The organism is Caulobacter sp. GW821-FHT12F03 (genome assembly GCF_058806855.1).
On sequence record NZ_JBXAQC010000008.1, the window covers coordinates 57,672 to 111,374 of the forward strand.

The 53,703-nt window shown below is 69.6% G+C and carries 60 protein-coding genes and 1 pseudogene (1 of these 61 cut by a window edge); 29 read left to right on the forward strand and 32 right to left on the reverse strand.

What is annotated here, in order from left to right; translation table 11 throughout:
- Positions 1-78: 78 nt before the first annotated feature.
- Positions 79-1,099 (reverse strand): annotated as a pseudogene (locus AC1RN0_RS16600) (ligase-associated DNA damage response exonuclease).
- Between the two features lie 23 nt (positions 1,100-1,122).
- On the opposite strand from AC1RN0_RS16600, the gene AC1RN0_RS16605 reads away from it, so the two are divergent.
- From AC1RN0_RS16605 to AC1RN0_RS16615, 3 genes are all read left to right on the forward strand, one after another.
- Positions 1,123-1,599: a PaaI family thioesterase gene (locus AC1RN0_RS16605; protein WP_492788575.1), complete on the forward strand. Its 477-nt coding sequence runs from the start codon at positions 1,123-1,125 to the stop codon at positions 1,597-1,599.
- The gene (locus tag AC1RN0_RS16610; protein ID WP_492788576.1) at positions 1,596-2,018 is read left to right on the forward strand and encodes a PaaI family thioesterase; all 423 of its coding nucleotides are present in this window, start codon (positions 1,596-1,598) and stop codon (positions 2,016-2,018) included. Before AC1RN0_RS16605 ends, AC1RN0_RS16610 begins: the two co-directional genes overlap by 4 nt.
- A gap of 498 nt (positions 2,019-2,516) precedes the next feature.
- Entirely contained in the window at positions 2,517-3,194 is a 678-nt protein-coding gene (locus AC1RN0_RS16615; RefSeq protein ID WP_492788577.1) for an HAD family hydrolase, read from the forward strand.
- Here AC1RN0_RS16615 and AC1RN0_RS16620 read toward each other — a convergent pair.
- Entirely contained in the window at positions 3,187-3,849 is a 663-nt protein-coding gene (locus AC1RN0_RS16620; RefSeq protein WP_492788578.1) for a GNAT family N-acetyltransferase, read from the reverse strand. The two genes, AC1RN0_RS16615 and AC1RN0_RS16620, sit on opposite strands and share 8 nt — an antisense overlap.
- Positions 3,850-3,955: 106 nt before the next feature.
- Here AC1RN0_RS16620 and AC1RN0_RS16625 point away from each other — a divergent pair, with 106 nt between their 5' ends.
- Positions 3,956-5,227, forward strand: coding sequence for a dicarboxylate/amino acid:cation symporter (locus tag AC1RN0_RS16625; RefSeq protein ID WP_492788579.1), 1,272 nt, complete (start codon positions 3,956-3,958; stop codon positions 5,225-5,227).
- On the opposite strand, the gene AC1RN0_RS16630 is transcribed toward AC1RN0_RS16625, so the two are convergent.
- Positions 5,224-7,551 carry a putative bifunctional diguanylate cyclase/phosphodiesterase gene (locus tag AC1RN0_RS16630; RefSeq protein WP_492788580.1) on the reverse strand — a complete coding sequence of 776 codons (2,328 nt, stop codon included), beginning with the start codon at positions 7,549-7,551 and terminating at the stop codon, positions 5,224-5,226. The two genes, AC1RN0_RS16625 and AC1RN0_RS16630, sit on opposite strands and share 4 nt — an antisense overlap.
- A complete protein-coding gene (locus AC1RN0_RS16635; RefSeq protein WP_492788581.1) occupies positions 7,548-8,171 on the reverse strand; it encodes a cupredoxin domain-containing protein in 624 nt (207 codons plus the stop codon). The genes AC1RN0_RS16630 and AC1RN0_RS16635 overlap by 4 nt, the downstream gene beginning before the upstream one ends.
- A gap of 172 nt (positions 8,172-8,343) precedes the next feature.
- Between AC1RN0_RS16635 and AC1RN0_RS16640 the strand changes: the two genes are divergently transcribed.
- Both AC1RN0_RS16640 and AC1RN0_RS16645 read left to right on the forward strand, forming a co-directional pair.
- Positions 8,344-9,213, forward strand: coding sequence for a DUF3034 family protein (locus tag AC1RN0_RS16640; RefSeq protein ID WP_492788582.1), 870 nt, complete (start codon positions 8,344-8,346; stop codon positions 9,211-9,213).
- Entirely contained in the window at positions 9,213-9,722 is a 510-nt protein-coding gene (locus AC1RN0_RS16645; protein WP_492788583.1) for a group I truncated hemoglobin, read from the forward strand. Before AC1RN0_RS16640 ends, AC1RN0_RS16645 begins: the two co-directional genes overlap by 1 nt.
- Before the next feature lie 2 nt (positions 9,723-9,724).
- Here the strand turns inward: AC1RN0_RS16645 and AC1RN0_RS16650 are convergent, their stop codons facing one another.
- Positions 9,725-11,308, reverse strand: coding sequence for a DHA2 family efflux MFS transporter permease subunit (locus AC1RN0_RS16650; RefSeq protein ID WP_492788584.1), 1,584 nt, complete (start codon positions 11,306-11,308; stop codon positions 9,725-9,727).
- A 61-nt stretch (positions 11,309-11,369) separates the two neighbouring features.
- On the opposite strand from AC1RN0_RS16650, the gene AC1RN0_RS16655 reads away from it, so the two are divergent.
- Genes AC1RN0_RS16655 through AC1RN0_RS16665 form a run of 3 tightly spaced genes read left to right on the forward strand, consistent with a single transcriptional unit; the run spans position 11,370 to position 13,554 of the window.
- Positions 11,370-11,951, forward strand: a complete 582-nt coding sequence (locus AC1RN0_RS16655; protein WP_492788585.1) for a TetR/AcrR family transcriptional regulator — start codon at positions 11,370-11,372, stop codon at positions 11,949-11,951.
- A gap of 35 nt (positions 11,952-11,986) precedes the next feature.
- A complete protein-coding gene (locus AC1RN0_RS16660) occupies positions 11,987-12,457 on the forward strand; it encodes a PaaI family thioesterase (protein WP_492788586.1) in 471 nt (156 codons plus the stop codon).
- Positions 12,454-13,554 carry an HlyD family secretion protein gene (locus tag AC1RN0_RS16665; protein WP_492788587.1) on the forward strand — a complete coding sequence of 367 codons (1,101 nt, stop codon included), beginning with the start codon at positions 12,454-12,456 and terminating at the stop codon, positions 13,552-13,554. The genes AC1RN0_RS16660 and AC1RN0_RS16665 overlap by 4 nt, the downstream gene beginning before the upstream one ends.
- Here AC1RN0_RS16665 and AC1RN0_RS16670 read toward each other — a convergent pair.
- Positions 13,551-13,934, reverse strand: coding sequence for an MAPEG family protein (locus tag AC1RN0_RS16670; RefSeq protein WP_492788588.1), 384 nt, complete (start codon positions 13,932-13,934; stop codon positions 13,551-13,553). The genes AC1RN0_RS16665 and AC1RN0_RS16670 overlap by 4 nt on opposite strands.
- A gap of 438 nt (positions 13,935-14,372) precedes the next feature.
- On the opposite strand from AC1RN0_RS16670, the gene AC1RN0_RS16675 reads away from it, so the two are divergent.
- A complete protein-coding gene (locus AC1RN0_RS16675) occupies positions 14,373-16,058 on the forward strand; it encodes a lysine--tRNA ligase (protein ID WP_492788589.1) in 1,686 nt (561 codons plus the stop codon).
- A 99-nt stretch (positions 16,059-16,157) separates the two neighbouring features.
- Positions 16,158-16,742, forward strand: a complete 585-nt coding sequence (locus AC1RN0_RS16680) for an SH3 domain-containing protein (protein ID WP_492788590.1) — start codon at positions 16,158-16,160, stop codon at positions 16,740-16,742.
- Positions 16,743-16,798: 56 nt separating this feature from the next.
- Here AC1RN0_RS16680 and AC1RN0_RS16685 read toward each other — a convergent pair whose 3' ends face one another.
- From AC1RN0_RS16685 to AC1RN0_RS16695, 3 genes are read right to left on the reverse strand one after another with little or no spacing between them, the layout of a single operon-like run.
- A complete protein-coding gene (locus tag AC1RN0_RS16685) occupies positions 16,799-17,440 on the reverse strand; it encodes a S24 family peptidase (protein WP_492788591.1) in 642 nt (213 codons plus the stop codon).
- A gap of 39 nt (positions 17,441-17,479) precedes the next feature.
- Complete coding sequence (locus tag AC1RN0_RS16690; protein ID WP_492788592.1) at positions 17,480-17,884, reverse strand: hypothetical protein; 405 nt, start codon at positions 17,882-17,884, stop codon at positions 17,480-17,482.
- Positions 17,885-17,886: 2 nt separating this feature from the next.
- Positions 17,887-18,213, reverse strand: a complete 327-nt coding sequence (locus tag AC1RN0_RS16695) for a hypothetical protein (RefSeq protein WP_492788593.1) — start codon at positions 18,211-18,213, stop codon at positions 17,887-17,889.
- Positions 18,214-18,383: 170 nt separating this feature from the next.
- On the opposite strand from AC1RN0_RS16695, the gene AC1RN0_RS16700 reads away from it, so the two are divergent.
- From AC1RN0_RS16700 to AC1RN0_RS16720, 5 genes are all read left to right on the forward strand, one after another.
- A complete protein-coding gene (locus AC1RN0_RS16700; protein ID WP_492788594.1) occupies positions 18,384-18,866 on the forward strand; it encodes a MerR family transcriptional regulator in 483 nt (160 codons plus the stop codon).
- A 33-nt stretch (positions 18,867-18,899) separates the two neighbouring features.
- Positions 18,900-20,690, forward strand: coding sequence for an acyl-CoA dehydrogenase C-terminal domain-containing protein (locus AC1RN0_RS16705; protein WP_492788595.1), 1,791 nt, complete (start codon positions 18,900-18,902; stop codon positions 20,688-20,690).
- Complete coding sequence (locus AC1RN0_RS16710; RefSeq protein ID WP_492788596.1) at positions 20,690-21,853, forward strand: acyl-CoA dehydrogenase family protein; 1,164 nt, start codon at positions 20,690-20,692, stop codon at positions 21,851-21,853. Before AC1RN0_RS16705 ends, AC1RN0_RS16710 begins: the two co-directional genes overlap by 1 nt.
- Entirely contained in the window at positions 21,853-22,314 is a 462-nt protein-coding gene (locus AC1RN0_RS16715; protein ID WP_492788597.1) for an OsmC family protein, read from the forward strand. Before AC1RN0_RS16710 ends, AC1RN0_RS16715 begins: the two co-directional genes overlap by 1 nt.
- A gap of 197 nt (positions 22,315-22,511) precedes the next feature.
- Positions 22,512-24,239: an ATP-binding protein gene (locus AC1RN0_RS16720; RefSeq protein WP_492788598.1), complete on the forward strand. Its 1,728-nt coding sequence runs from the start codon at positions 22,512-22,514 to the stop codon at positions 24,237-24,239.
- Positions 24,240-24,273: 34 nt separating this feature from the next.
- On the opposite strand, the gene AC1RN0_RS16725 is transcribed toward AC1RN0_RS16720, so the two are convergent.
- From AC1RN0_RS16725 to AC1RN0_RS16740, 4 genes are all read right to left on the reverse strand, one after another.
- Positions 24,274-24,681 (reverse strand): very short patch repair endonuclease, encoded by a 408-nt coding sequence (locus AC1RN0_RS16725; protein WP_492788599.1) that lies wholly within the window; start codon positions 24,679-24,681, stop codon positions 24,274-24,276.
- Positions 24,678-25,877, reverse strand: a complete 1,200-nt coding sequence (locus tag AC1RN0_RS16730; RefSeq protein ID WP_492788600.1) for an FAD-dependent oxidoreductase — start codon at positions 25,875-25,877, stop codon at positions 24,678-24,680. Before AC1RN0_RS16730 ends, AC1RN0_RS16725 begins: the two co-directional genes overlap by 4 nt.
- Before the next feature lie 6 nt (positions 25,878-25,883).
- Entirely contained in the window at positions 25,884-26,858 is a 975-nt protein-coding gene (gene cysK / locus AC1RN0_RS16735; RefSeq protein ID WP_492788601.1) for a cysteine synthase A, read from the reverse strand.
- Between the two features lie 71 nt (positions 26,859-26,929).
- Positions 26,930-28,051 carry a DNA cytosine methyltransferase gene (locus tag AC1RN0_RS16740; RefSeq protein ID WP_492788602.1) on the reverse strand — a complete coding sequence of 374 codons (1,122 nt, stop codon included), beginning with the start codon at positions 28,049-28,051 and terminating at the stop codon, positions 26,930-26,932.
- A 46-nt stretch (positions 28,052-28,097) separates the two neighbouring features.
- Here AC1RN0_RS16740 and AC1RN0_RS16745 point away from each other — a divergent pair, with 46 nt between their 5' ends.
- Complete coding sequence (locus tag AC1RN0_RS16745; RefSeq protein WP_492788603.1) at positions 28,098-28,547, forward strand: COG3650 family protein; 450 nt, start codon at positions 28,098-28,100, stop codon at positions 28,545-28,547.
- A 3-nt stretch (positions 28,548-28,550) separates the two neighbouring features.
- Here the strand turns inward: AC1RN0_RS16745 and AC1RN0_RS16750 are convergent, their stop codons facing one another.
- Both AC1RN0_RS16750 and AC1RN0_RS16755 read right to left on the reverse strand, forming a co-directional pair.
- Positions 28,551-28,682, reverse strand: a complete 132-nt coding sequence (locus AC1RN0_RS16750; RefSeq protein ID WP_492788604.1) for a hypothetical protein — start codon at positions 28,680-28,682, stop codon at positions 28,551-28,553.
- 182 nt (positions 28,683-28,864) lie between these two features.
- On the reverse strand, positions 28,865-30,043 hold the full coding sequence (locus AC1RN0_RS16755) for an acetyl-CoA C-acyltransferase (protein WP_492788605.1): 1,179 nt from the start codon (positions 30,041-30,043) through the stop codon (positions 28,865-28,867).
- 153 nt (positions 30,044-30,196) lie between these two features.
- On the opposite strand from AC1RN0_RS16755, the gene AC1RN0_RS16760 reads away from it, so the two are divergent.
- Together AC1RN0_RS16760 and AC1RN0_RS16765 are read left to right on the forward strand one after the other, a co-directional pair.
- Positions 30,197-30,565, forward strand: a complete 369-nt coding sequence (locus AC1RN0_RS16760) for a hypothetical protein (protein ID WP_492788606.1) — start codon at positions 30,197-30,199, stop codon at positions 30,563-30,565.
- A 79-nt stretch (positions 30,566-30,644) separates the two neighbouring features.
- The gene (locus tag AC1RN0_RS16765; protein WP_492788607.1) at positions 30,645-32,387 is read left to right on the forward strand and encodes an N-acyl-D-amino-acid deacylase family protein; all 1,743 of its coding nucleotides are present in this window, start codon (positions 30,645-30,647) and stop codon (positions 32,385-32,387) included.
- A 112-nt stretch (positions 32,388-32,499) separates the two neighbouring features.
- Here AC1RN0_RS16765 and AC1RN0_RS16770 read toward each other — a convergent pair whose 3' ends face one another.
- The 7 genes from AC1RN0_RS16770 to AC1RN0_RS16800 form a co-directional block, all read right to left on the reverse strand.
- A complete protein-coding gene (locus AC1RN0_RS16770) occupies positions 32,500-32,937 on the reverse strand; it encodes a DUF1330 domain-containing protein (protein ID WP_492788608.1) in 438 nt (145 codons plus the stop codon).
- Positions 32,938-32,989: 52 nt separating this feature from the next.
- Positions 32,990-33,652, reverse strand: coding sequence for a polyamine aminopropyltransferase (locus tag AC1RN0_RS16775; RefSeq protein ID WP_492788609.1), 663 nt, complete (start codon positions 33,650-33,652; stop codon positions 32,990-32,992).
- 4 nt (positions 33,653-33,656) lie between these two features.
- On the reverse strand, positions 33,657-34,361 hold the full coding sequence (locus tag AC1RN0_RS16780; protein WP_492788610.1) for a TPM domain-containing protein: 705 nt from the start codon (positions 34,359-34,361) through the stop codon (positions 33,657-33,659).
- A 1-nt stretch (position 34,362) separates the two neighbouring features.
- Entirely contained in the window at positions 34,363-35,130 is a 768-nt protein-coding gene (locus AC1RN0_RS16785) for a TPM domain-containing protein (RefSeq protein ID WP_492788696.1), read from the reverse strand.
- Between the two features lie 133 nt (positions 35,131-35,263).
- Positions 35,264-35,914, reverse strand: a complete 651-nt coding sequence (locus tag AC1RN0_RS16790; protein ID WP_492788611.1) for a LemA family protein — start codon at positions 35,912-35,914, stop codon at positions 35,264-35,266.
- Between the two features lie 79 nt (positions 35,915-35,993).
- Complete coding sequence (locus tag AC1RN0_RS16795; protein ID WP_492788612.1) at positions 35,994-36,401, reverse strand: GFA family protein; 408 nt, start codon at positions 36,399-36,401, stop codon at positions 35,994-35,996.
- 13 nt (positions 36,402-36,414) lie between these two features.
- Complete coding sequence (locus AC1RN0_RS16800) at positions 36,415-37,755, reverse strand: acyl-CoA dehydrogenase family protein (RefSeq protein ID WP_492788613.1); 1,341 nt, start codon at positions 37,753-37,755, stop codon at positions 36,415-36,417.
- A gap of 155 nt (positions 37,756-37,910) precedes the next feature.
- Between AC1RN0_RS16800 and AC1RN0_RS16805 the strand changes: the two genes are divergently transcribed.
- The 10 genes from AC1RN0_RS16805 to AC1RN0_RS16850 all read left to right on the forward strand — a co-directional run bounded on the left by AC1RN0_RS16805 (position 37,911) and on the right by AC1RN0_RS16850 (position 45,326).
- Positions 37,911-38,327 (forward strand): hypothetical protein, encoded by a 417-nt coding sequence (locus tag AC1RN0_RS16805; protein WP_492788614.1) that lies wholly within the window; start codon positions 37,911-37,913, stop codon positions 38,325-38,327.
- A 200-nt stretch (positions 38,328-38,527) separates the two neighbouring features.
- Entirely contained in the window at positions 38,528-38,839 is a 312-nt protein-coding gene (locus AC1RN0_RS16810) for a DUF8200 family protein (protein ID WP_492788615.1), read from the forward strand.
- A 130-nt stretch (positions 38,840-38,969) separates the two neighbouring features.
- Entirely contained in the window at positions 38,970-39,218 is a 249-nt protein-coding gene (locus AC1RN0_RS16815) for a hypothetical protein (RefSeq protein ID WP_492788616.1), read from the forward strand.
- Between the two features lie 181 nt (positions 39,219-39,399).
- Positions 39,400-39,954, forward strand: a complete 555-nt coding sequence (locus AC1RN0_RS16820) for a F0F1 ATP synthase subunit delta (RefSeq protein ID WP_492788617.1) — start codon at positions 39,400-39,402, stop codon at positions 39,952-39,954.
- Between the two features lie 5 nt (positions 39,955-39,959).
- Positions 39,960-41,495 carry a F0F1 ATP synthase subunit alpha gene (gene atpA, locus AC1RN0_RS16825; protein WP_492788618.1) on the forward strand — a complete coding sequence of 512 codons (1,536 nt, stop codon included), beginning with the start codon at positions 39,960-39,962 and terminating at the stop codon, positions 41,493-41,495.
- Positions 41,496-41,526: 31 nt separating this feature from the next.
- Complete coding sequence (locus AC1RN0_RS16830) at positions 41,527-42,402, forward strand: F0F1 ATP synthase subunit gamma (protein WP_492788619.1); 876 nt, start codon at positions 41,527-41,529, stop codon at positions 42,400-42,402.
- Positions 42,403-42,433: 31 nt separating this feature from the next.
- Positions 42,434-44,041 (forward strand): F0F1 ATP synthase subunit beta, encoded by a 1,608-nt coding sequence (atpD, locus tag AC1RN0_RS16835; protein WP_492788620.1) that lies wholly within the window; start codon positions 42,434-42,436, stop codon positions 44,039-44,041.
- Positions 44,041-44,301: an ATP synthase F1 subunit epsilon gene (locus tag AC1RN0_RS16840; protein WP_492788621.1), complete on the forward strand. Its 261-nt coding sequence runs from the start codon at positions 44,041-44,043 to the stop codon at positions 44,299-44,301. The genes atpD and AC1RN0_RS16840 overlap by 1 nt, the downstream gene beginning before the upstream one ends.
- 101 nt (positions 44,302-44,402) lie before the next feature.
- Positions 44,403-45,059, forward strand: coding sequence for a hypothetical protein (locus AC1RN0_RS16845; protein ID WP_492788622.1), 657 nt, complete (start codon positions 44,403-44,405; stop codon positions 45,057-45,059).
- A 6-nt stretch (positions 45,060-45,065) separates the two neighbouring features.
- Entirely contained in the window at positions 45,066-45,326 is a 261-nt protein-coding gene (locus AC1RN0_RS16850; protein ID WP_492788623.1) for a CBU_0592 family membrane protein, read from the forward strand.
- Here AC1RN0_RS16850 and AC1RN0_RS16855 read toward each other — a convergent pair.
- From AC1RN0_RS16855 to AC1RN0_RS16900, 10 genes are all read right to left on the reverse strand, one after another.
- The gene (locus tag AC1RN0_RS16855) at positions 45,298-46,053 is read right to left on the reverse strand and encodes an alpha/beta fold hydrolase (RefSeq protein WP_492788624.1); all 756 of its coding nucleotides are present in this window, start codon (positions 46,051-46,053) and stop codon (positions 45,298-45,300) included. The genes AC1RN0_RS16850 and AC1RN0_RS16855 overlap by 29 nt on opposite strands.
- Positions 46,054-46,117: 64 nt before the next feature.
- A complete protein-coding gene (locus AC1RN0_RS16860) occupies positions 46,118-47,278 on the reverse strand; it encodes an alpha/beta hydrolase (protein ID WP_492788625.1) in 1,161 nt (386 codons plus the stop codon).
- 17 nt (positions 47,279-47,295) lie between these two features.
- Entirely contained in the window at positions 47,296-47,769 is a 474-nt protein-coding gene (locus AC1RN0_RS16865; RefSeq protein WP_492788626.1) for an RNA pyrophosphohydrolase, read from the reverse strand.
- On the reverse strand, positions 47,766-48,950 hold the full coding sequence (locus tag AC1RN0_RS16870) for a divergent polysaccharide deacetylase family protein (protein WP_492788627.1): 1,185 nt from the start codon (positions 48,948-48,950) through the stop codon (positions 47,766-47,768). Before AC1RN0_RS16870 ends, AC1RN0_RS16865 begins: the two co-directional genes overlap by 4 nt.
- A gap of 55 nt (positions 48,951-49,005) precedes the next feature.
- Entirely contained in the window at positions 49,006-50,433 is a 1,428-nt protein-coding gene (locus AC1RN0_RS16875) for a S41 family peptidase (protein ID WP_492788697.1), read from the reverse strand.
- An 83-nt stretch (positions 50,434-50,516) separates the two neighbouring features.
- Positions 50,517-51,611, reverse strand: a complete 1,095-nt coding sequence (locus AC1RN0_RS16880) for a murein hydrolase activator EnvC family protein (protein ID WP_492788628.1) — start codon at positions 51,609-51,611, stop codon at positions 50,517-50,519.
- 142 nt (positions 51,612-51,753) lie between these two features.
- Positions 51,754-52,218 (reverse strand): 23S rRNA (pseudouridine(1915)-N(3))-methyltransferase RlmH, encoded by a 465-nt coding sequence (gene rlmH, locus AC1RN0_RS16885; protein ID WP_492788629.1) that lies wholly within the window; start codon positions 52,216-52,218, stop codon positions 51,754-51,756.
- Positions 52,219-52,317: 99 nt separating this feature from the next.
- The gene (gene rsfS, locus AC1RN0_RS16890; RefSeq protein ID WP_492788698.1) at positions 52,318-52,737 is read right to left on the reverse strand and encodes a ribosome silencing factor; all 420 of its coding nucleotides are present in this window, start codon (positions 52,735-52,737) and stop codon (positions 52,318-52,320) included.
- 83 nt (positions 52,738-52,820) lie between these two features.
- The gene (locus tag AC1RN0_RS16895; protein ID WP_492788630.1) at positions 52,821-53,498 is read right to left on the reverse strand and encodes a nicotinate-nucleotide adenylyltransferase; all 678 of its coding nucleotides are present in this window, start codon (positions 53,496-53,498) and stop codon (positions 52,821-52,823) included.
- Positions 53,464-53,703 carry the 3' portion of a glutamate-5-semialdehyde dehydrogenase gene (locus AC1RN0_RS16900; protein ID WP_492788631.1) on the reverse strand. It continues 1,035 nt past the right edge of the window, so only the last 240 of its 1,275 coding nucleotides appear in the window; the start codon falls outside the window, past its right edge — the gene reads right to left on this strand; its stop codon occupies positions 53,464-53,466. Before AC1RN0_RS16900 ends, AC1RN0_RS16895 begins: the two co-directional genes overlap by 35 nt.

Below are 53,703 nucleotides of genomic sequence, written 5' to 3' on the forward strand. Positions count from 1 at the left end.
TTACCCGGATTGTGGATTTTTGCCCCGGGGGCGCGGCGCGGGCTCCACGACTGTGGTGTCGAAGCTACAGCAGGGACGTCAGTCCTCGTCCTCGTCCGCGTAACCGACCAGCGCCAGCGCCCGCGCAGGCTGGTCACGCAACGCGCACCAGCGCAGCAGCGCCTCTTCCCGGCCGTGGGTGATCCACACCTCGCCGGGGCTGAGCTCGGCGAGGGTGTCGGTCAGCTCGTCCCAGTCGGCGTGGTCGGAGATCACCAGCGGCAGCTCGACGCCGCGCTGCCGGGCCCGGGCCCGCACCCGCATCCAGCCCGAGCAGAAGGCGCTGACAGGATCGGCGAACCGCCGGCTCCAGCGGTCGCCGAGGGCCGAGGGCGGGCAGATGACGATCTCACCGGCCAGATTTCCGGGCGCTCCCGTGGCGGAGGCCAGCGGGCCGAGGTCCACGCCGTGGCGGGTGTAGAGGGCGTTCAGACCCTCCATCGCGCCGTGCACATGGATCGTCCGGTCGTGGCCGGCCTCGCGCAGCAGGGCGATGACCCGCTGCGCCTTGCCGAGCGCATAGGCGCCCACGAGGTGGGTCCGCTCGGGGAACTGCTCCAGCGACTTCAGCAGCCGCGCCACCTCGTCGGCCGCGTCCGGATGGCGGAACACCGGCAGGCCGAAGGTCGCCTCGGTGACGAACACGTCGCAGGGCACGGGCTCGAACGGCGGGCAGGTCGGATCGCGCCGCCGCTTGTAGTCGCCGGAGACCACCACGGTCATGCCCTTCCAGCGGACGACGACCTGCGCCGACCCCAGCACATGGCCGGCCGGAACCAGCGTGATCTCGACCCCGTCGCGGGCGATGGTCTCGCCATAGGCCAGCGGCCGGACGGCGCCGGCGAAGGCCTCGCCATAGCGGGTCGCCATGATGTCCAGCGTCTGGGGCGTGGCGGCCACATGATCGTGTCCGGCCCGCGCGTGGTCCGAATGGCCATGGGTGATGATCGCCCGGGCGACCGGGCGCACGGGATCGATATGGAAGTCGCCGGGCGGGCAATAGAGGCCGGCCGGCGTCGGGTGCAGCAGGGCTTCGGGTTTCAGCATCTGGATATGACAACGCGCGGCGGCTACACCCGAGCCATGAGTGATCATCTCGACGCCATGCGCAACTTCGTCAACGCCATGAACCAGGGCAGTCCGCACGCCATAGCCCTGAAGATGGAAACCATCTCGCTGGACGCCGACGGCGCCACCCTGCGGGTGCCCTATGACGAGAAGCTGATCGGCGATCCCGACACCGGGGTGATCGCCGGCGGCGTGGTCACGGCCCTGCTCGACCACGCCTGCGGCCAGGCGGTGCACACCGGCCTGACCGAGTTCAAGACCATCGCCACCCTCGACCTGCGCATCGACTACATGCGGCCGGCCGAGCCGGGGAAGGACATCTTCGCCAAGGCCCACTGCTACAAGGTGACCCGCTCGGTCGCCTTCGTGCGGGCGGTGGCCTATGACGTCGACCCGTCGGACCCGGTCGCGGCGGCCCAGGCGGCCTTCATGCTGGATTCCAGCGGCGGACGGGGCTTCGGCGCCAATCTCAAGGACCGGAAGCCCAAATGAGCGATCCCGTCGAGTCCGTCGACGCCATGCTGGCGCGCATTCCCTACGCCCGCTTCCTCGGCCTGCGCATCGAGCTGGCCGGCGACGAGATGACCGCCATCCTGCCGTTCGGCCAGCACCTGATCGGCAACCCGGTCCTGCCGGCCATCCACGGCGGCGTGCTGGGAGCCTTCATGGAAATGACGGCGCTGGCCCAGCTGCTGGTCAAGGAAGGCCAGGCGCGCCAGCCGCGCGTCATCGACGTGTCGATCGAATACCTGCGCTCGGGCCGGCCGCTGACGACCTATGCCCGCGCCGAGATCAAGAAGGTCGGCCGGCGCATCGCCAACGTCCACGTCGAGGCCTGGCAGGACCAGCGCGCCGCCCCGATCGCCGCCCTGCGTGGGCACTTCCTGGTGACGCCCACGGAGAGGGCCTAGGGATTAGGGGCTAGGGACTAGTTCGACCGGAGCGCGCCGCCGGCGCCGCGCCAATCCCGCTACTAATCCCTAGTCCCTAATCCCTAGCCCCTCCTTTACGACCATTACCGCCGTGTAATCATCTTACACCGCCGTCACATGCTTAAATCGAAGTCATGACGCACACTTAACGGGTGTTGCCGCGAACACTTGCCTATACCCCTGAACACCGGACGCGGACTTCCGCGGCCAACCAGACCCAAGGGGATAAAGACATGACCAAGGCCACTCACAACTTCAGCAACGTCGCCACGCTCGCGCTCGCCGCCCTGCCGCTGTTTCTCGTCATCGCCGCCGCCAACCTCGGCGTCGTCGGCCTGTGAGGCGCGCCGCGCCGTTCCGCCGGGCCTGAAACCTCCCCCGTCGCCGGCCCGGCGGAACACAGCGGCTCACAGACCGCAACCAGAGTTGACTGACAAAGGCCTTCCGCCACGGGAGGCCCTTTTGTTATGCGGGACCATGCAAACGCCCGCCGCCGTGATCTTCGACTGTGACGGCGTCCTGATCGACTCCGAGATTCTCACCCTCGAGATCGAGGTCGAACTGCTCGCCGACTGTGGCCTGGTCTATGAGCCGGCCGACTTCCTGCATCGCTTCATGGGTCTGAACGACGCGGCCTATCACGCGGCGCTCGACGCCGACTGCCGCGAGCGGACCGGCCGGCCGTTGCCGGAGGACCGGCTGCGCGAGGCCCGCGGCCCGCGCTGGGCCGCCTGCGAGCACCGTCTGACAGAGATCGAGGGCTGCGCGGCGGCGGTGGCGAGACTGACCCTGCCCAGGGCCGTGGCCAGCTCGTCCGGCGCCGACTACCTGTGGGACAAGCTGCGGCTGACCGGACTGCTCCCCGCCTTCGACCCGCACGTCTATTCCGCCGACCTGGTCGCCCGCGCGAAGCCCCATCCGGACATCTTTCTGCACGCCGCCTCAGCGCTGGGCGTCGATCCGTCGCGCTGCCTGGTGCTCGAGGACAGCGTCAACGGCGTCACCGCCGCCCGCGCGGCCGGGATGACGGTCTGGGGCTTCACCGGCGGCGGCCACATGAGTGACGCCTCGGCCGGCCGACTGGTCAGCGCCGGCGCCCACCGGGTGCTGGGTCACTGGGACGAGGCGGCGGTGCTGTTCGCGGGCTTCAGCTGATCGCGCCCAGCGCCCGCCTCTGCCGGCCTTCCGCATCGAAATTCTCCGGCGCCAGCCAGGCCTGGAAGCGTTCGGCGATGGCCGGCCATTCGCTGTCGAGGATGGCGTAGACCCGGGTGTCCCAGTTATGCCCCTTGAGCCAGTAGGTCTGGCGCAGCGTGCCCTCGTAGGTGAAGCCGTAGCGGGACGCCGCGCGCATCGACGCGGGATTGTCCGGGCCGCAGCGCCATTCTAGGCGGCGATAGCCGTTGGTCCCCATGACGTAGTCGATCAGCCGGTAGACCGCCTCCGTGCCGGCGATCGTGCGGCTGAGCGTCGGGCCGTAGACCAGGCCGATCTCGGTCGTGCCCATGTCCGGCTTGACCTGCAGCAGGAAGAACAGGCCCGCCGCCTCGCGTCCGCCGTCGGTCTTGTCGATGATGGCGAAGGCCCGCTGGTCGGGGCGGTCGATGCGGTCGGTCAGCCAGTCGAGGAACGCCGCCTCGTCGCCGAACGGGCCCGAGGGGATGCCCGGCCACAGTTCGTCGCGGGACCCGATGGCGCGCCACAGGTCGAGGCCGTGCCTCAGCGCGTCGGCCCGTTCGAGGTCGACGGTGCGGCCCGGGATCAGATCGTCGAGCAGGGCGGGGCGGGGAAGGTCCGGCGGCGTTTGCATGGGCGGAGACTAGGGCCTTGCCGCCGTCGATCGCAATCGCGCGCGGCCCCTTCCAAATCCCGACCGCTGATCTAGGGTTACGCCCGACCAAAGCCGGAGACCCGACATGTTTCGATCGCTAGCCGGGCGCGTCCTGATCGCGCTGGTCCTCGGCCTTGTCGCCGGCGCGGCCTGTCACGCGCTGGGCAACGCCGCCCTGACCGACGCGGCCGGCGCCGTGGAGGCGATCGGGGGGCTGTGGCTGAACCTGCTGCGCATGACCATCGTGCCGCTGGTGTTCTGCCTGCTGGTCACCGGCATCGCCTCGGTGGCGGACGCGGCGGCGACGGGACGGCTGGCCGCCCGGGCGATCGGACTGTTCTCCTTGCTGCTGGTGATCGCCGCCGTCTACAGCACCCTGGCTACCCAGGGGCTGCTGGCGCTGTGGCCGGTCGACCCGGCGGGCGCGGCGGCCCTGCGCGCGGGCGCGGGCGGCGCGGACCTGGCCAATGTCGTCGCGCCGGGGCTGGCCGACTGGCTCAAGTCGATCGCCCCGTCCAATCCGATCAAGGCCGCCGCCGAGGACGCCATCCTGCCGCTGGTGGTGTTCGGCGTGTTCTTCGGCTTCGCCGCCACCCGCCTGCCGGCGGGACACAAGCAGGCGCTGATCACCCTGTTCGGCGCCGTGGCCGAGACGATGATCATCATCGTCCGCTGGGTGTTGTGGGCCGCGCCGCTGGGCGTCTTCGCCCTGTCGCTCGGGGTCGGGCTGCGGGCGGGCCTCGGCGCGGCCGGGGCGCTGGCGCAGTACGTCGCCGTGGTCTCGCTGGTCACGGCCGGCATCGCGGTCGTCCCCTATATCGCCGTGGCGTTCAGCCGGTCGGTGTCGCTCGGCGCCTTCGCCCGGGCCGTGGCGCCGGTGCAGGTGCTGGCCTTCAGCACCCAGTCCTCGCTGGCCTGCCTGCCGGCCATGCTGGAGCGGGCGCAGGACGACCTGCGCATCCCGCCGCGGGTCAGCGGTCTGGTCCTGCCGCTGGCGGTGGCGGTGTTCCGCCTGACCAGCCCGGTGGCCAACCTGGCGGTCTGCTACTTCGTGGCGCACATCTACGGCGTCCACCCCAGCCTGCCGCAGATGCTGGCGGCGATCGCCGTGTCATTCGCCATCAGCGTCGGATCGGTCGGCCTGCCGGGCCAGATCTCGTTTTTCGCCAGCGTCGCGCCGATCTGCCTTGCGCTGGGCGTGCCGATCGATCTGCTGCCGATCCTGCTGGCGGTCGAGGTCGTGCCGGACATCTTCCGCACCATCGGCAACGTCACCGGCGATCTCGGCGCGACGGCCGTGCTGCACCGTCCCGGCGACGAGACCGACATCGTCGACCCGGAGTCGGCGCCGGCCTAGGCCCGGCGACGGGTCCGCGCCGGCGGCGCCTGGTCCGAGAGGAAGGACCGCAGCTGCTCCAGCGGCATGGGCCGGGCGATGAAGTAGCCCTGCGCCAGGTCGCAGCCCATCCCGGACAGCACCGCAAGGGCCTCCGCGGTCTCGACGCCTTCGGCGACGATCTTCAGGCCCAGACTGTGCGCCAGGTCGATGGTCGACTTGACCAGCAGGGCGTCGCGGGCGCTGACCCCCAGGCTCATGACAAAGGTCTTGTCGATCTTCAGTTCGTCGGCGTGGATCTGTTTCAGATAGGCCAGGGACGACAGACCCGAACCGTAGTCGTCGATCGACACGGACAGGCCGGCGGCGCGGTATCGGTCGATAATCTGCAGAGCGAGCGCGGGATTGCCGATGACGGCCGTCTCGGTGATCTCGAGGCACAGGCGACAGTCCGCGCCGGCGACCAGGGCGATGATCTCGTCGGCGAAATCCTCGTCCGCCACCAGACGTCCCGACAGGTTGACCGAGATCAGCAGGTCCTGACCGGCCGCCCGCAGTGTCGCCTGGTCGGCGATGGCCCGCTCCAGTGTCCAGTGCGTCAGGGCCCGGATGTAGCCGGTTTCCTCGGCCAGTTCGACGAACAGATCGGGGGGCACGAAGCCGCGCTCGGCGTCGACCCAGCGCACCAGGGCCTCGGCGCCGGTGATCCGGCCCGCGCGGATGTCGTGCTTGGGCTGGTAGTGCAGACTGATCGAGCCGTCCCGCAGAGCCTCGAGCATCTCGCTCATCAGCGACAGCTTCGAGGCGGGGTCGCCGTAGGCCGTTGCGTCGAATACGGCCAGCCGCCGCTGGGCGGCGCGGGCCTGGTCGAGGGCCACGCTGGCGCGTTCCACCGGGGGTACGGAGTGGTCATCGAGCGCGGGCGCCAGGCCGGCGGTCAGGCTGACGTCGATGGTGACGCCGCCGGTCTTCACCGGGCGGGCCAGGGCGTCCAGAAGGATGTCCAGCTCGCGGGTCGCGGCCTCGGCGTCCGGCGCGGTCAACAGCAGCGCGATCCGCTCGCTGGAGAGGCGGGCGCAGGCGGCGTCAGGGCGCAGCGTATCGACCCGCTGGCCCAGCTCCCGCAGCAGAAGGCCGGCCAGCCGGTAGCCAATCGCCGCCCGCACCTGCGGAAAGCGATCGACGCTCACAGCGGCGACCCAGACGTCGGCGAGGTCGCGGTTCGCGAGGCGCTGTTCCAGCGCGCGGCGATTTGGCAGGTCGGTTTCCTGATCGGTCAGGGCCATGTGGGTGATGCGGCCCTCGCGTTCCCGAATGCCGGCGGCCATGGCGTTGAAGCTCGCGGCCAGGCGACCGATCTCGTCCTGGGTCTCGACGGCGACGGCGGCGTCCTCGCCCCGCTGCAGCCGGCGCGCCGCCGCGTCGAGGGCAGAGACGGGGCGAGTGATCGAGCGGGCCAGCAGCCAGCTGCCGACAGCCAGCACGGCCAGGCCGGCGAGTCCCGTCAGCGCGAGCACCAGCATCAGGCTGCGATAGGGGGCCATGGCCTTGGCGAGCGGGTAGCGCAGCACAAGGGCCGTGCGCTCCTTGCCGAATGTCGACAGCGGTTTGACCAGGGCGATGGACTTGCCGTCGGCGCCCCGCACGGTGTGAGGCCGGATCGCCGGCCCGGAGAGGGCTGTGTCGATCAGGCGCGACAACGCAGGTCGATCCCCCTCCGCCGCTCCGGGGCCGGCCCACCCGCGCCCTTCGGCGTGGGTCAGGACGGCGGCGTCCAGCGGAATGGATGACAGCTTCTCGAGCGCGGTCAGCTCGCGATCGTCCAGACGTTCGGCGAAGACCACCCAGCCGGTCAGCTGGGGCGCCATCACCGGCGCGGCGACGGCCTGGTAGGGCTTTCCCGCGATGGTCAGCACGCCGGACGCGGCGCCGGCGTCGAGCGCGGACCACAGGTCGGCGGCCGCGCTGTCTGTCAGTCCGGCCGCGCCGGTGACCGATCCGTCCGCGCCGACAAGGAAGGTGCGGTCGATGCCTAGGCGGCCCCGCAGGTTCTCGAGGGCCGATTCAACGGTCGGCCGGTCGCTGGTCGCCACGGCCTCGCGAAATCCGAAATCGCGCGACAACACGGTGGCGCTGTCCATCAGCTGGCTGGCCTTCAGGGCCCAGACCCGGTCGAACACCGCGGCCCCGGAGGTGAGCTGACCTTCGACCTGCAGTCGCGCGTTGGCCCCGACCGAGGCATAGACGGCGAGGGCGGTCACCAGCAGGGCGACGCCGAACAGACCGGCATAGAGCACCGTCAGGCGAGCCCTGAGGCTGGCGAAGGCGAGTCCGGGGCGGCTCAATGGGTCATGCCCGGCATGGCGGCGGGCGTCCGCAGCTCCACGGTGACGGTGTCGCGCGACACGCCGGCCGTCGTGACGACCTTGCGTGTCACCTCCCCCTTGGGCGCCCGCAGCCACGGGTGCCACACGGTCACGGTCGCCGCGCCGGGCGGTATGTCGCGCAGCGTCGCGACGCCGTCGGGGCCGGTCTTTACCGCCCAGGGCGTGTCGACCACGCGGATGAAGCCGACCATCTGGTCGTGGATGTTGCAGCCGATGGCCGCCACCCCCGGCGCCCTGAAGACGACGCTTCTGCTCTCGTCCCGGCCGAACAGCTTGAGTTCGAACTTGTTGCCGGCGGAGAAGGAATAGACGTGATGCCGCACCTTGTCCCGGTTGGGAAAACCGACCGTCGCCCCGACAGGCACGACGAGCACGAACGGATCGAACTGGATGTTCTGCTGGGCCACGGTGTAGGGCCACGGGAACCGGATCGGGCTGGCCGGAACGCCCGAGGCCGGCCGCACCATCACGACGGCGTTCGGCGTCGGCCGACCGGCGGCGTCGCGCACGGTCACGACCAGGTCGCCGGCCAGCGCCGGCGCCGGGGCGAGAAGGATCGACAGGACGGCGAGGGTCATCCGCATCCCCGCAGGGTGAAGCCTGTCGATGAAGCTGGGGTAAACCCCGGAATGGGGAGTTTGCTTCGGGCGGGTTCAACCCCGGGTTTTCCCTGAGGTATTTCCTGTTAACCAATCTGGGTCACCCCTCGCGGGACATGACGCCGCGAGGCGCTTCAAGGCGGGGGACAGGATGAGAGTTCGGGTAGCCGCGTGCCTGCTGACGCTGGGGTTCGCCGGGCCGGCGACGGCCGATGACCTGATGACCGGGGGGAAGCTGTTGCTTACCGGCGGCGTGAGTACGGTCGAGGGCTCGGGTGGGGGCGGTATCGCCACCTGGGCGACCACCACGGGCTATGGCGCCGCGGGCGAGGTGGGCGGCAATGTCCATGTCACCGGCATCGCCCTGCCGGACTTCGAGCTGCGGAGCTGGGGGGCGGCGGTGGGCCTGAACGACAGGGTCGAGCTGTCCTACGCCCGCCAGACCTTTGACACCCAGGACGCCGGCGCCGCCCTCGGCCTGGGGAAGGGCTACACCTTCAACCAGGACATCTGGGGCGTGAAGGTCGTTCTGCTCGGCGACGCCGTCTACGACCAGGACCGGCTGTTGCCGCAGATCGCCGTGGGCGCCCAGTACAAGCGCAATGACCGCGGCCCCGTTATCGCCGCGGTCGGCGACGAGGACGATACGGGTACGGATTACTACATCGCCGCGACCAAGCTGCTGCTTGACCGAAGCCTGCTGCTCAACGGCGCGGTCCGCATGACCAGGGCCAACCAGACGGGCCTGCTTGGCTTCGGCGGCCCGAACGGCGGCGACTACAGCGCGCAGTTCGAAGGATCGGTGGCCTGGCTGGCGACGAAGCGGCTCGCCCTGGGCGCTGAATACCGCTCCAAGCCGTCCAACCTGGCGTTCGCGAAGGAAGACGACTGGGTCGACCTGTTCGCGGCCTGGGCCGTGAACAAGAACCTGTCCGTCACCGCGGCCTGGGTGGACCTGGGCGACATCGCCACCTTCCGCGATCAGCGCGGCCTCTATGTTTCCCTGCAGGCGGGGTTCTGATGACCAAGGCTTTCGTTTTCAGCGCGGTCGCGGCCGCGCTGCTGGTCGCCGGCGCGCCGGCGTTCGCCCAGGAGGCCTGGGCCATGCCGGGCGAGGAGCCTCGCGATCCCTACACCGTGTCCGACGCCAACGCGGGCGCTACGCCGTTCCCCGGTGACGCGATGTTCCAGGCGTTTCACGGGCAGGCCGGCGTCGACCGCGTTGTCGCCGCCTTTCTCGACCACGCCTTCAGCGACCCGCGCACGGCGGAGATCTTCAAACCCTTCGACCGGGTGCGGCTGCAGCGGGTGCTGTCCGAGCAGTTCTGCTACCTGCTGGGCGGGCCCTGTCACTACACGGGGCGCGACATGGTGGCGACGCATCGCGACATCGGCGCCACGGCGGCCAACATGAACGCCTCCGTCGAACACCTGCAGCTGGCCATGGACAAGGAAGGCATCCCCTTCGCGATCCAGAACCGCTTCCTGGCCAGGCTCGCGCCGATGAAGCGGGCCGTCGTCACGCAATAGGGTCAGTGCGCGTCCGGCGACGGCGCGCTGACCGGCGCCGCCTTCGCGAACGGCACCAGCAGCAGGCCGATGAGGAACAGGCCGGCCATCAGCCTGTAGACGTCGTTGAACGCCAGGGTCAGCGCCTCGCGACCGATCACGCGCGCCACCTCGCCCTGCACCAGCGCCACCGCATGGCCGTCGTCCGCCGTGGTCGCCGAGAACATCCGCGCCAGCTGGGCGAACACCTCTTCCGACCGTTCGGGCGAGGCCGACATGCCCTCGGTGAGACGCAGGGCGTGGAGCCGGGCGAAATCCCCGAGCCAGGTCGTGGTCACGGCGATGCCGACGGCGCCGCCCATGTTGCGGGACAGGTTGAACAGGCCCGAGGCGTAGCGCAGCTCCGTCGGGGCGACGCCGTTCAGCGCCATGCCGACCGACGGCACGATGCAGAGCAGGGTGGCGAAGCCGCGCACGCCCTGCGGCAGGAAGAAGTTCCAGAAGCCCCAGTCTGCGGTGATCTGGCTCATCATCCACAGGCCCGTGGCGAACAGGCTGAAGCCCACGGCGATGACGATGCGCTGGTCGACGATGGTCGACAGCCGGGCGGCGATCGGCGCGCCCAGGAACATGAAGATGCCGGTGACGAACACGGTCACCCCGATCTGCAGGCTGGAGTAGCCCTCGATCCGGCCGAGGAAGACCGGGGTCAGGTAGGTTGCGCCGTACAGGCCGAAGCCGATCACCAGGTTCAGGGCGCAGGCCATGGCGAAGGTCGGCCGGCGGAACGGCGTCAGCCGCAGGACGGGGTTGGGCGAGAAGAACGACCGCTCGAAGAACACCACCGCCCCCACGAACGACAGCCAGGCGGCGGTCGAGACGCTGACGTCGGTGAACCATTCATGTCGCGGGCCCTCCTCGAGCATGTACTGGAAGGCGCCCAGAAACAGGGCCAGCGAGCCGACGTGCGTCCAGTCGATCCGCCTCAGCATCGCGGGGTCGGCCTCGTCCAGCTTGCCGAGCATCGGCAGCAGGACGGTGATCGCCAGGCCGGGGATGATGTTGATGAAGAACAGCCAGCGCCAGTCGGCGATCTCGGTGATCAGCCCGCCGACGGTCGGGCCCAGCGTCGGGGCGAGGGTCGAGACCACGCCGAGGATGGCCGGCACCAGCGCCCGCCTCGGCCCCTCGAACATCGTGAAGCCGGTGGCGAACACCAGCGGCACCATGGCGCCGCCGACAAAGCCCTGCAGGGCGCGGAACACGATCATCGAGTCTATGTCCCACGCGAAGCCGCACATCAGGCTCGACAGGGTGAACAGCGCCGCTGAGGCGGTGAACAGCCAGCGCGTCGAAACCGCCTGTGACAGGAAGGCGGCCAGCGGGATCATGACGATCTCGGCCATCAGATAGGCGGTCTGGACCCAGGCGATCTCGTCGGGACCGGCCGAAAGGCCGGCCTGGATGGCGTTGAGCGAGCCGGCGACGATCTGGATGTCGAGCAGGGCCATGAACTGACCGAACGCCATCAGACCGAAGACCAGCAGTTTGGTTCTGTCCGGCAGGCTGGCCGCGTTGGCGGGGGTGGTCGCGGGGGTGTCGCTCACAGCGGGCTCTTGCAATGCCGGATCATTATATTATCATCATCATATAAACGGAGCCGAGGCAATGCGCTACAGCGGGACGCACAAGCAGGAGACGCGGGAGCGGGTTCTCGCCATTGCCGCCCGCGCGTTGCGCGCGAAGGGTCCCGAGCGGCTGGGCGTGTCGGAGGTGATGGCCGAGGCCGGTCTGACGCACGGCGGCTTCTACGCCCACTTCAAGTCCAAGGACGACCTGCTCGCCGCCGCCGTGGAAGAGGCCTTCAAGGACGGACGGGCGCTGTGGGCCCGGGCGACGAAGGATCAGCCGGGCGTCGAGGGGCTGGCGCGCTACATCGATCTCTATGTCTCCGAGGCCCACCGTGACCGGATCGACACCGGCTGCCCGATCGCGGCGCTCGGCGGGGACTTCGCCCGCTCCGACTCGGCCGCCGGGGTGGTCTTCCGGGCCAGTCTCGAGCGTCTGCTCGGGGCCATGGCCGAGCGCCTGCCCGGCGATGACGCCGAGGCCCGCGCGACGCTCGCCGCCTCGCTGTTCGCCGAGATGATGGGCGCGGTGCTGGTGGCCCGCGCGCTCGGCGACCAGCCGGCGTCCGGCCGGACGCTCGAGGCGGCCCGCCGAAATCTCAGGGCGCGCATCGGCGCCTGAACCCCCGAACTTTCCGCCCCGAAAGGACATCCCCCATGACCCAAGCCGTGCAGGCCCAGGCGCCGGCCAGGCCGCTCGCCGACATGACCGGCCTGGAGCAGATCCAGGCCATCTTCGCCCATGGCGGCCCGCCGACCGGCCTCCCGGCGACGCTCGACTTCGATCACGTCGAGCTGATCGGCGACCGGGTGATCCTCGGCGGCACGCCGGATGAACGTCACTACAACCCGATCGGCACGGTGCACGGCGGCTGGATCGCATCGCTCCTCGACTCCGCTGTCGGCTGCGCTGTCCACGCCAAACTGCCGGCGGGGCAGGGCTACACGACGCTGGAATTGAAGGTGGCCTATCACCGCGCGGTGACCAGCAAGACCGGACCGGTGCGGGCTGAGGGCCGGGTCACGCACCTGGGCCGGCGGGCCGCCTTCGCCGAGGCCAATCTGGTGGATCTCGCGGGCCGGGTCTACGCCAGCGCCACGACCACCTGCCTGGTGTTCGACCGATGAGCGACGCGACGGCCTCCTCTCCCCCCAGGGCCGGCGCCGGACGGCTGCGGGTGCTGATCGTGCTGGCCCTGGCTGTCGTGGTCGGCGGCGCAGGCATCGTCTGGCTGCGGTCGGCCAAGGCCTGGGAGAGCACCGACAACGCCTATCTCAAGACCGACAGCACCAATGTCGCGCCGAAGGTGCGCGGCCTGGTGGCCGAGGTGCTGGTCGCCGAGAACCAGACGGTCGTCGCCGGCCAGCCGCTGATCCGTCTCGACGCCCAGGAATACGCCGCCCGCGTCGCCGCCGCGCGCGCGGATCTCGCCGCCGCGGATGCGTCGGTGGCGGCGGCCGAAGCGGCCCTGACCCGTCTGTCGGCGGAGGAGGCGCTGGCCGCCTCGTCGAGCCGAGAGGCCGCCACCATGATCGCCGCCGCCGACGCCCAGGCCGAGCGCGCCCGGGCCGACTGGCGGCGGTACGAACAACTGGTCAGCACGGGGATGGTCCCGCGCCGGGACGCCGAGCGCGTGCGCGCCGAGTCTGTCGGGGCTACGGCCGAGGCCGCGCGGGCCCGCGCGACGCTGACGGTCCGCCGCGACCAGGCCGCCGTGACCGGCAGTCGCCGGGCCGAGCTGCTGGCCGCCATCGGGCAGGCGCGCGCGGCCCGGGCGAAGGCCGCCGCGGCGCTTGATCTGACACTGCAGGATGAAACGGCCTCGGTGATCCGGGCGCCTGCCGCCGGCATCGTCACCGACCGCCAGGCCCAGATCGGCGACTATGTGCATCCCGGCACGCGCCTGCTGACCCTGGTGCCCGGTCGCGCGGTCTACATCACGGCCAACTTCAAGGAGACCCAGACGGCGCGCATGCTGCCGGGCCAGCGCGCCGAGGTGCGGGTCGACGCCCTGCCCGGCGTGGTGCTCCGGGCGCATGTCGACAGCGTCGCGCCGGGGTCGGGCTCGGAATTCGCCCTGCTGCCGTTCGAACCGGGCTCGGGCAATTTCACCAAGATCGTCCAGCGCATTCCGGTGCGGCTGGTGTTCGACCCCGGCCAGCCGGACGTGAAACGCCTGCGACCGGGGTTGTCGGCGAAGATCCGGGTGCGGCTGCGCGCCTAGCCCAGCTGCGACCGGATCAGGATCACGCCCGCGGTGGCCAGCACCGCGAAGGTCAGCAGGGCGCCCAGCGCCCGGCCGATCAGTATGTTGGTCCACAGGCCGGCGGCGTGCAGCACCCGCGCGGCGGCCAGGGTCGCGGCCAGGCCGCAGACGACCGGCTGCGACGCTCCGCCCATCTCGATCAGACCGATGGCGATGATGGCCAGCGGCGCATACTCGATGAAGTTGGCCTGGGCGCGGATCTTGCGGTTGAAGGCCTCGTCCCCGCCGTCGCCGAAGCTGGTCTTCGTCGCGCGTCGGCGCAGCGCGACCGGCAGGCTGAGCAGCACCAGAAAGATGGCGGCGGCGCCCGTCAGCGCGGATGTGATCGGCAGATCCATTGTCGTTGTCCTCCCCGGGTTCGACGAACGGGAGTCTGGACCGTTGCGGAAGAAAATGCACGCGTCATGAGCGGGACTCCGGGGACGTATAAGGTCGGGACATCGCGAGACATCGGCGGGACTCTGGCGCTGAATCGGGCGGATCGAGGCTCCCGGCGCTCCAGGCGGATGTAGAATGGTCCCATGAAGGATGGTGAGATCATGCGCGGAGGTCCTTCTCCCCTTGCGGGAGAAGGTGTCAGGCGGAGCCCGACGGATGAGGGGTCGATGGCCCCGTCCGCCTCGGGCGCCCTGTCCGTTTGCCGGACTGGCCGGTGAGACCCCTCATCGGACCTGCTGGGCAGGCCACCTTCGCCCGCAGGGGGAGAAGGATCGGAGTGGTGGGGACATTCACCCCCTTCCTTGACCCCGCCCGCTCAATCCCTACAACCCGGGACCATGTTTGAAGGCCTTTCCCATACCGCCCGCGACGCCAAGGCGTGGCCGTTCGAGCAGGCGCGCAACCTGCTGGCCCGCGTGCTGCGCGTCCGTCTCGATGACGCCGAGCGTGATCTCGCCGCGACCCTGATCAACGCCGGCAAGGCCGACGAGGCGTATCGGACCTTCGAGGCCCTGCAGAAGCCGGTGGTGCTTGAGACCGGCTACGGCCCCTCCGGCCTGCCGCACATGGGCACCTTCGGCGAGGTGGCCCGCACGACCATGGTGCGCATGGCCTTCCGCGCCCTGACCGACGACGCCCTGCCCACGCGCCTGATCAGCTTCAGCGACGACATGGACGGCCTGCGCAAGATCCCGCCGAACGTGCCCAACGGCGAGGTCATGCGCGAGGATCTCGACAAGCCGCTGACCGTGGTCCGCGACCCCTACGGCGAGCACGAGAGCTTCGGCCACCACAACAACGCCCGCCTGCGCGCCTTCCTCGACGGCTTCGGCTTCGACTACGAGTTCGTGTCCTCGACCGACTGCTATCGCGGCGGCCGGTTCGACGCGACGCTGCTGACGGCGCTGGAGCGGTTCGACGCGATCCAGAAGATCATGCTGCCCTCGCTGGGCGAGGAACGCCGCGCGACCTATTCGCCGTTCCTGCCGATCAGCCCGAAGACGGGCAAGGTGCTGCAGGTCCCGACGCTGGAGCGTCACCTCGACCGTGGCGCGATCACCTTCCGCGACGAGGACGGCGAACTGACCGAGGTCCCGGTGACCGGCGGCGGGGTGAAGATGCAGTGGCGGCCCGACTGGGCCATGCGCTGGACCGCGCTGGGCATCGACTACGAGATGAGCGGCAAGGACCTGATCGACAGCGTCCGGCTGTCCAACCAGGTCTGCAAGGTGCTCGGCGGCACGCCGCCCGAAGGGTTCCACTACGAGCTCTTCATGGACGAGAACAACCTGAAGATCTCCAAGACCAAGGGCAACGGCCTGACCATGGAGGAGTGGCTGCGCTACGGTGCGCCCGAGAGCCTCGCCTACTACATGTTCCAGAGCCCCAAGTCGGCGAAGAAGCTCTATTTCGACGTCATCCCCAAGGCGACGGACGAGTACCTGCAGCAGCTGGACGCGTTCAACCGCAAGCGGGCCGAGGGCGAGAACGCCGTCGACCTGAACAACCCGGCCTGGCACGTTCACATGGGCCGCCCGCCGGAAGCCGGCTCGCCGGTGTCGTTCTCGCTGATGCTGAACCTGGTCTCGGCCGGCAACGCTTCTGACCGCGACGTCCTGTGGGGTTTCCTGACCCGCTACATTCCAGGCGCCACGCCGCAGACCCAGCCGTTGCTCGACCGGCTCGTCGACTACGCGATGAATTACTACGAGGATTTCGTCGCCCCGACGAAGGCCTTCCGCGCGGCCACCGACCAGGAGCGCGCGGCGATGGAGGACCTGCTGGCCCGCTTCCGCGCCCTGCCGTCCGGCTGCCAGGACGCCGAGCAGATCCAGTTTGAGGTCTACGAGGCCGGCAAGGCGCACGGGTTCGACCCGCTGCGCCTGTGGTTCCAGGGGCTGTACGAGGTGCTGCTGGGCCAGACCCAGGGGCCGCGCTTCGGCTCGTTCGCGGCCATCTTCGGTCTCGACAAGACTATCCAGCTGATCGAGGACGGCCTCGCCGGCAAGCTGCTGGCCGCCTGAACGGAACCTGACAGGCCCGCCCCGACCCCGTTCAGACGGGGCGGGGCATTCTCCTCCTCACAGACGGGCGACGCCCGCTGAGTTTCGAGGAGACCTGTTATGACCAAGATCCTGAACGCCAAGATCGTCTCGGCCACCCTGGCCCTGTCCGTTGCCGCCGCCCTGGGCGCCGCGCCGATGGCCGCGAACGCCGCCGAGAGCGGCCCCTTCGCCTGCGCCGCCAGCGGCCAGAAGCAGGAAAAGGGCGCGCTGATCGGCGCGGTGCTGGGCGGCCTGCTCGGCTCGCAGGTGTCGAAGAACGAACGCGCCGCGGGCGCTGTCGTCGGCGCCGGCCTCGGCGCGGCCGTGGGCTCCTACGCCGGCTGCAACACCCAGGTGAAGGAGGCTTACGCCGCCGGAACCTACCAGGTCGGCGGCCGCACCCTGGCCGGCTATGTCCAGCCCGCCCGCTTCGAGCGCGCCGGCGGCCAGTACGCCGCGACCACGCGGGTCAACCTGCGCGCCGCCCCGACCACCAGCGCCCGCGCCGTGGGCATGCTGCAGCCGGGCGAGCGCTTCCAGGCCATGGCCACGACCAACAACGGTCGCTGGGTTCTGGTCGGCCGTAACGGTGTCGGCGTCGGCTACGTCGCCCGCGCCTACGTCATGCCCTCGGGCTACCAGCGGGCGGCCTACGGCTACTAAGGCGGCAGTCTTTTGCTGATCGCGGGGCCGGCTTCTCAGGGAGCCGGCCCTTGCCGTTACTGGCTGGCCCAGAGGATGCGGGCGATCCAGGCGACGTCCTTCCGCTCCAGCGTGCGGCCGGGGTAGTCGGGATTGAGTGACTTGAGTTCGATCGACCGGGCGGAGATCCGCGCCACTTCCTTGGCCAGCACCTCGCCGGCGACGGTCTTGACCACCACCCGGTCGCCGCGCCGAGGCTCGGGCCCGGCCGGGTCGACCACGATGCGATCGCCCTCGCGATAGACGGGCGCCATCGAGTCGCCGCTGATCTCCAGCGCATAGACCCCGTCGCGGGCGAGGCCCGGGAAATCGATCTCGTCCCAGCCCTGGCCGACGGGAAAGCCCGCGTCGTCGAAGAAGCCGTCGTCGCCCGCCTGGGCGAAGCCGATCAGCGGCACGCCGCGCACGGCCGCCGCGCCGCCGCCTTCGGCCAAGGCGGCGAACTCGGCGAACGACACCCCGGTCGCCTCCAGAACCTTGGACAGGCTTTCCGTCGACGGCCAGCGCGGCCGCGCCTCGGCATCGTTCGATACCCGCTTGGAGCGGTTGAAACTTGTCGGATCCAGCCCGGCCAGCTTCGCCAGCGCCGAGGCGGTCATGTCGAACCGCGCGGCCAGCAGGTCGATGGCGTGCCAGATCTGGGTATGGGACGGGCGCATGGTGCGAGGAAAATAATCCGGCGAGTTAGGAAAGTAAACCTACCGCTCGTGTGGTTTCGGCGGAAACCAGGCGCCGAGCGCTAGCACGCCGACGGCGCCAAAGGCCATCACCGCCAGAAACGACAGGTGGACGCGCACGTCGAGCCCGCTCTCGACCCATTTGGCCACGTCGCCGGCCAGGGCCAGCATCTGGAAGCCGCAGGCGTAGACCGGCCAGGGGCGCGGCGAGCGCCAGGTCAGGCCGATCAGGGCGCAGAGCACGGTCGCGTCGATGATCGGCAGCCAGAGCCCCGGCGACGGCTCGCCGGACAGCCATTGGGCGAAGAGCGAGGCCAGCCAGGCGCTGATGAACAGGGCGGCGCCGCGCCGTTCCACTTCGCCCCCCCGCACCAGGGCGCCGGCCGCGGCGACCATCAACAAGACGGCAAAGGCGACGAGCGTCATGGTCAGTCTGTCGGCAGCCGCTCCTCCCGGCCCTCCAGCGGTTTGACCAGCGGGCCGAAGCCCAAATCTCCCAGTCCCAGCGCCTGACCGAGGCTTCCCATTTCACCGTGCGTCCGCACCATCTCGCGCTGTGCTTCGCCGAGCGCATCGACGGCGGCGGTGACGCGCATCAGCGCGCGATCTCCCGTGGCGGGCGGCAGGCCGAGCGCACGGCGTGCGTCCATCATCCGCCGCATCAGGCCCACGGCCTGGGCAAGGGCTTCTTCGACGGCCGCCTCTGTCTTGAAGAGCGACTCCGCGACAGCCGATGCGATCGCATTCCTGTCCATCTGCCCCACCCCCCGAAAGCCAAGGTTCCGGACGCGGAATGGATCACGCGGGGCGATCAACCGCAAGGATACAATCGGAGGTAAACATCACAGAAATGCGATTGTTGACGTTGACGTAAAGGGCATATACGCCTGCCTCAACAAGAAACGGTGGCAACGGGAGGAAACAAATGCCAACCGAACTGCGGCGTCCTGAACGCACCTTCACCATTCGCCAGCTCTGCACCGAGTTCAAGGCCACGCCCCGTGCGTTGCGCTTCTACGAGGACAAGGGCCTGCTGACCCCCGCCCGCGACGGCATGAACCGGGTCTACTCCTACAAGGATCGCGCCCGCCTGATCCTGATCCTCCGCGGCAAGCGGGTGGGTCTGTCGCTGCAGGAAATCCGCGAAATCCTCGAGCTCTATGGCGAACACGACCAGGCCATGCAGCAGAACGCCCACTCCCTGAAGAAATTCAAGGAGAAGATCGTCGACCTCGAGCAGCAGCGCGAGGACATCGAAGGCGCGATCACCGAACTGCGCGAGGCCTGCGACCGTCTCGAGAAGCATCTGTCCGAGAAGCGTCCGGACCTGCTGCCCAAGGCCGCCGACTACGACCAGATGCTGCGCGCGCGACTGGACGGTCACGCCGAGCACGCCCTCGGCAAATAGCCGGGGCCACATCCTGAACTGAACGGAGCGCCCATGGCCTATCAGCCGCCGGCTCGCGACCACGTGTTCCTCCTGCGCGACGTGCTGGAGATCGACCGTTACGCCAATCTTCCCACGTTCGCCGACGCCTCCATGGACGTCGTCGAACAGATCATCGAGGAAGCGGCGAAGTTCACCAGCGAGGTGCTCGCGCCTCTGAACCGTGTGGGCGACAGGCAGGGCTGCACCTGGAGCCCCGACTTCACGGTCAGGACGCCGGACGGCTTCAAGGAGGCCTACAAGCAGCTCTGCGCCGGCGGCTGGACGGGCCTTGGCTCCGACACCGCCTATGGCGGCCAGGGTCTGCCGCACGTGGTCAACCTGGCCTTCAGCGAGATGTCGAGCTCGGCCAACATGGCCTTCTCAATGTATCCGGGCCTGGCCCACGGCGCCTATTCGGCGATCCACACCGGCGGCAGCGACGACCAGAAGCAGACCTATCTGCCCAAGATGGTGTCGGGCGAGTGGACCGGCACCATGAACCTGACCGAGCCGCACTGCGGCACGGACCTGGGCCTGCTGCGCACCAAGGCGGTTCCGGACGCCGACGGCAGCTATCGCATCAGCGGCCAGAAGATCTGGATCAGCGCCGGCGAGCACGACATGGCGGACAACATCGTCCACCTGGTGCTGGCCCGCATCGAGGGCGCGCCGGCCGGGGTGAAGGGCATCAGCCTGTTCATCGTGCCCAAGTTCCTGCCCAACCCCGACGGCTCGGTCGGTCCGCGCAACGAGGGCGTCAAGTGCGTCGGCCTCGAAGAGAAGATGGGCATCCACGGCAACGCCACCTGCGTGATGCAGTACGAGGACGCCAAGGGCTGGCTGATCGGCGAAGAGAACAGCGGCCTGAAGCTGATGTTCGTGATGATGAACGAGGCCCGCATCGGCGTCGGCCTGCAGGGCATCGCCCAGGGCGAGGCCGCCTACCAGGCCGCGCGCGATTTCGCCCGTGACCGCCTGCAGGGCCGTTCCCTGACCGGCCCGAAGAATCCCGGCGGCCCGGCCGATCCGATCCTCGTCCACCCCGACGTGCGCCGCATGCTGCTCGACAGCCGGGCGGTCATCGAGGGCGGCCGCGCCTTCCTGTTCTGGACCGCCCTGCACGGCGACCTGAGCCACGGCCATCCCGACGAGGCCGTGCGCCAGAAGGCCAACGACTACATGGGGCTGCTGACCCCGGTGCTGAAAGGCTATCTGACCGACAAGGGCTTCAAGGCCTGCGTCGACGGCATGCAGGTGCACGGCGGCAGCGGCTTCACCGAACACTTCCCCGCCAGCCAGTACCTGCGCGACTGCCGCATCGCCCTGATCTACGAGGGCACCAACGGCATCCAGGCGCTTGATCTGGTCGGCCGCAAGCTGGCGGCCAACGGCGGCCGGGCGGTGATGAGCTTCTTCGCCGAGATCGACGCCTTCGTTGAGGAGAACGCCGCCGATCCGCAGCTCAAGGTCTTCCTCGACGGCCTGGCCTCGGCCAAGGCCCAGTTGCAGGACGGCACCATGTGGCTGATGCAGAACGGCCTGCAGAACCCCGACAACGCCGGGGCCGCCTCGACCGACTACATGCATCTCTTCGGGATCACGGGCCTGGCCTACATGTGGGCCCTGATGGCCAAGGTCTCGCTGGCGAAGATCGCCGCGGGCGACACCGACCCCTTCTATGCGAACAAGATCTCGGTCGGGCAGTACTTCCTCGAACGCATCCTGCCGGACGCCGGCGCTCACCTGACCAAGCTGAAGGCCGGTTCGGCCAACATGATGTCCATTCCCGCGGAGGCCTTCTGATGGGCGTTCTCAATCTCGACCGCACGCCCGCCCTCGCCGACGAGGAAATTGTGCTCTTCAACGACTCCGTCGGCCGTTTCTTCGAGGACAAGGCCCCGGAATCGCGCGTCGCGAAGTGGCGCGAGGACGGCGTGGTCGAACGGGCCTTCTGGACCGAGTCCGCCCAGGCCGGCCTGTCCTGCCTGTCGATCCCCGAGGAATACGGCGGCCTCGGCGGCGACTACCGCCATGAGGTCATCCTCATGGAACAGCTGGGCGCCAAGGGCGTCGACGGCTTCGGCCTGTCGCTGCACAACGCCATCGTCGCCCACTACATTCTCAAGTACGGCACCGAAGACCAGAAGCAGCGCTGGCTGCCGAAGATGGCCACCTGCGAGCTGATCAGTGCCATCGCCATGACCGAGCCGGGCGCCGGCTCCGACCTGCAGGGCATCAAGACCACGGCCCGGCTCGACGGCGACGCCTACGTCCTCAATGGCTCGAAGACCTTCATCACCAACGGCCAGACGGCCAACCTGATCGTGGTCGTCTGCAAGACCGACCCGACCCAGGGCGCCCGCGGCACATCGCTGCTGGTGGTCGAGACCGACAACGCGCCGGGCTTCGAGCGCGGCCGCAACCTCGACAAGCTGGGCATGGAGGCGGCCGATACCTCCGAACTCTTCTTCAACGACGTCCGCGTGCCCGTCGCCAACCTGCTGGGCGAGACCGAGGGCCAGGGCTTCTTCCAGCTGATGGGCCAGCTGCCGCAGGAGCGGCTGAACATCGCCATCCAGGGCATCGCCACCATCGAGCGGGCGCTGGCCCTGACCATCGACTACGTCAAGCAGCGCGGCGCCTTCGGCAAGAAGATCATCGACTTCCAGAACACCCAGTTCGTGCTGGCCGAGTGCAAGACCGAGGCGACCATCGCCCGGGTGTTCGTCGACCACTGCATCGAGCAGCACGTGCGGGAGAAGCTGGACGCCGCCACGGCGTCGATGGCCAAGTACTGGGTCACCGACCTCGAGAACAAGATCATCGACCGCTGCCTGCAGCTCTACGGCGGCTTCGGCTACATGTCCGAGTACCCGATCGCCCGCATGTACCGCGACAGCCGCGTGCAGCGGATCTACGGCGGGACCAACGAGGTCATGAAGGTGCTGATCGCCCGCACGCTCTGATGCCGCACGTCGCCACCATCGTCTGGACCGGCAAGCCGGGCGAGGACTTCGCCGCCGGTCACTACAGCCGCGCCCACGAGGTCGTGTTCGACGGCGGGATCACGGTGCCGGGGTCCGCTTCGCCCTCCGTGGTCAAGGCGCCCTGGTCGGTCGAGGCGGCCGCCGACCCTGAAGAGATGCTGATCGCGGCCCTGTCGTCCTGTCACATGCTGACGTTTCTCGACAAGGCGCGACGCGCCGGCTTCGTCGTTACGGCCTACCGCGACGAGGCCGAGGGCGTGATGCGCAAGACCGCCGAGGGGAAGATCGCGGTGACCCGGGTCGCCCTGCGGCCGCGGATCACCTTCGAAGGCCGCGAGCCGACGCCCGAGGCGCTCGACGCCCTGCACCATGCGGCGCACGAGGAGTGCTTCATCGCCAACTCGGTCAAGACCGAGGTCGTCGTCGAGGCGCCGCTCTAGACGACGCCGCGCCGGTCAGGCCGCGGTCCCTGGCGCGCGGCCCGCCGCCGAAAGGGGGCGTCCGACAAGAGCCGGGCCGCCCATTTCGGGCGCGATGAGCCGTTAACCCTTTCGAAGACCGCCGCTCTTTCACTGAGTCTTAGGGAGACTGCACTCATTGTGGCGTCAAGACCGGGGAGGTCGCCGTGACGACGACAATGGAATTATCGGACAAATTCGGGATCGCGGCCTCGGCCGTCGCACGGCGACGCCACCTGGGCCTGCGGATCGCCACCGCCCTGGTGGTCGGCGCCGCGTTGCATTTCGCGCTCGGCTGGTGGATGACCTGGCTCTGGTCGGCCGCCTACATCGGCACCCAACTGCTGGAATCCTGGATCGCCCCCCGCCTGCTGCGCAAGCCGGTCGAGACGCCCGCCGAAGCGGCCAACACTGCGGTGGTCCTGTTCTTCCCCGGGGCGCTGGTGTTCGGCGGCCTGGCCGTGGCGCTGTGGCTCAGCGTGCCGGGCTACGGCCCCGCCCTGGGCGTGGCGGTCATCGCCAGCGCCATGATCAACCTGATCGCCCTCAGCCGCGGCTCGCGGCTGGCCTTCGCCGCGTCGGCGACGCCCTACGGCCTGTACCTGCTGGTCATGCCGATGCTCGATTACGGCCGTGTGGCCGGACCGCTGCTGACCACGATGATGATCGGCGTCGGTCTGATCATGCTCAACATCATCGGCGCCTGGATCAGCACCGAGGAGGCGCGCCGGGCCCAGATGATGGCGCACGAGGAGGCGGACCGCCGCCGCGCCGAGGCCGAGGCCGCCGTCGAGGCCAAGTCCGCCTATCTGGCGATGATCAGCCATGAGCTGCGCACCCCGATCAGCGCCATTCTCGCCGGCGCCGCCGAGCTGGAGCGCACCTCGCCCGGGCAGGGCCGCGCCCAGGCCCGCCTGATCAAGGGCGCCGGCCAGATGATGCGCGGCCTGCTCGACGACCTGCTCGACCTGTCCAAGATCGAGGTCGGCCGCATGGAGGTTGAATGCATCCCCTTCGATCTCCGCGCCCTCGTCAACGAGGCCCTGCGGATGTGGCAGCCCGAGGCGCGCAACAAGGGCCTGAAGCTGCGCGTCGAGGGCGCGCATGAACTGCCCGACTGGGTCAGGGGCGACCCGACCCGCCTGCGGCAGGTGCTCAACAACCTGATCTCCAACGCGCTCAAGTTCACCGCCAAGGGATCGATCACCCTGCGCCTGTCGGCCCAGCTGACCGGCGAAGGCTGGCGAATCCAGGTGGCCGTGGCCGACACCGGCCCGGGCATGACGCCCGAGCAGGTCGCCCGGCTGTTCACGCCGTTCGACCAGCTGGACGCCGGCACGGCCCGCAAACACGGCGGTTCCGGCCTCGGCCTGGCGATCAGCCGAGAACTGGCCCGCCTGATGGGCGGCGAGCTGACCGCCGCCAGCGCTCCGGGCGAGGGCGCGGTCTTCACGCTCGATCTTGTCCTGGCGAGCGCCGAGTCGCTTGCCGAACCCGCGGCACCGGAAGCGGTCGCGGCCCGCGTGCTGGTGGTCGACGACCACGCCGTCAACCGCCAGGCCATCGCCCTGGTGCTGGCCCCCCTGGGCATCGTTCCGGAGACGGCGGCCTCGGCCGAGGAGGGCCTTGAGCGGCTCGCGGTGGAGGCCTTCGACGTGGTGCTGATGGACGTCTACATGCCGGACATGGACGGGCGGGAGGCCACGCGCCGCCTGCGCGCCGTGGCCGGGCCGAACCAGACCGTGCCGGTCATCGCCATCACCGCCTCGGCCACCGAACGCGACTGGGAGGCCTGCCGCGCGGCCGGGATGAACGGCCACGTGGCCAAGCCGATCGAACCGGCGGCCCTGTACGCGGCGCTCGACGCCGTCCTGCTGGCGGCCGAGGACGCGCGCGCCGCGGCCTGATCGAAGGGGACGCGCACCTTCGTTCGAGGCCCCGTCAGGCCAGCATCGCCGACAGCCGCGCGGCCAGCGCGGCCTCGTCCTTCAGGTCGCATTCCCAGATCGTCTCGACACGCCAGCCGGCGGCCTCAAGCGCCGCGCGGCTGGCGATGTCGCGTTCGCGGTTGCGGCCGACCTTGCCGAGCCAGTAGTCGCGATTGGCCTTGGGAACCCGCGCGCCGCGGGCGCAGTCGTGGCCGTGCCAGAAGCAGCCGTGCACGAAGATCGCCAGCCGCCGACCGGGCAGGACGATGTCGGGCCTGCCCGGCAGATCCTTGCGATGCAGCCGGTAACGCGCGCCAAGGCCGGTCAGCAGGCGTCGCACCGTCTTCTCCGGCCCGGTGTCGCGTCCCTTGACCTGTCGCATGACGGCCGAACGCTTCTCCGGGTCGAATACGTCGGTCATGGCCGGGTGACGTCCGGCCAGCGGCTGAAGCGCGCCGTCCCGGTCAGCACCGCCGCGCCGAACCGGCGGATGCCCGGCGCCCGCGACAGCGGTGTGAACAGCCAGCGCCGCACCGCGGCCCAGAAGCCCCCGTGCGACTGGAACAGCGGCGTCATGGCCCAGGAGATGAACTGGTAGGGCATCACGTGCCAGCGGCGGCTCGTCTCGTAGGCGCCGGCCGTGACGACCACCGACGTCGTCGGGGCGGCGAACCGCTCGCCCAGCTCGACCGCGTCGACCAGCGCCAGGTTGGCGCCCTGGCCGAGCTGCGGACTGGTCCCGTGGGCGGCGTCGCCGATCAGCAGGGTGGCGTCCCGGCTCCAGCGGCCGACCCAGACGTCGCGGTAGACAGCGCGGGCCATGTCCTGCGCCCCGGCAAGGGTGTCGATCAGCGGCGCCGCGGCCGGCCAGACCTGCCGAACGCGCGCCTTCCAGGCGTCGAAGTCGCCGGTGAAGAAGGCGTCCATATCGGCCACCGGCAGGGACCAGAACAGGCTGACCAGCGGCGTGTCGCCGCCATCGGGGGCCCGGCCCACCGGCAGGACGCCGACCATCACCTCGGCCCGGTCGTAGATCTGGCGCAGGGCGCCGGTCCAGGCGCCGTCCGGATCGGGGGCGTTGGCCCAGACCGCGCCCCAGGGATAGGGCCGGGCCCGGCTGCGAGGCCTGATCTGGCCGCGCAGGCTGGATGCCGACCCGTCGGCGATCACCGCCAGGTCGAACGGGCCATGGGCGCGGCCGGCGGCGTCGTGCAGCACGGGTCGCCGATGATCCTCGACGCGGAGGATGCGGGCGCCGGTGACCAGGGTCGCGCCCGCCGGCGCGAGGGCCCGGTGCAGGGTGTCGAACAGCACGCCGCGATGGATGCCGACGCCATGCCCGCCTTTTCGCCAGTCGGCGTAGTCGACGTCGAGCACCTTGCGGCCTGTCAGGTCGCGACCGTCGAGCCGCTCGACGCGGGCGCCCCGATCGCGGATGGCGGCCTCAAGTCCGAGGGCGCCCAGCGCCTTCAGGCCGGTCGGCTGCAGCAGCAGGCCCGACCCGACGGGCCGGGGCGCGACGAACGCCTCCAGCAGCGTGACCTCATGGCCGCGCCGGGCCAGGGCGAGGGCCGCGCCCATGCCCCCGACCCCGCACCCGACCACGGCCGCCCTCACGAGCGGCTACAGCCCTTCGAACAGGGCGGTCGACAGGTAGCGCTCGGCGAAGCTGGGGATGATCGTGACGATCAGCTTGCCCGCGTACTCCGGCCGCGACGCCAGGTCGAAGGCCGCCGTCAGGGCCGCGCCGGACGAGATGCCGACCGGGATGCCCTCGACCGCCGCGCACTTGCGGGCCATCGCGATGGCGTCGTCGTTGCTGACCTTGACGATGTCGTCGATCACGCCGCGATCGAGAATGCCCGGGACAAAGCCCGCGCCGATGCCCTGGATCTTGTGCGCGCCCGGCTGGCCGCCCGACAGCACCGGCGAGGCCTCCGGCTCGACGGCGACCATCTTCAGCGACGGCTTGCGCGCCTTGAGCACCTGGCCGACGCCGGTGATGGTGCCGCCCGTGCCGACGCCGGAGACCACCGCGTCGACCGCGCCGGCCGTGTCGTTCCAGATTTCCTCGGCCGTCGAGACCCGGTGGATCAGCGGGTTGGCCTCGTTCTCGAACTGCTGCGGCATGACCGAGCCGGGGATTTCCTCGAGGATCTCCTGGGCCCGGGCGACGGCGCCGCGCATGCCCTTCTCGGCGGGCGTCAGCTCCAGCCGCGCGCCGAGGATCAGCAGCATCTTGCGCCGCTCCATCGACATGCTCTCGGGCATCACCAGGGTGATCCTGTAGCCCTTGGCGGCGGCGACGAAGGCCAGGGCGATGCCGGTGTTGCCGCTGGTCGGCTCGACGATCATGCCGCCGGGCTTGAGATGGCCCTCGGCTTCCAGCCATTCGACCATGGCCACGCCGATGCGGTCCTTGACCGAGTTCATCGGGTTGAAGAACTCCAGCTTGCCGACCACTTCGGCCTTCGGCTTCAGTTCCGCCATCAGGCGCGGCAGCCGCACCAGCGGCGTGTCGCCGACGGTGTCGAGGATGGACTCATAGATCTTGCCGCGGCCCGCGCGCTTGAAACGGGCGGCATCGTACATGGTCATGGGGAGGTCTCCGGAAGCTCAGGCGCCCTTATCCCTCTAAAACTATAGCGCCGGGATAGGGTTGTCAGCGCTCATTCGGCGGCGAGGACCGCCGGGTCGCCGCCCTTGAGCAGCGGCTCAAGCAGTTGTGACGCCAGCCAGCGCACCACGGGCGCCGCCACGCCGTCGCCGATGACATGGAAAGCGGCGGTGGCGCCCCTGGGCAGCTGATAGCCGTCGGGCAGGCCCATCAGCCGGGCGCCCTCCCGCGGCGTCAGCAGGCGCGAGCGGACGACGCCGTCCTGGGCGACCACCAGCGACTGACGGGAAGAGCCGCCGCGCGCGGTGCGCAGGCAGCCGGCCAGGCCGTCCGTGCGGACCTCCGCCTGCGGCACGCCGGCGCGGGTCCGGCGGTAGACGGCGCCGACCGTGCGAACGGCTCCCGTCTCCAGCCGGGCGCGGTTCACCGGCGTCATCTGGGCCAGCAGGCGGTCGGTTTCGGCCTTCGCGCGCCAGGCGACCGTGTCGTCAGCGTCGAGGATCGCGGCGAGGTCGGTGTTGCGCGCGGGCGGAGCCGGCAGATCCCACCAGACCCAGCCGCTCTGAAGGTCGAGCGGCAGGCGGCCATGGGCCTCATCGACGGCGCGGGTGTGGAACGGGCAGCGCCCGGTCAGGGCCGGGCCGGTCGTCCGGCTGGCGATGATGAACACGCGTGGGCGCGACTGCGGCGTGAACCGCGCCGCGTCGATTTCCAGGGCGCCGAAGCGATAGCCCCTGTCAGCCAGGGCGCGGCACAGGGCCGTGAAGTCCTGGCCGCCGTTCGAGGTCAGCAGGCCGACGACATTCTCGACGACGATGGCGCGCGGGGCGCGGCCTTCCCGGTCCAACGCCTCCATCAGCTTCCAGAAGCCGAAGAAGGCCGAGGACCGGCCACCCTCCAGTCCCGCCCTGGCGCCGGCGAGACTAAAGTCCTGGCAGGGGCTGGACGCCCAGGCGAGATCGGCCTGCCCAGGCAGATCGGCCGGCTTCACCCGCCAGACGTCGCCCTGATGGAAATGCGCCTCGGCGTCGGGGAAATTTGCGCGGTAGGTGGCCGCCTTCACCGGGTCGAAGTCGTTCGCGTAGAGGCAGGACCAGCCGTCTCCCAGCCCGAGGCGGGCCATGCCGCCCCCGGCGAAGAATTCGTAGAATCCGAGAGGACCGTTCCGACTCATCGAAACCGAGCGTAGCCTGTTCCGGACCTGTCGAGGAGAAGCCGTCGTGCGCCGCATTATCGTCCTGTCCACCGCAGCGCTGCTGCTCGGCGCCTGTCAGCCCGAAGCGCCTGGCGGCGGCGAGGCCCAGCCGCCGGCCGATGCGCCCGCGAGCGCGCCCGCACCGGCGGCGGCCGGCCCCTTCGCCGCGCCGTTCAGCGCGCGCGGGACCGAGCCCTTCTGGCGCGTCGAGATCAATGGAACCAACCTGGCGCTGATCCGGCCTTCGGCCAAGATCGCCGTGGCGATGAACGCCACCCTGGCGGCCGGCGACACGACCGCGACCTGGACCGCACAGTCGGACGGCAAGCCGGTGACCGTCACCCTGACCAGGGGCGACTGCTCGGATGGCATGAGCGACGCGCGCTACGGCTACACGGCGCAGGTCGTGTGGGGGGATGAGACGCTGAAGGGCTGTGGCTTCCCGACGGCGGAAGAGCCGCGCGAAGGGCAGTAAGACCTAGCCCCGACCCAGCTCCATCGTCGGGATCGACGAGGCGCGGGCTTCCGAGCGGTGGTTCGGCAACGGCAGCAGCATGGCGATGGCGATGGCCAGTGCGGCGGCGGCGGCGAAGGCGGCCTTGACGGCCATGGTCGACTCTCCTCTGGGCGACAGGTCACAATTGCGCCCACAGGCTTAACGGCTGGTGAATGCAAAGGTTGCGGCCCAAGGAAAACGGCCCCCGGGAAGATCCCGAGGGCCGCTCATCAAGGTATAGTCAGGCAGACGCGATCCGCGTTCTGACCGTTGGGCCAGAAGCGCGGCCGTCTGTACTAGCTGTAGATTTCGAACAGGCCGGCGCCGCCCTGACCGCCGCCGATGCACATGGTCACAACGCCCCACTTGGCCTTGCGACGACGGCCTTCCTGCAGCAGGTGGCCGGTGCAGCGCGCGCCGGTCATGCCGAAGGGGTGGCCGATGGCGATCGAGCCGCCGTTGACGTTGTACTTGGCCGGGTCGATGCCGAGCTTGTCGCGGCTGTAGAGGCACTGCGAGGCGAAGGCTTCGTTGAGTTCCCAGATGTCGATGTCATCGATCTTCAGGCCCTGGCGGGCGAGCAGCTTGGGCACGGCGTAGACCGGGCCGATGCCCATTTCGTCGGGTTCGCAGCCGGCGGCGGCCCAGGACACGAAGCGGCCGAGCGGCTCCAGACCGCGGCGTTCGGCTTCCTTGGCTTCCATCAGCACCACGGCCGCGGCGCCGTCGGACAGCTGGCTGGCGTTGCCGGCGGTGACGAAGTTGCCCGGGCCCTTGACCGGCTGCAGCGCGGCCAGGCCCTCGAGGGTCGTGTCCGGACGGTTGCACTCGTCCTTGTTGACCACGTAGTCGACCATGGACTCTTCCTTGGTCTCCTTGTTGACGACCTTCATCTTGGTCGCCATCGGCACGATCTCGTCGGCGAACAGGCCGGCGGCCTGGGCGGCGGCCATGCGCTGCTGGGACTGCAGGCTGTACTCGTCCTGGTATTCACGGCTGATGTTGTAGCGCTTGGCCACGATGTCGGCGGTGTCGATCATGGCCATGAAGATCGCCGGGGCGATGTTCAGCAGCTCGGGATCGACCGTGCCGGCGCCGCCCATGCCGCCGCCCGGGATGGAGATGCTCTCAACGCCGCCGGCCACGACGCAGTCGCCGCCGCTGGCGCTGCGGATGTAGTCCGCGCCCATGGCGATGGCCTGCAGGCCCGAGGAGCAGAAGCGATTGATGGTCACGCCGGCGGTGTTGACCGGCATGCCGGCCAGCAGGGCGGCCAGACGGCCGATGTTGGCCGCGCCGTGGGCGTTGTTGCCGAGGTAGCAGTCCTCGACGAAGTCCAGCTCGACGCCCGACTTGGCGACGGCGTGCTTGATGGCGTGCGCGGCCATCGACATCGGCGGAGTGGCGTTGAACCCGCCGCGACCCGCCTTGGCGAGGCCGGTGCGGGCATAGGACACGATTACGGCTTCGCGCATGGCGTTTTCCCTTTGCTCTCAAACAACAGTTTGAATTGTCGGGCGCGACCCTAGGCGAACCGGACGGAAAGGAAAAGTTCACGCGCGCGTCAACTGGCCGCGCGGGCTTGGCGCGGGGCGGCGGCTGTGGTCCCTTCGCGCCGGGAGGACCTTATGCGAACCATTCTGACGGCCCTGTTTCTCTGCGGCAGCCTCGGCGCCGCGCCGGCCCTGGCGGCGGAAGCGCCCGAGGGCGGCGCCTGGACGGACTGCGCGGTCGCTTCTGTGGCGGCGTTCCGCGACCATCTGGTCGTCCGGTGCGCGGCCCCCGCCGCCGGACTTCAGGGCGGCGCGGATACGGGGCTCCGCGAATTCGCGCTCGAGGCCACCGGGCCGCTGAGCGATCCCGTGCTGCGGCTGGCGGTGGCGGCCAGGAGCGGCGGCCGGCCGCTGGCGGTGCTCTATGTGCGCGATCCGGCGGCCAATCCGGTCGGCTGCCCGGCGGACCGCTGCCGCCGCATCGCCGGCGTGGAGCTGAAATAACGCCCGCCCGGCGGAGGCCGGGGTTGACCCGCGCGTCACCCGGCCCGACCATCCTGATCAACGATAAGGGATGGAAATCATGGCCGAGCGGGCATTCGACATCGTCATTCGCGGCGGCAGCGTCATCGACGGGTCCGGCGCGCCCGCCTTCACCGCCGACGTCGGGATCAAGGACGGCCTGATCGCCGCGATTGGCCCGAACCTCCCGGCCGGGGCCGAGGAGATCGACGCGGCGGGCAAGGTCGTGACGCCGGGCTTCGTCGACATCCACACCCACTATGACGGCCAGGCGACCTGGGACGAGCGTCTGCAGCCGTCCTCCTGGCACGGCGTGACCACGGCGGTGATGGGCAACTGCGGCGTCGGCTTCGCGCCCTGCAAGCCCGAGGACCACGACCGGCTGATTCGCCTGATGGAAGGCGTCGAGGACATTCCCTTCCCGGTGCTGACCCAGGGCCTGCCATGGACCTGGGAGAGTTTCCCCCAGTACCTCGACGCTGTCGGCCAGCGGCGGTTCGACATCGACATCGCCGCCCAGCTGCCCCACGCGGCCCTGCGGGTCTATGTGATGGGCGAGCGCGGGGCCAACCGTGAGCCGGCGACGGCGCAGGACATCGCCGCCATGGCCGAGATCGCCAGGGCCGCGGTCGAGGCCGGGGCGCTGGGCTTTTCCACCTCGCGCACGCTCAATCACCGCACCAGCGACGGCCAGCCGACCCCGACCCTGACGGCCGGCGAGGACGAGCTGACCGGCATCGCCCTGGCGCTGAAGGCCGCCGGCAAGGGGGTGCTGCAGTTCGTGTCGGACTTCCAGAACCCCGCCGAGGAGTTCGCCATGTTCCGCCGGCTGGTCGAAGCGTCCGGCCGGCCGCTGAGCTTCTCCCTGGCGCAGAGCGCGCGGGGCAAGGACGCCTGGAAGCTGCTGCTGGCGGCGTTGACCGACGCCGTCGACTCCGGCCTGCCGATGAAGGCCCAGGTCGCCGGCCGGCCGGTGGGGGTGCTGTTCGGGCTGGAGCTGACGCTCAATCCGTTCAGCCAGCACGAGACCTACAAGGCGATCGCCCATCTGCCGCTGGCCGAGCGGGTGGCGCACCTCAGCGACCCCGCCTTCCGGGCCCGGCTATTGAGCGAGGCGGTGGATCCCAAGGGGCCGTTCGCCGGCAGCGCCCTGCGCGCCTGGGACAACATGTTCCTGATGACCGACCGGCCCGACTACGAGCCGACCGAGGACGACACGGTCAAGGCGCTGGCCGCCGGCCGCGGCCTGTGGCCGGACGAGGTGGCGCTGGACCACATGCTGAGCAACGGCGGGCGGGGCATGATCTACCATCCGTTCCTCAACTACGCCGACGGCTCGCTGGACCCCAGCTTCGCCATGCTCAGCCACCGCGACACGGTCCCGGGCCTCAGCGACGGCGGCGCCCATGTGGGCATGATCTGCGACGGCAGCTTCCCGACCTCGAACCTGACCCACTGGACGCGCGACCGCACGCGCGGGCCGAAGCTGGGTCTGGAAGAGGTGATCCGCATGCAGACGCGCGACACCGCCGCGGCCGTCGGCCTGTTCGACCGCGGCCAGATCGCCGTGGGCCTGCGCGCCGACCTCAACGTCATCGACTACGACGGCCTGACGCTGCACGCGCCGAGCGTGGCCTACGACCTGCCGGCGGGCGGGCGGCGTCTGGTGCAGCGGGCCGACGGCTATGTCGCGACCCTCGTGGCCGGTCAGGTCACCTATCGCGACGGCGAGCCCACCGGCGCCCTGCCGGGCCGGCTGGTGCGCGGGGCGCGGTCCGCGCCAATGGCGATGGCGGCGGAGTAGGTTTGCGTCCTTCGAGACGCGGACCTGAGGGTCCGCTCCTCAGGATGACGAACATCTTTGCCCGTCATGGTGAGGAGCGAGGCCCCAGTCGAGCGTCTCGAACCTCGCAACCCTACTCTCCGAAGCCCTCGCCCAGTTCGGTGATCGGGGCCATGCGGACCAGGCGGCTGTCCTCGACGGCGGCCTGGCGGTGCTTGACCACCTCGCGGTACTCGGGGTCGGTGACCATGGCCAGGAACGCCCCGCCGCCAGGGTATTCGGCGATAAAGGCGATGTCCCAGCGCTCGTCGGTCGGGCCGGTGACGACGACGTCCGGACGCCCCGCCCAGACCTGCCGGCCGCCGACGCGCCTGAAGATGTGCGCGCTCTCGCGGCCATAGGCGCGGTAGGCCTCCAGGCCCGTCATCCCCTTGCCGTGGTTCGGGTGGCCTTCCGGATACGCGGCCAGCGCCCGAACCCGCACGAGGTTGAGCATATGGATGGGTTCGTCGCGCGGCAGGGCCTTGAAGGCGTCGAACTGCGGGCGGGTGGGGTCGATGGAGCCGGTCATGGAAGCAGTGTGACTCGCGGTGGCTGGAATTGGCTAGTCGGATGCTGAGGCGCTACCGCTTCGCCATCCAGATCGTGTGCCGCGCGCCGCGACCGCGATGGGCCCGGACGCCGATTTCCTCGACCGCGTAGCCGGCGCGCTTGAGGCGGTTGGTGAAGCCGTGGTCGGACGACGAGGACCAGACGCCCAGCACGCCGCCGGGATTCAGCGCGGCCTTCGAAACGCCCAGGCCGCCGAAGCTGTAGAGGCCGTCGTTGCCGGCCCGGCTCAGGCCCTGCGGACCGTTGTCGACGTCGAGCAGGATGGCGTCCCAGCCGCCCTCGGCGATCAGGGCGGCGACGTCGCCCTCGCGGATCTCCGCGCGCTTGTCGGACAGGCTGTCGCCGTAGAGGCCGGCCAGCGGTCCCTTCGCCCAGTCGACGACCGCGGGCACCAGTTCGGCCACGACGATCCGCGCCTTCGGCCCGAAGGCGGCCAGGGCGGCGCGCAGGGTGAAACCCATGCCCAGCCCGCCGATCAGCACGCGCGGCGCGGCGACCCCGGCCAGCCGTTCATGCGCCAGCGTGGCCAGCGCCTCTTCCGAGCCGCTCAGCCGGCTGTTCATCAGCTCGATCGATCCGGCCATGATCGAGTACTCGGTCCCGCGCCGCATCAGGCGCAGTTCGCCGCCGTCGCCGGGGACGACGGCGGTCGCCAGGTGTTCCCAGGGGATCAAGCGCTCAGCCTTTCCCCGGACCCGGCAGCTCGACCAGCCGGTCGGGCAGCTCGTTGGGATTGTCGGCGCCCGGCGGCACATGGGCGGCGAGGATGCGGCCGGACAGCTCGATGGCGGCGACGAAGCCGTCGGCCGTCCTGCGCTTCTTCAGCCCGGCGATCAGCAGGGCGACGACCTCGTCCCAGACCTCAGGGTCGGTGACCTTGTAGATGCCCTCGTCGGCGATCACCTCGGCGCGGTGCTCGGCCAGCGAGGCGAACAGCAGCACGCCGGTCCGGTCGCGGGTGGCGTGCAGGCCGTGGCTGAGGAACTGCTGCATGGCCGCGCGGTGAACCCGCTCGGCCTTCAGGCTGGCCGGCGTCAGGAAGCGCCGCACCGGCGGAATCGCCACGACCAGCGCCGCGAGGACGAACACCGCCGCCTGCAGCGCCACGTAGGTGGTCAGGGCCGCCAGGATGGTCGCCTCGGTCGCCGCCGCGTGGCCGACGGTCCAGCCGCCGAACAACCGGGTCAGGCTCTGCGGGTCGAAGCCCAGCAACAGCGCGCCGGCCGGCAGGATCAGCGCCACGGCCGCGGCCCAGGCCAGCGGCGTCTCGCGGTAGTCGGACACCGACGGCGCGAGGACGCAGTAGATTTCACCGGCCGTCTTCGATTCAGCCTCGGCCACCGCAGCGGCGATGCGGTCGTGGTCGGTCTCGGTCATCGCCATGTCACCAGCTCCCCGAGGAGCCGCCGCCCCCGAATGATCCGCCGCCGCCGGAGAAGCCGCCGCCGCCTCCGCCGCCCCAGCCGCCGCTGTCGCGACCGCCGCCGCCCATGCCGCCGAGAATGATCCACGGCAGGGCGGACGCGAAGCCGCCACGCCGCCGGCCGCGCAGGCTGGCGATGATGATCCAGAAGACGATGAAGAAGATGATGAAGCCGAGCGGCGGGGCGCTCTTGTGCTCACGCGCCGTGTCGGCCGCCGCCGTGGCGTTGGCCCGGGCCTGGTCGTCGGGCAGACTCAGCTGCTGGACCAGGGCGTCGGTTCCGGCGACCACGCCGCCCTCCATGTCGCCGGCCTTGAACTTCGGCAGGATGGCGCTCTGGATGATGACGCTGGAGAGGGCGTCGGTCAGCACGCCCTCGAGGCCGTAGCCGACCTCGACCCGCACCTTGCGCTCGTTCGGCGCGACGATCAGCAGGGCGCCGTCGTTGAGCTTCTTGTCGCCGATCGCCCAGGCCCGGCCCAGCTGGTAGCCGTAGTCCTCGATCTCGTAGCCCTGAAGCGAGGGCAGGGTGACCACGACCAGCTGGTGGCCGGAGGATGTCTCGAGCCCGGCCAGCTTCTCGGTCAGCGAGGCCTCGACGGCCGGTGACAGGATATTGGCGTCATCGACCACCCGCCCGGTCAGCGGCGGGAAGGTCGGCGCCGCCAGCGCCGGCAGGGCGATGAACAGGATGGTCAGCGCCATCAGGGTGGCGATGATCCTCCCCATGACGAAGCCGATGGGGAGGGGGACCGCCGGGACGGCGAAGGAGGGGTGTCGGAGCACGGTCATCCCTCCACCACGCTTCGCGCGGTCCCCCTCCCCGGCGATGCCGGGGAGGAATGCGCTGGAGCGGTTCAAGCTAGTTCGTCGCCGGCGCGGTCGTCGGAGCCGGGGCGGCCGCCGGCGGCGTGGTGTCGAAGCTGACGCTCGGCGCCGTCTGGGCGGTGGCGGCGGCCTCGAACGGCAGGGCCGGCTTCTGCGAGCCGTAGAGGGTCTTGGCCCAGATCACCGTCGGGAAGGTCCGCAGGCTGGTGTTATAGAGCCGAACCTGCTCGTTGTAGTCGCGGCGCGCCACGGCGATGCGGTTCTCGGTGCCTTCCAGCTGGCTCTGGAGCGCCATGAAGTTCTGGTTCGACTTCAGCTCCGGATAGTTCTCCTGGATCATCATCAGGCGGCCGAGCACGCCGCTCAGCTTGTCCTGGGCCGCCGCGTACTGCTGGAACTGCGCGGGGTTGGTGATGGTCGAGGCGTCGACCCTGACCTGGGTGGCGCTGGCGCGGGCCTCGGTGACCGCGGTCAGCACGTCCTTCTCCTGGGCGGCGTAGCCCTTCACCGTGTTGACCAGGTTCGGGATCAGATCGGCCCGGCGCTGGTACTGGTTCTGGACGTCGCCCCAGGCGGCCTTCACGGCCTCGTCGCGGGTCGGAATGGTGTTGATGCCGCAACCGGCCAGGCTCGCGGCGATCGCGAGCACGGGAAGCATGCGGACAAGACGGCGGATGGCGATCATGGACGGCCCCTCGATACAGCCGCGAACGCGGCCCGAGGCCAACATATAGGGGATATCCGCGGCCGGCGGGAGAACCCCGCTAGCCGGGATTTTTCGGGAATGCCGGAACGCCCTCCGGAATCGCCGTGCAGGGCATGGCGCTCTCGGTCCAGATGTGGATCTGCGGCGTCACCCAGCTGTGGTCGTCGAGCGTCCCTGCCTTGATGAACACCAGCGCCGGGTTGGCCGGCGCTTCGGAAAAGACCGGCGAGCCGCACTCCGGACAGAACAGACGGTCGACCGCGCCGCCGCTGTCGCCCTTGTCGTGATAGGTCTTCAGCGCGCCGGTGACCGTCAGCGCCCCCTTGGGGACGCCGACGATCACCGAATAGGCCGTGCCGGCCTGGCGCTGGCAGTTCTTGCAGTGGCAGACGGCCTGGAAGACCGGCTGGGTCTCGCCACTGTAGTGAACCTGGCCGCAGAGGCAGCCGCCTTCGATATGCGCCATGGCCGGGATCTCCCTACATGCCCAGTTCGCGGTCGTTCTTGCCGGCGGCGCGACCTTCGGCCCACTCCGCTTCCAGCGCCTTGAACTCCTGACGCTTCGGGCCGAGGTAGCCGAACAGGAAGGCCGCGACCTTGCGCTGCTGGATCTCCTCGCTGCCCTCGGTGATGCGGTAGCGGCGGTGGTGGCGATAGATGTGCTCGAACGCCTTGTGCCGACTGTAGCCCATGCCGCCGTGCACCTGCATGGCGCGGTCGGCCGCCTCGCAGCAGAGGCGGTTGCCCCAGTAGTTGCAGATCGAGACCTTGTCGGAGATCTCCCGCTCGATGGTCTTGTGGTCCATCGTGTCCATCTGCCAGGCGGTCTGGCGAATGAGCAGGCGCAGCATCTCGCACTGGGCGTGCAGTTCGACGAGCGGGAACTGGATCGCCTGGTTGTCGCTCAGCGCCTTGCCGAACGGCTTGCGCATGCGCGCGTATTTCACGCTCTCATTGATGCAGTAGACCGCGGCGCCCAGCGACGACGCCGCCTGCCGGATGCGGTTCTGGTGCACGAACGACTGGCCGAGGCCCAGGCCGCGATCGATCTCGCCCCAGTAGCTGTCTTCGGGAATCCAGCAGTCAAACGAGATGCGCGGGTGGTCGGTGGGCATGTTGAAGGTCCACATCCACTCCTCGATCTTGATCAGTTCGCGGGGCACGATGAAGCAGGTGATGCCCAGCGCGTCGCCGTCCTTGCCGCTTGTGCGGGCGAAGACCATGACGTGGGTGACCACGTGCATGCCCGTGGTCCACATCTTCTCGCCCTTGATGCGCCAGCCGGGCTTGCCGTCCTTCTCTTCGCGGACACCGGTGGTCTCCATGAAGGTGGCGTCGCTGCCGTGATTCGGTTCGGTCAGGCCGAACGCGGCGCGCATCGTCCCGTGCAGCAGCTTGTCGCCGTCGCGCGCCACCTGCTCGGGGGTGGCGAATTCCTTGAACATCAGCACGAAGGGATTGTTGCCGACGATCGAGTGTTCGTTCTGCAGGTCGTTGAACAGGCCCAGGCCCTTGGCGGCCAGATGCTCGCGGATCACCGCCATCCACAGCTGGCTGCCCTCCTTGCCGCCCATCTCCTTGGGCCAGGCGAAGCGGTAGTGGCCGGCGTCGTCGGCCAGCTTGCGCGCCTTGGCGAGCAGTTCTTCCCACTCGTGGCGGGGCAGGCCGTCGTTGTCCCAGTCGGTCCGGGCGTGTTCGCGCCGGTGGTCGAAAAACCGGTCGTTGTCGTCCTGCGCCTGCAGCGGCTTGATGGTGGTCTCGATGAACTCGTCGAGTTCGGCGAGGTAGGCGACCAGCTTGGGGTCAAGGGCGAAGTCCATGGCGCGCTCCCGGAAGTCTCTTTGATTTTCGCCAGTATGCGCCGCCTTACGTGCGCGGCAACCGTGACCCGACGGAAGGGCGCGGCATTCCTTGCCGGTCCGGCCCGTTCCGCGCGTCAGCACTTAATTCACCCTGTGGCGAGATGCTGGGGGCCATGATCCTGATCATAGCGGCCGCAGTTTTCGGGGCGGGCGTAGGCCTGTTTGTACAGCCGCGCCTGTTCGCCATCGCCATCTCCCTGTCCGTGTCCGGCGCGATGCATATCGTCCTGACGTTCGTCCACCGGATGGCGGTGAAGGTTCCCAACCGGGAGGTGCTGGCCGAGCGACTCGAGCTGATCACCAGTCCCGAGGTGCACGGCATCTGGCCGGTCATGGCGGCGGCCGGGGCGGGCACGATCGTGGCCGCGGTCCTGTGGTCGCTGACCCAGAATCAGTCGACGGACGTGTTCTGGTTTCTGCCGCAGGACGGCGACCGGCGGAACGGCGTCCGCTCGATGGCCCTGGTCCAGGACCGCGAGGATGTCCACGACGAGGCCAAACGGCGCCTGGACGAAATCCTCGAACGCTGAGAGCGGCTCGCAAAAAAATCTAAGCACTGTGTAGATTCCACTTGCGCGCCATTTGTTATCATTGATATCTAAGCAATGCTTAGTTCGTTCCGCGGCGTCAGTGGGGATACTGACGCCGATTTCGCGGGGCGGTCCGGGCCAGTACCGATCCAGGCTTTCACTTTCGATCATCACCCCGAATTCCGCCGGAGGGCGAACCCATGAAACTCCGTATGCTGACGGCTGCCGCCGTGCTTTCCCTTTCGTTCGCTGGCGCGGCCTATGCCGACGGCGAGGTCTTCGCCACCCTGAAGACGCCTGTTCCGGCCAAGACCCGCGTCGTGGCCTCGAGCGCCATCTTCCATTGTGAAGGCTCGTCCTGCGCGGCCAGCAACGCCCCGAACCGCACGGCCTCGACGGCCGGCTGCAAGGGCTTCGTGAAGGAAGTCGGCGCCGTGACGGCGTTCGGCACCCCGCGCAAGCCGCTCTCGGCCGAAGACCTGGCCGCCTGCAACGCGGTCGCCTCCAAGTAAGTCCGCTTCCCCGGGTGGTCCGCCGTCCGGTTTGTTTCTCGAGCAACTCGCCAATTGCGCAGGGGCGGCGGTTTTTACCGCCGCCCTTTTTCTTTGGCGCGGTCGAGGGTAAGGCCCCGCTGCAATGACAATGACAACTTCTTCTCTCGCGGGCGTGCTCGAGCGCGCCCTGACCGAAGCGGCCGCCGAGGGACGCGACGTGGTCCCGGTCTCGCTGACCCTCGACTACGGGGTGGGCGGTGATCCCTCGCAGGTGACCATCGCGGCCCGCATCGACCGCGCCACGCGCAGCCTGGTGTTCGTTCACGGCGAGGCGATTCTGCCCGACGGGCGGCGCGCGGCGAGCGCTTCCGGCGTATTTCGGGTCAGGACGACGTAGTTCTGGACGCCCCGCGCCGTTGCGATGCAACAGAACGCATGCTATCAGGCGCGCGGCTTCGGGCCGGAGGACATTCACGGCCCGCCGGCTCACGTGCTTTTCCAAGCACTTTCAAGACTTTAGCGCCGCGCCGAGGGGCATACCCAGGACGCGGTGCGCGACGCACCGGACGGTTGAACAAGTGGCGGACGACACCAAGGCGACGGATGTAGGCCAGCGCTACGCGCGGGCTCTCTTTGAACTGGCCGAAGAGGCCGGGGCTATCGCGGCGGTCGAGGCCGATCTCGTGAGCCTGAAAAAGGCCTGGAGCGAGAGCGCGGATCTGCGCCGGCTGCTGACCTCGCCGACCTTCTCGGCCGATGACAAGGGCGCCGGCCTGGGCGCCATCGCCGACAAGGCCCGGCTTCATCCCGTGACGCGCAAGTTCATCGGTCTGCTGTCGGCCAATCGCCGCACGGCCGCGCTGCCCGACGTGATCAACGCCTTTATCAAGCTGTCCGCCGACAAGCGCGGCGTGGTCGCCGCCGAGGTGATCACCGCCCTGCCGATGTCGGCCGCCCAAAGCAAGGGCGTCGCCGCCGCGCTGCGTCAGGCGCTCGGCAAGGATCCTGAAATCTCGACCCGTGTCGATCCCGCCATCCTCGGCGGCATCAAGGTGCGCGTCGGTTCCCGCCTGTTCGATGCTTCGCTGAAGTCGAAGCTCGACTCCCTGAAATTCGCCCTCAAGAGAGCGTAAGACCTATGGATATCCGCGCCGCCGAAATTTCGGCCATCCTCAAGTCGCAGATCGCCGGCTTCGGTGAAGAAGCTGACGTCTCCGACGTCGGAACCGTCCTCAGCGTCGGCGACGGCATCGCCCGCGTCTACGGTCTGGACAAGGTTCAGGCCGGCGAAATGGTCGAGTTCCCGAAAGCCGGGGTGAAGGGCATGGCCCTCAACCTCGAGCGCGACAACGTCGGGATCGTGATCTTCGGCCAGGACCAGCAGATCAGCGAAGGCGACGAAGTCCGTCGTCTCGGCGAAATCGTGGACGTCCCGGTCGGCCGTGGCCTGCTGGGCCGCGTCGTCAACCCGCTCGGCGAGCCGATCGACGGCAAGGGCCCGATCGTCGGCTCCTCCGAGCGTCGCCGCGTGGACGTGAAGGCGCCGGGCATCATCCCGCGCAAGTCGGTGCACGAGCCGGTGCAGACGGGCCTGAAGGCCATCGACACCCTGATCCCGATCGGCCGCGGCCAGCGCGAACTGATCATCGGTGACCGTCAGACCGGCAAGACCGCCGTCGCGATCGACACCATCCTGAACCAGAAGGCCATCAACGCCGGTACGGACGAGAGCGCCAAGCTCTACTGCATCTACGTCGCCATCGGCCAGAAGCGCTCGACCGTCGCCCAGATCGTCAAGACGCTCGAGGAGCACGGCGCGCTCGACTACACCATCGTCGTCGCCGCCACGGCCTCCGAGCCGGCCCCGCTGCAGTTCCTGGCCCCGTTCGCGGGTTGCGCCATGGGCGAGTGGTTCCGCGACAACGGCATGCATGCCGTCATCATCTATGACGACCTTTCCAAGCAGGCCGTGGCCTACCGCCAGATGTCCCTGCTGCTGCGCCGTCCGCCGGGCCGCGAAGCCTATCCGGGCGACGTCTTCTACCTGCACAGCCGCCTGCTCGAACGCGCCGCCAAGCTGAACGAAGACAACGGCTCCGGCTCGCTGACCGCCCTGCCGGTCATCGAAACCCAGGCCAACGACGTGTCGGCCTACATCCCGACCAACGTGATCTCGATCACCGACGGCCAGATCTTCCTCGAAACCGACCTGTTCTTCCAGGGCATCCGCCCCGCCGTGAACGTCGGCATCTCGGTGTCGCGCGTGGGCTCCTCGGCCCAGATCAAGGCCATGAAGACCGTCGCCGGCCCGATCAAGGGCGAGCTCGCCCAGTACCGGGAAATGGCCGCCTTCGCGAAGTTCGGTTCGGACCTCGACGCGGCCACCCAGCGCCAGCTGGCCCGCGGCGAACGCCTGACCGAGCTGCTGAAGCAGCCGCAGTACAGCCCGCAGTCGGTCGAAGAGCAGGTCTGCGTGATCTACGCCGGCACCCGCGGCTACCTCGACGCCATCCCGACCAGCGCGGTCGGCCGCTTCGAGCGTGAGTTCCTGGCCCGCCTGCACAGCAAGCACCAGGACCTGCTGGACGCCATCCGCACCACCAAGGCCCTCGGCTCCGACCTTGAGGATTCCCTCAAGAAGGCGCTCGAGAGCTTCACGGCGACCTTCGCCTAAGCCGGCCGAGAGCGAGAGAGAGTAGCCCTCGATGGCCAGCCTCAAGGACATGCGTGTTCGGATCTCGAGCGTGAAAGCCACGCAGAAGATCACGAAGGCCATGCAGATGGTCGCCGCCGCCAAGCTGCGCCGCAGCCAGGACGCCGCGCAAAACGCGCGTCCCTATGCGAGCCGGATGGCCGCGGTGATCGCCAACCTCGCCTCGGGCGTGACCGGTGACGGCGCCCCGCTGCTTCTGGCGGGCACCGGCACCAGCAAGCGCCACCTGATCATCGTCGCCGCCGCGGACCGCGGTCTGGCCGGCGGCTTCTCCTCGTCCATCGTCCGGGCGGCCCGCGATCGCATCGCGTCGCTGCTGGCCGAGGGCAAGGACGTGAAGATCATCACCGTCGGCAAGAAGGCGCTTCCGCCCCTTCGCCGGCTGTACGCCGACCGGATCATCGAAAGCTACGACCTGTCGTCGGCGCGGACCCTGACCCTGTCGGTCGCCCAGCCGATCGCGGACCGCATCATCTCGCTCTACGAAGCGGGCGAAACCGATGTGGTCACCCTGTTCTACAGCCGCTTCAAGTCGGTGGTCAGCCAGACCCCGGTCGGCCAGCAGCTGATTCCGGCCCAGGTCGAGGGCGCGCCCGCGACCGACCTGAACGGCGCGGTCTATGAGTATGAACCTTCCGAAGAGGGCATCCTCGAGACCCTGCTGCCGCGCAACATCACGGTGCAGGTGCTGTCCGCCCTGCTCGAGAACATGGCCGGCTTCTACGCCAGCCAGATGACGGCCATGGACAACGCCACGCGTAACGCCGGCGACATGATCAAGGCCCTCACCGTCCAGTACAACCGAACCCGCCAGGCGCAGATCACCAAGGAGCTGATCGAGATCATCTCCGGCGCCGAAGCTCTCTGACCGCATAAAGACCGCACGGAAGACCAGACCAATGGCCACCGCCCCGAAGAAGCCCGCCGCCGCCAAGGCCCCCAAGGCCGCCGCCGCGCCCAAGGCTCCCGCCACCAAGGCCGCCGCTCCGAAGGCGGCCGCCAAGGCCCCCGCCGCAAAGACCGCGGCGCCCAAGGCCGTGAAGCCGACCGCCGTCGTGGCGACCGGCAAGATCGTCCAGGTCATCGGCGCCGTCGTCGACGTCGAGTTCGAGGGTCACCTGCCCGCGATCATGAACGCCCTGGAAACCACCAACCTCGACCAGCGCACGGGTGAGCCGTTCCGCCTGGTTCTGGAAGTGGCCCAGCACCTGGGTGAAAACACCGTCCGCACCATCGCCATGGACACGACCGAAGGTCTGACCCGCGGCCAGGACGTCGCCGACACCGGCAAGGGCATCACCGTTCCGGTCGGCCCCGCCACCCTCGGCCGCATCATGAACGTCATCGGCGAGCCGATCGACGAAGCCGGCCCGATCGTCACGCCCCACTACAACGTCATCCACCGTGAGGCTCCGAGCTTCGCGGAGCAGTCGACCTCGGCCGAAGTGCTGGTCACGGGCATCAAGGTCATCGACCTGATGTGCCCCTACACCAAGGGCGGCAAGATCGGCCTGTTCGGCGGCGCCGGCGTGGGCAAGACCGTGACCATGCAGGAGCTGATCAACAACATCGCCAAGGCCTACGGCGGTTACTCCGTTCTGGCCGGCGTGGGTGAGCGCACTCGCGAAGGCAACGACCTCTATCACGAGATGATCGAGTCCAACGTGAACGTGGACCCGAAGTCGAACAACGGCTCGACCGAAGGCTCCAAGTGCGCCCTGGTCTACGGCCAGATGAACGAGCCTCCGGGCGCCCGCGCCCGCGTCGCCCTGACCGGCCTGACCCAGGCCGAGTACTTCCGCGACGTGGAAGGCAAGGACGTGCTGCTGTTCATCGACAACATCTTCCGCTTCACCCAGGCCGGCTCGGAAGTGTCGGCTCTGCTGGGCCGCATCCCGTCGGCCGTGGGCTATCAGCCCACCCTGGCCACCGAGATGGGCAACCTGCAGGAGCGCATCACCTCGACCACCAAGGGTTCGATCACCTCGGTCCAGGCCATCTACGTTCCCGCCGACGACCTGACCGACCCCGCGCCCGCCGCCTCGTTCGCCCACCTGGACGCGACGACCGTGCTGAGCCGCGACATCGCCGCCCAGGCCATCTTCCCGGCCGTGGACCCGCTGGACTCCACCAGCCGGATCATGGACCCGCTGGTCATCGGCGAAGAGCACTACGGCGTCGCCCGTCGCGTTCAGGAAATCCTGCAGCAGTACAAGCAGCTGAAGGACATCATCGCCATCCTCGGCATGGACGAGCTGTCGGAAGAGGACAAGCTGACGGTCGCCCGCGCCCGCAAGATCAGCCGCTTCCTGAGCCAGCCGTTCTTCGTGGCCGAGCAGTTCACCAACGCCCCCGGCAAGTTCGTCGAGCTGGCCGACACGATCCGCTCGTTCAAGGCCATCTGCGAAGGTGAGTACGACCACCTGCCGGAAGGCGCCTTCTACATGGTCGGCGCGATCGAAGAGGCTGTCGAGAAGGCCGAGAAGATGGCGCTGGAAGCCGCGTAATGGCCGACAAGCTCCACTTCTCCCTCGTCGCGCCCGAGCGTGAGGTGTTCTCCGGCGAGGTCGACCGTGTCGACGCGCCGGGCGCCGAAGGCGACTTCGGCGTCCTGGCCGGTCATGCCCCGTTCATGACCGCGCTGCGAGAAGGCGTGGTGGTGGTCCATGACGGATCCGCCAGCCGCACCTTCCAGATTCACGGCGGCTTCGCCGACGTAAACGCCCAAGGGTTGACCATCCTCGCCGAGCACGCCGTCGAGGCTTAGGATCAGCCCCAACCCCGCCGCAAAGCCAACGCAGAGTGGCTTGCGAGGGACCGAACGCCGGTCATGAATGGCCGACGACCAGAGAAAGGGATCTGACCGACATGCGCCGTCTCGCGCTCCTCAGCCTGACCGCCGCCGGCCTCCTGGCCAGCGCCGCCGTCGCCCAGGAACAACCCGCGGCTCCCGTGGCCCCCGCCGCGCCGGAAGCCCCCGCCGCTCCCGTGGCGCAGCCCGCCGAAGCGCCGCCGGTGGCGGAAGCGCCTCCCGCGCCCCCGGCCCCGCCGCCCGCGCCGACGGACGTCACCTCGCTGGCCGTCATCAACACCATCGAACGCGTCTGCAGCCCGATGGTCCGCGGCACGAACATCGCGCAGGTCGCCCCCTCGCTCGGCTTCAAGAAGAAGCGCGACGTCTGGACCTGGGCTTACGCCAAGGGCTACTCGGTCTCGATCCAGCCGTCCTCGACCAACCCGACCGTCTGCACGATCGACGTGAACCATCCCGTCGAATCCGTCGCGCCGGCCGCCACGCTGGCCACCGACCTGCACTACTGGGCGCAGCGTCAGGGCGGCGGCTGGTACCTGGCCCGTTTCGACAAGTACGTGACGGACATGGAACGCACGACCCGCTCGTGGGAGAAGGAAGGCGACACCGAAGGCCAGGCGCTCGTTCTGATGACCGAGCGCAAGACCGACGGCACGCCGGTCAACGCCAAGTTCGACCACACCCAGGTGCTGTTCAGCATCCGTCCGAACTGACGGCGGATGACCTGGACCGATGGCGTGGGCGTGATCGGGGTCCTTCTGGTCCTGCTCGCCTACGCCGCCGCCGCCCTCGGCAAGCTGGACGTAAAGGGCGCGCCGTCGCTGTTCGCGAACTTTCTCGGCGCGTCCCTCATTCTTCTGTCGCTGTCCGTCGACTTCAACCTGTCCGCCCTCCTCATGGAGGGCAGTTGGGCGCTGGTCTCGCTGATCGGCCTGATCCGCGTGCTGGTCCTCAGGCGGCGGCCTGACGACGCTCGCTGAGCCACGACAGGCACAGGGCCGCCACCGCTTCCCAGCCCGGTTCGCCGGGCAGCCAGTGGCTCATTTCCCGCAGAACCTCGAAGCGCGCCGACAGCCGTTCCGCCGTCTGCTTCACCGTGGCCGGCGGGTGGATCACGTCGCGGCCGCCGGCGATGACCAGGGCCGGCGCGACGATCTTTCCCGCCGGCACGGACGTGGTCATGAACGGGTCAAGCCACCAGTTGAGCGTCTGCCACAGGGCCAGACCGCTCTCGCGCGTCATGCGCGCGAACACCGCCTTGCGGTCGGCCTTGTCCATGCGGTCCAGGCTGTAGAGCTTGGCCAGGGCGTAATCGGGATCGATGGCCTGCAGCCAGAACGGGCCCAGCGCATAGAGGCTCACCGCCGAGATGGCCTCTTCCATGCTCGCGCCGGGAACCCCCCAGGGCGGCGACGGGGCCAGCAGGATCAGGCTCGACACGGGGACTTTCGCGGCCGCCAGATTGGCCACCAGCCCGCCCATCGAATGGCCGATCAGGATCGGCGGCTTGGGGCAGTCGCGGCAGAGTTTCGCGATATGGTCGGCATAGTCGCGCATCGAGCGGTTGGCGGGCGAACCGCCGGGCGAATGGCCCGGCAGGTCCGGGGTGAACACGACGTGGCCGGCCGCCTCGAATGGCGCGCGGAAGCGGTCGAACACCCAGCCGCCACAGAAGGCGCCGTGCACCATGATGACGGGCGCTGACATCAAATCCCCTTACAAGGCCGGCGGCGGGCCTGCCTGGGCCGCGCCTGTCCGGACCTTTCGGACCTTACGTTGATTTCGGTTTCCGCACAGGCGCTTTCGCCTTCGGCGACGCCTTTGACGCAGGCCTGGCCTTGGGCGGTGCGGGCTTCGCGGTTGCGGGTTTGGCGACGGGCGTGGCCTTGACCGCCTTGGCGGCGGTCGGCTTCGCCGGGGCTTTGGGAGCAGGGGGTGCGGCCGAAGTCGGGACTTTCGCGGCGGCCTTGGCCTTCACGGCCGGCTTGCCCTTGGCGGCCGTCGTGACGGACGCCGTCTTTGGAGCGGCCTTCGGCGCGGCCTTGGCCTTGGCCTTGGACGCCGCCGGCTTCGGCGCTGTCGCGGCCCCGGCGGTCGGCGCTGCGGTCGCCTTGACCTTCGGCGCGGCCTTCTTCGGGGGAGCCTCGGCCGTCAGCGCCTTGTTCGCCAGCCAGGTCTGGATGTCGGCGATGACCTGGTCGGTGCCCGGCTCGTCGACGATCCAGTGGGCGTGGTCAGGATACTCGAGATAGTCGCCGCCGATCCGAGAGTATTTCTCGGCCAGCAAACGCACGTCGCCGATCGGTACGGCCCGGTCGCGCGCTCCGCCGAGGGTCAGGACCGGGACCGTGATCTTCGTCTCGTCGACAAAGGCCGACCGATCGGGATCGCGGTCCGGATAGGCGATGTCGGTGTAGACGCCGCCGCTGTCATAGACGGTGCCGGCGTAGATGCCCGGGTGCTTGGCCTTCGGCACGCGGTTCAGCACGCCCCAGGAGAAGCCCCAGCGCCAGATCTTGTGGCTCTTGCCGCCGACGTCGCCGCTGAACAGGATGTTGGCGAACGTCACGGCCTGGGCCGGCGCGCGCGGCCCACGACAGTCGGCGGGCGAGGCCGGCGTCACCAGCACCCCGGCGCGTCCGACGCCGCGCTCCAGAAGCTTCTGCACGATCAGGCCGCCCATCGAATGGCCGAACAGCACCGGCGCGACACCGGTCTCCGCCTCCAGCGTCGCGGCCAGGGCGGCGATGTCGTCGATGTAGTCCTTGAGCCGCAAAGTCGGCAAATCGGCCGGCGGGTTCTCGGCGACCCGTTTGTCGGGCCGGAGGGTCGGGGTCTCGACCCGCCACCCCTTGGCCCGAAAGGCCGGGGCGAACCGCGACCAGGTGTCTCCCGTGCCGCCCACGCCGTGCAGCATGATGATCGCGCTCATTGGTCGTCTCCGCCCCGTTATCCGGCGAAACGCCTGAAGGCGGCCGCCACGGCTTCATAGGTTGAACGCTTGAAGGGTATGATCAGTCCGGGGGTCTCGTCGAGCCGGGCCCAGCGCCAGGCGTCGAATTCCACCTGGTGATGGGCGTCCAGCCTGACCTCGGCGTCCTCGCCCTCGAAGCGGAAGGCGAACCAGACCTGCTTCTGACCCTTCCACTTGCCGCCCCGGGCCAGGACCTCCGGCGGAAAATCGTAGACGATCCAGTCGCCGGTGCGGTCGAGCAGGGTCACGCTGGTGACGCCGGTCTCCTCGTCCAGTTCGCGCAGGGCCGCTTCATGCAAGTCCTCGCCGCGGTCGACGCCGCCCTGCGGGAACTGCCAGTTCCACGGCTCGGGCGTGTTCACGCGCCGGCCCAGCCAGACCAGGCCCTGGGAATTGAACAGCACCACCCCGACATTGGGGCGATGCTCCGGATAGTCGTCGAGCCTCATCGGCGGGCCAGGGCGGAGGCGGGCGCCAGCTGGAAGCCGCGGTCGGCGAGGCCCCGCGCCCAGATGGCGGCCTGGTCGACCGTCACCGGATAGGCGAAGCCCGAGCCCAGCGCCTGGCCCCGCGCGCGGGCCGCGGCCTCGAGGGCGGCCAACTGCTGGTTGATGGAATCGGCGGCCAGGTCGTCATCGATCACCCGGTTGGCCGAGGCCCGCAGGGGGCCCGCGCCCTTGCCGGCGGCCGCGCCGTCGTCGACGAAGGCGAGACCCCGCGCCTTCAGCGCGCCGGAGAAGGCGGTCATGGCCGAGGGCGTCTCGACGAAACGCGAGCCGAGATAGTTGGTCAGGCCGAAGTAGCCGGTGGCCCGCGACAACAACCATTCCAGCTTGCGCACGGTCTCCTGCGGACTGCTGGCGGCCAGCAGGGTCATCGGGCCGGGATCGTTGGACGGATAGTCGGCCGGCTCCATCGGCGCCTCGAGCAACACCTCATGGCCGTTGGCCCGGGCCAGGTCGATCCAGCCCTGCAGACCTTCGGCATAGGGCGCGAACGACAGGGTCACCTCGCCGGGCAGGGTCTCGATGGCCTTGCGCGTCAGGGCGGCGTTGAGGCCCAGCCCGCCGACCACCAGGGCCACGCGCGGCTTACCGTTGGGCGTGAAGGGCCGGGCGTAGGCCTCGGCCGGCGTGCGCCCGCCCGGGCCGATGACCGGCAGCGGCGCGCCGCCGGGACCGGGCTCGGTCAGGCCGGCGATCGGGGCGGGGGTCAGGGCCGCGCCGGGCGCGTCATGGCTGTCGCCGCCCTCGGGCAGGGTGATGAAGGCCGAGCCGGCGATCGGGCTGGCCTCGGCCATCTGGATCGGGCCTTCGGAAAGGTCGTAGGTGCCGGTCGTCAGCGGGGCCTCGGCGGCCTCGGGGGCCAGCGCTTCCCGCCAGCCGGGCACCGCCGCGCCGCTGGCCGCGGCCTGGGCCAGGGAGATGCGCACATGCGGCGCGCCGGCCCTGGGGTCGGCGGTGATCGCCACCAGGGTGGCCAGCGTCAGGATGAACAGGGCGCCGGCGCCGCCGGCGCTGATCCAGGGGTTCTGCAGCGCCGCCAGGGCCTTCGCGCGCGCACCCGCAAGCCGCCCGGACCCGGCGGCGGTGCTGACGGCATAGGCGGGAACAGGCTTTTTGGAGAACATGACGGGCGATCGGAACTACGCCCCGACACCCTCGCCGATCATGGTTAATGAAGCCCTATTTCGGCTTGCCGTCGCCGGGCGGAGGGACCAGCCGGCCGTCGACCATCGAGGCGATCTTCGGGGCAGGCTTGGGCAGTTTTGGCGTGGCCGCGACCGAGCCGTTGCGCAGCACGTCGAGCGCCCGCTGCAGCTGGAAATCGCACTTAAGCTCCAGCGTCGTCGAGGGCGGCCGCTTCTTGCAGCCTTCCTCGTCGAAGGTCATCGGGGGGGCCTCGGCCGGGGCGTGGGCGGTCCGCCGGACGGCGCCGTCCTCGGTGTCGAGCGCGCCGCGCAGCGAGGCTTCGCTGTACTGGAAGGCGCGGGTGGCGATCAGCTCGGCCTGTTCACGGCTGGAGGCCACCTCCAGGTTCGGTTCGATGCCGGTGCGCTGGATCGAGCGGCCGGACGGCGTGTAGTAGCGCGCCGTGGTGATCTTCAGGGCGCCGTCGGCGCCGCCGCGCAGCGGGATCACCGTCTGGACCGACCCCTTGCCGAAGCTGGTCAGGCCGACGATCTCGGCGCGCTTGCGGTCCTGCAGGGCGCCGGCGACGATTTCCGCCGCCGAGGCCGAGCCGGAGTTGACCAGCACCACCACTGGCAGGCCGTTCAGCAGGTCGCCGGGGCGCGCGTTGTAACGTTCGATGTCGCGCGGATCGCGGCCGCGCTGGCTGACCACTTCGCCGCCGTCGAGGAAGATGTCGGACACCCCGACCGCCTGGTCGAGCAGGCCGCCCGGATTGTTGCGCAGGTCGAAGACCAGTCCCTTCATCTTCGGGTTCTGCGCCTGCAGGCCCTTGATCGCGGCGAGCACCTCGTCGGTGGCCTTCTCGTTGAAGCCCGACAGGCGCACGTAGCCGTAGTCGCCCTCAAGCCGCGCCGTGACCGACTTGGGCTTGATCACTTCACGGGTCAGGGTGACGTCGAAGGCGTCGGTCTTCTCGCGGGCGATGGTCAGGGTGACCTTGTCGCCGGCCGGCCCCCGCATCAGCTTGACCGCCTCGTTGGTCGGCAGGCCGATCACGCTCTCGCCGTTGACGGCGGTGATGAAATCGCCCGGCTGCAGCCCGGCGCGGGCTGCGGGCGAGCCGTCCATCGGCGAGATGATCTTGACCACCCCGTCCTCGCTGGTGATCTCGATGCCCAGCCCGCCGTACTCGCCGCGGGTGGTGTCCTGCATGTCCTCGAAGCTCTCGGGAGCGAGGTAGGCCGAGTGCGGGTCCAGCGAGGAGACCATGCCCTCGAGCGCGGCCTGGATCAGTTTCTTGTCGTCGACCTCGACGACGTACTGCCGCTGGATGATGTCGAGGACATCGCCGAACAGCTCCAGCATCTTGTAGGTCTGGGCCCTGGGCTGCGCGGTGGCTTCGGCCGTCTGGCCCACGTAGGCCATCGTGCCGGCGCCGAGAACAAAGGCGCACGCGCCGATCAGGAGGTTCTTCTTCAACATTGCCTTGCTGGAGGCTCCCTGTGCGGCCCTACGCGCCGCGTTCCGAACTATAAAGCCCGCGCGCGGGCCGAAATTGTGTCCTACCGGCTGACCGATGCAACACCGGCGCCGTCTTTTAGCCAGGGCGCCGGATCGATCGGCGACCCCGACCGCCGAAGCTCCAGATAGAGCTCGGGCTCGCCGCCCGTCGCCATGCGTCCGATCGGCGCGCCGGCGGCGATGGTCTGTCCCGGCGCGGCCGTGGCCTCGCCCAGACCGGCCAGAACCAGATGGTAGGGCCCGGACGTCCGCAGGATCAAGATGACGCCCCATCCGGTCACGGGCCCAGCGAATTCAACCACCCCTTGAGCCGGACTGACGACCGTGGCGCCGCTTCTGGCCCGGTACGACACGCCCTCGGCCCTGCCGCCGTTGGGCAGCGCGCCGCCAAAGCCGCGCGTCTGGACCACGCCGGCCGGCCGCAGCAGGGCGCCGGGGCCGCTGTCGGGCCCGGTCACGCGGGGAAAGCTGTCGGCCAGCTGGCCCGGACTGCCCGCCTCGCGACCGGCCGCGATGGCGTCGCCCTGATACTGGCGCTCGATCGCCGCCTGTTCGGTCAGCAGCTTCTCGACGTCGCCGCGCCGGTCGGCCGCCAGGCTCTCGCTGGTGAACAGCGATTCGTTGGCGGCGGCGGCCTGGCGGCGCAGGGCGGCGATCTCGCGGGCCTCGGCGCCGTAGGCGCGGGCGCGACGCTCGAGCGCCGGGGTCATGGCGCGGATCAGGATGGCGGCGCGCACGGCGTCGCGGGCGTCCTCGGGACGGACCAGCAGCGCCGGCGGCGGCTCGCGTCGGAACAGCTGCAGGGCGCCCAGCAGCCGGGCCAGCCGGTTGCGGTCGCGGCCCAGCTCGGCGGTCAGCGCCGTCTCGCGCACATTGAGCATCTGCAGCCGGCCGCGGGCGCTGGCCACGTCGCGGCTGCTCTGGGCCTGACGCGAGGCCAGGCGACGCAGTTCCTCGCGCAGGGCGTCGATCTGGCGGCGGGCCTCGGCCTTGCCGGCGGACCCGGGCGCGCCGGACTGGACCTGCAGAACCTCCATCATCCGCGGCGAGGGCGCGTCGGCGGGCTCCTGCGCCGCGCTGTGAGCGGCGACGGCGCAGAGGGTCAGGACGGCGATGGGGACCAGTCGGCGACGCATGGAAGTTGATACCGCAATCCTCCCCCGCGAGCGAAGCGAAACGGGGGAGGGGGACCATGCGAAGCATGGTGGAGGGGTGTCGGTGCACGGACTCCCCTCCACCGCCTCCAGCGGTCCCCCTCCCCAGCGGAGCTGGGGAGGATCAATCTCTGTGGTAGGGGCTGCCCGCCAGGATGGTCACGGCGCGATAGACCTGCTCGGCCAGCATGGCGCGGGCCAGGGCATGCGGCCAGGTCTGTGGCCCGAAGGCCAGCCGGGCGTTGGCCGCCTCGAGGATCGCGGGATCGAGCCCGTCCGCGCCGCCGATCAGGAACACCAGCCGGCGCACGCCGTCATCGCGCAGGCGGCCGATCTGGGCCGCGAAGTCCCGCGACGGCCGCACCGCGCCATGCTCGTCGCAGGCGATGACGAAGGCGTCCTTCAGGTGGGGCAGCAGCACTTCGGCCTCGGCGGCCTTGCCCGGCTTGCGGGCCTCGACCTCGACGATCTCCACCGGACCCAGCCCGAGCGATCGCCCGCTGGCCGTGGCCCGCTCGACGTAGTCCTTCGCCAGCAGGGCCTCGGGCATGCGGCCCAGCCGGCCGACGGTGAGGAGGGTGATCTTCATGCGGGGTGCGTCCTTCGACACGGCCCTTCGGGCCTGCTCAGGATGACGTGCATTTTTACGTCATGGTGAGCAGCGCGAAGCGCGTGTCGAACCACGCAACTAGTTCGCCGGGGTGATGTGCGGCGAGTCGACCGACCAGATCTTCTCGATGTTGTAGAAGCTGCGCACTTCCGGACGGAACAGGTGAACGACGACGTCGCCGGCGTCGATCAGCACCCAGTCGCAGTGCGGCAGGCCTTCGACCCGCGCCTTGCCGTGACCGGCTTCCTTGAGCGCCCGCATGACATGGTCGGCCAGCGCGCCGACATGGCGATGCGAACGGCCTGACGCGACGATCATCGAGTCAGCCATCGGGCTTTTGCCCCTGAGATCAATCAGGACAACATCCTCGGCCTTGTCGTCATCGAGACGGGCCAGGATCAGATCTTCGACCGAACCGAAACTTTGTCGGGGTTCGTCGGATGAAGCCCCCGAAAGGGCCTCGTGCGCCTCGGGCGCCAACTCGCGATTCAGCGGAATGCTCCTCTATTCGCCTCGCTAAGCGGGACCCATAGCACGTCCTGGCCCGGACGTCAGCGAATCAGTGTCCCGGCGATGTCCCGCTATGTCCCGGGATTATCTGTCCCGGGAGTCTTGCGCTGGCGGTCGCGGATCGCGGTGGAGCTGGCGAAGTTGAACGGCCCGCGCAGATAGACCCAGGCCGGGGCCTTCATCGTCGGCAACAGAGGGCCCTCGCGCGCCGGGCGGCGGAAATGGGCGAAGCGTCTGGCGGCCGGCGAGGTGCGCGCCTTCAGCGCCGCCCAGGGCCGCGAGACCACGGCCACCGGCAGCTCGCGCATGATCTGGGTCCAGCCGCGCCAGCCGTGGAATCCGGCCAGGCTGTCGGCGCCCATGATCCAGACGAAGTGCACGCCCGGAAAGCGGGCCTTCAGCACCCGCACCGTGTCGATCGTGTACTGCGAGCCGATGCGCGTCTCGGCGTCCGAGATGATCATCGCCGGGCCGCGGGCGCGGGCGCGGACGCCGGCCATGCGCTCCTTCAGCGGAGCGGTCTCGTGGCGCTGCTTGAGGGGGTTCTGCGGCGAGACCAGCCAGATCACCCGGTCCAGGCGCAGCTTCTTCAGCGCCGTCTCGGCCACGTGCACATGGCCGTCGTGCACGGGATTGAACGAGCCGCCATAGAGTCCCACCCGCATGCCCGGCTTCAGGTCGAAGCCGAGACGCAGCGTGCGGGGCCTCCCGGCCTCAGGGACGAGTCTGGCCGGTCCCGCGAACCACATACTTGTACGTTGTCAGTTGCTCGGCCCCGACCGGACCGCGGGCATGTAGCTTGTCGGTGGCGATGCCGATCTCCGCGCCAAAGCCGAATTCCCCGCCGTCGGCGAACTGGGTCGAGGCGTTGACCAGCACGATGGCGGAATCGACGAGGGCGATGAACCGCTCGGCGGCCGCGGGGTCCTCGGTGACGATGGCGTCGGTGTGACC

Coding starts and splice junctions, on each gene's coding strand:
- AC1RN0_RS16605 (WP_492788575.1), top strand. CDS start 1,123: ATGAGTGATCATCTCGACGCCATGCGCAACTTCGTCAACGCCATGAAC.
- AC1RN0_RS16610 (WP_492788576.1), top strand. CDS start 1,596: ATGAGCGATCCCGTCGAGTCCGTCGACGCCATGCTGGCGCGCATTCCC.
- AC1RN0_RS16615 (WP_492788577.1), top strand. CDS start 2,517: ATGCAAACGCCCGCCGCCGTGATCTTCGACTGTGACGGCGTCCTGATC.
- AC1RN0_RS16620 (WP_492788578.1), bottom strand. CDS start 3,849: ATGCAAACGCCGCCGGACCTTCCCCGCCCCGCCCTGCTCGACGATCTG.
- AC1RN0_RS16625 (WP_492788579.1), top strand. CDS start 3,956: ATGTTTCGATCGCTAGCCGGGCGCGTCCTGATCGCGCTGGTCCTCGGC.
- AC1RN0_RS16635 (WP_492788581.1), bottom strand. CDS start 8,171: ATGACCCTCGCCGTCCTGTCGATCCTTCTCGCCCCGGCGCCGGCGCTG.
- AC1RN0_RS16640 (WP_492788582.1), top strand. CDS start 8,344: ATGAGAGTTCGGGTAGCCGCGTGCCTGCTGACGCTGGGGTTCGCCGGG.
- AC1RN0_RS16645 (WP_492788583.1), top strand. CDS start 9,213: ATGACCAAGGCTTTCGTTTTCAGCGCGGTCGCGGCCGCGCTGCTGGTC.
- AC1RN0_RS16655 (WP_492788585.1), top strand. CDS start 11,370: ATGCGCTACAGCGGGACGCACAAGCAGGAGACGCGGGAGCGGGTTCTC.
- AC1RN0_RS16660 (WP_492788586.1), top strand. CDS start 11,987: ATGACCCAAGCCGTGCAGGCCCAGGCGCCGGCCAGGCCGCTCGCCGAC.
- AC1RN0_RS16665 (WP_492788587.1), top strand. CDS start 12,454: ATGAGCGACGCGACGGCCTCCTCTCCCCCCAGGGCCGGCGCCGGACGG.
- AC1RN0_RS16670 (WP_492788588.1), bottom strand. CDS start 13,934: ATGGATCTGCCGATCACATCCGCGCTGACGGGCGCCGCCGCCATCTTT.
- AC1RN0_RS16675 (WP_492788589.1), top strand. CDS start 14,373: ATGTTTGAAGGCCTTTCCCATACCGCCCGCGACGCCAAGGCGTGGCCG.
- AC1RN0_RS16680 (WP_492788590.1), top strand. CDS start 16,158: ATGACCAAGATCCTGAACGCCAAGATCGTCTCGGCCACCCTGGCCCTG.
- AC1RN0_RS16685 (WP_492788591.1), bottom strand. CDS start 17,440: ATGCGCCCGTCCCATACCCAGATCTGGCACGCCATCGACCTGCTGGCC.
- AC1RN0_RS16690 (WP_492788592.1), bottom strand. CDS start 17,884: ATGACGCTCGTCGCCTTTGCCGTCTTGTTGATGGTCGCCGCGGCCGGC.
- AC1RN0_RS16695 (WP_492788593.1), bottom strand. CDS start 18,213: ATGGACAGGAATGCGATCGCATCGGCTGTCGCGGAGTCGCTCTTCAAG.
- AC1RN0_RS16700 (WP_492788594.1), top strand. CDS start 18,384: ATGCCAACCGAACTGCGGCGTCCTGAACGCACCTTCACCATTCGCCAG.
- AC1RN0_RS16705 (WP_492788595.1), top strand. CDS start 18,900: ATGGCCTATCAGCCGCCGGCTCGCGACCACGTGTTCCTCCTGCGCGAC.
- AC1RN0_RS16710 (WP_492788596.1), top strand. CDS start 20,690: ATGGGCGTTCTCAATCTCGACCGCACGCCCGCCCTCGCCGACGAGGAA.
- AC1RN0_RS16715 (WP_492788597.1), top strand. CDS start 21,853: ATGCCGCACGTCGCCACCATCGTCTGGACCGGCAAGCCGGGCGAGGAC.
- AC1RN0_RS16720 (WP_492788598.1), top strand. CDS start 22,512: ATGGAATTATCGGACAAATTCGGGATCGCGGCCTCGGCCGTCGCACGG.
- AC1RN0_RS16725 (WP_492788599.1), bottom strand. CDS start 24,681: ATGACCGACGTATTCGACCCGGAGAAGCGTTCGGCCGTCATGCGACAG.
- cysK (WP_492788601.1), bottom strand. CDS start 26,858: ATGACCATGTACGATGCCGCCCGTTTCAAGCGCGCGGGCCGCGGCAAG.
- AC1RN0_RS16740 (WP_492788602.1), bottom strand. CDS start 28,051: ATGAGTCGGAACGGTCCTCTCGGATTCTACGAATTCTTCGCCGGGGGC.
- AC1RN0_RS16750 (WP_492788604.1), bottom strand. CDS start 28,682: ATGGCCGTCAAGGCCGCCTTCGCCGCCGCCGCCGCACTGGCCATCGCC.
- AC1RN0_RS16755 (WP_492788605.1), bottom strand. CDS start 30,043: ATGCGCGAAGCCGTAATCGTGTCCTATGCCCGCACCGGCCTCGCCAAG.
- AC1RN0_RS16760 (WP_492788606.1), top strand. CDS start 30,197: ATGCGAACCATTCTGACGGCCCTGTTTCTCTGCGGCAGCCTCGGCGCC.
- AC1RN0_RS16765 (WP_492788607.1), top strand. CDS start 30,645: ATGGCCGAGCGGGCATTCGACATCGTCATTCGCGGCGGCAGCGTCATC.
- AC1RN0_RS16770 (WP_492788608.1), bottom strand. CDS start 32,937: ATGACCGGCTCCATCGACCCCACCCGCCCGCAGTTCGACGCCTTCAAG.
- AC1RN0_RS16780 (WP_492788610.1), bottom strand. CDS start 34,361: ATGGCGATGACCGAGACCGACCACGACCGCATCGCCGCTGCGGTGGCC.
- AC1RN0_RS16785 (WP_492788696.1), bottom strand. CDS start 35,130: ATGGGGAGGATCATCGCCACCCTGATGGCGCTGACCATCCTGTTCATC.
- AC1RN0_RS16790 (WP_492788611.1), bottom strand. CDS start 35,914: ATGATCGCCATCCGCCGTCTTGTCCGCATGCTTCCCGTGCTCGCGATC.
- AC1RN0_RS16795 (WP_492788612.1), bottom strand. CDS start 36,401: ATGGCGCATATCGAAGGCGGCTGCCTCTGCGGCCAGGTTCACTACAGT.
- AC1RN0_RS16800 (WP_492788613.1), bottom strand. CDS start 37,755: ATGGACTTCGCCCTTGACCCCAAGCTGGTCGCCTACCTCGCCGAACTC.
- AC1RN0_RS16805 (WP_492788614.1), top strand. CDS start 37,911: ATGATCCTGATCATAGCGGCCGCAGTTTTCGGGGCGGGCGTAGGCCTG.
- AC1RN0_RS16810 (WP_492788615.1), top strand. CDS start 38,528: ATGAAACTCCGTATGCTGACGGCTGCCGCCGTGCTTTCCCTTTCGTTC.
- AC1RN0_RS16815 (WP_492788616.1), top strand. CDS start 38,970: ATGACAACTTCTTCTCTCGCGGGCGTGCTCGAGCGCGCCCTGACCGAA.
- atpA (WP_492788618.1), top strand. CDS start 39,960: ATGGATATCCGCGCCGCCGAAATTTCGGCCATCCTCAAGTCGCAGATC.
- AC1RN0_RS16830 (WP_492788619.1), top strand. CDS start 41,527: ATGGCCAGCCTCAAGGACATGCGTGTTCGGATCTCGAGCGTGAAAGCC.
- atpD (WP_492788620.1), top strand. CDS start 42,434: ATGGCCACCGCCCCGAAGAAGCCCGCCGCCGCCAAGGCCCCCAAGGCC.
- AC1RN0_RS16840 (WP_492788621.1), top strand. CDS start 44,041: ATGGCCGACAAGCTCCACTTCTCCCTCGTCGCGCCCGAGCGTGAGGTG.
- AC1RN0_RS16845 (WP_492788622.1), top strand. CDS start 44,403: ATGCGCCGTCTCGCGCTCCTCAGCCTGACCGCCGCCGGCCTCCTGGCC.
- AC1RN0_RS16850 (WP_492788623.1), top strand. CDS start 45,066: ATGACCTGGACCGATGGCGTGGGCGTGATCGGGGTCCTTCTGGTCCTG.
- AC1RN0_RS16855 (WP_492788624.1), bottom strand. CDS start 46,053: ATGTCAGCGCCCGTCATCATGGTGCACGGCGCCTTCTGTGGCGGCTGG.
- AC1RN0_RS16860 (WP_492788625.1), bottom strand. CDS start 47,278: ATGAGCGCGATCATCATGCTGCACGGCGTGGGCGGCACGGGAGACACC.
- AC1RN0_RS16865 (WP_492788626.1), bottom strand. CDS start 47,769: ATGAGGCTCGACGACTATCCGGAGCATCGCCCCAATGTCGGGGTGGTG.
- AC1RN0_RS16870 (WP_492788627.1), bottom strand. CDS start 48,950: ATGTTCTCCAAAAAGCCTGTTCCCGCCTATGCCGTCAGCACCGCCGCC.
- AC1RN0_RS16880 (WP_492788628.1), bottom strand. CDS start 51,611: ATGCGTCGCCGACTGGTCCCCATCGCCGTCCTGACCCTCTGCGCCGTC.
- rlmH (WP_492788629.1), bottom strand. CDS start 52,218: ATGAAGATCACCCTCCTCACCGTCGGCCGGCTGGGCCGCATGCCCGAG.
- AC1RN0_RS16895 (WP_492788630.1), bottom strand. CDS start 53,498: ATGTGGTTCGCGGGACCGGCCAGACTCGTCCCTGAGGCCGGGAGGCCC.